The following is a 57,455-nucleotide window of genomic DNA, read 5'->3' as shown; positions in this document are numbered from 1 at the left end:
CGCGCAACTAGATAACCTCGCAGAGCCAGCCATTTTTGTCGGTACGCTACAAGTGAATACTGCAAATGGCACCGTCAAAGCTAAACGTTATAGGGTACGCTCTTTTCAAATTGGTCAGCAGTATATAGGTAATTTTGATGTATTAGTGATGGACAATCACTCAGGCGTGGGATTGCTAGGTATGAACTTTCTCGGAAATTATAAGTTTAATATCAATCAACAACAGGATGAGTTAGAGTTGATAAAAAATAACAATTAAGGATAAAGCATGACACTCAATGCATTTTTAGCAAAACTGGCAGATACACCGACATTGATTGAATTCACTGATACAATGGCCGTTATCGAGCAAAACTACCATTTCACTCCCAGTGGATTTAATAACCATGGGCTTATTAGCTCAGCAAATGAAAATAATGGCTCATGTAAGATCTTTGCCTTTGCCAAACTTAACCAATTGAGTAAGCAAAATACGTTAGATTGTTTTGGTGCTTTTTATCGTGATGATGTACTGAAACACCCTGATGCAAATGATCACATGAATATTCGAACATTTATGCTCGCACCAGAGGCCACACCTTTCTTGGGCATAACTTTCACAGAAGAAAATGTTCTAACGGCCAAATTTGAGCGATAGACTTTTTTCCATAAAGTAGCGGAAACCATCAAGTGGGTAATTTGCCATTTGGTACTTCACTTGGTAACCATTTTTTTCGTAAAAAGGCTTTGCTTGGAAGTCAAGTGTATCAAGTTGAGCCATCTTTGCGCCAAGCGCAGTCGCTTTGCTTTCAAGCTCATTCAACAGTCGCGAAGCAAGGCCCCTGCCTCTAACAGAGTCATCGCACCATAGCCAACTTATTAATAACCAATTGCCAAATACTTGGCCACTAATACCTGCAACCACTACCTGCTTTTTATCGACAAACTTAAAGCCTAACGGAATACGTTGTGCATTAAAATGCTGCTTATTATACGTAACAATATGCGTTCTTAGCTGGTCACTTAACTCTACTGAATCATCACTTTTTAATTGATACATAGCATACCCATAAAATGTTATGACTCAGTATACGCTTTAAAATCAATCAGTATAGATGATTCTTGCCATAAGGAACCTCAAGCATATTGCTGGCGAGCTTCTCTGGCTGCCCACACATTTCATCGTAAGCACTAGTATGACGTAGCACCATTTCACCGTAGCTTAGATGGTCGAGCCTCTTTTGAATATGTAATGGGCTGAGATCACGTATAAACTCACCATGTTCATCAGTGACATAATATTCAACGTTATTGATCACCACAGACACTTGGTAGAGTGCCATTTCCAACGAGTGAAGGATAACCTTTTGCAGTGGTTGGTGCGCTGCAAGTTCAGATAACTTAATTGCCATGTCGAACCCCTTTTATATGTAGTACTTCTTATACGCGGGTTTGATATACTATGATCAAATTAACTGTACAAAAATCACTCATGCCAGAAAAAGTACGCCTTGCTAAATTTATTGCTCATGCGGGTATTTGCTCTCGAAAGCAAGCATCACGCTTGATAGATCAAGGTGAGGTAACAGTAAATGGCCGTGCTGCAAATCACATAGATCACGTCGATGAGCACGATGATGTGATGGTACTTGGCGAAAAAATTTCAGCAAAAATGCCACTCACCTACTTTGCGTATCACAAACCCGTTGGTATAGATTGCAAATTAAATGCTGACGACCCAACAAGCCTTATTCATAGCCTGCCTAAAACCACTCGCGTTTACCCAATTGGCCGGCTCGACAAAGACTCCCGAGGTTTATTGATTTTGACCAATGACGGCGAGTTTTGTAATCAACTGATCCACCCTGATTACCACCAACCCAAACGCTATTTAGTCACGGTAGATAAGCCACTTGATAGCGACTTCTGTAAAAAAATGGCGGGCGGTGTGCCCGTAGATAAACAACTAACGCTCCCTTGTGAGGTGACTCAAGTCACCGAAAAGCAGTTTTGCATCGTCTTAAAACAAGGCTTAAACCGTCAAATACGAAAAATGGCACGTTTTTGTGGCTACAAAGTCATCGACTTGTACCGCACAGATATCGCAAAGCTGTCACTCACCACGCTGAATTTGCCCGAAGGACAGATAGTTAGTATCAAAAAAAGTGACATTATCTAACAAAAAAGTTTGCATTAATTGATTACGCGTGTAATCTTAAATTGAAGATTACATCTGTAGGCATAAAAATGATTGAACTTTCTAAAGCTGAATTCGAAGTATTAGATGCTGTGTGGATTAACTACCCTGCCACGGCAAGTGAAGTAATTGCGCGTTTAAGTGACGATAAAGAATGGCACGAAAAAACCATAAAAACGCTGCTAAGTCGTTTAGTTAAAAAAGGCGCGCTAAGCTTCGAAAAGCAAGGTCGCCAATATAACTACACTCCCTGCATTGCCCGTGAAGAATACACATTAAAAGAAAGCCAAAGCTTTATTGAACGCTTTTTTAACGGCCGCATTGCGCCATTAGTAAGTGGTTTTGCTAAATCAGAGCAACTCTCGCAACATGATATTGATGAGCTAAAAAAGGTCATTGATGATTGGGAAAAACAGCAAAAGTAAGGCGTTGTTATGTTAGATGCATTTTTTAATTGGCTGTTAGATCAACAGCTTTTGATCTCATCTGCAATTTTGTTTTTATTGCTGCTAGAGCGAAAACTACTAAGTCAGCTATCGGCACGCTTGGTTTATACACTGTGGGCACTATTACCTATTAGTTTATTGTTAGCGAACTTACCCGATCACTTAAAGCCAATTCAAAACGACTTTATCAGTAAGCTGACTATCACGCCAAATACAGAAGTAATGCCGCAATTTACGCTAACGTGGTTTGCTATTTATGGTTTTATTAGTGCTGCACTGCTGATCACTGCCGTGTATTTTCATTACCGCTTCTTAACAAAACTGCAATTAGCACCAATTGCGCTTGATCAGCACAGTAGCCAAAATATGCGCTTATACCAAAGCAAACAAGTGAGCTCACCGATGGTTGTAGGAGTTATAAACACCAAGCTAGTGCTGCCAACAAACTTCCAAAGCCACTACGATAGCCATGCTTTAGCGCTTATTTTAGAGCATGAATCAGTGCACATTAAACGCAAAGACAACCTAGTTAATGCCCTCGCCTTAAGTGCCACTATTTTGCTGTGGTTTAACCCTGTCGCTTGGCTTGGCTATGCAAGCCTACGTCGTATTCAAGAGCTTTCATGTGATGAGCAAGTGCTCAAAAATAAATCGACAGAACAACGAATTTTATACAGTAAGGCATTAGTGCACTGTGCCAGCTTTAGCAGAGCAGGCTTAATGGCTTATTCACAATACGGAGATAAAAACACCATGTTACAACGTCTAAATCAAATAAAGCAGATCGACAACAGTTCATTTATCGCAAAAACAGCGTTAGTTATTTTTACAATGGGCATGCTTAGCAGCTTTGCAATTGCAAAGCAGCCGATGTCAGTTGACAAAACAAAAGATTACCAAGCGGTTATGCGTGTGGAACCAATCTACCCAATACAAGCTGCAGAGCAAGGCATTAGCGGTTCAGTCGTTCTGAAATACGATATTTTACCAAGTGGCGCCACCAGCAATGTCAGTGTGGTTAGTGCGGAGCCTGAAGCTGTTTTCAATCGAGAAGCAAAAAGAGCCTTAAAACAATGGCAATATGCGCCATCTGAATCGGGCTTTAAAAACGCCTTAGTGCAACTCGATTTTGCCTTAGACGAAAACTATCAAGCAAAAGATTTAATAGAGAAAATTAAAGTTAGTTCGAAATAAGCTGTATCAACTTAAGACCCTAAAGCAAGCGCCTTATTTAAGCCGCTTGCTTTGTGGTTTTTACTGTTTTAATCAGTATGAATTATAAACACAGTGCAATCATCGCCACACAGCTCACGTAGCCAATCAGCCAAACTAACGAGCGCAAAATATCTTGGTTTATATAGTAAAAAATACAATATAGGACACGAGTAATTATATGCACAACAGCTAACATTTCAGTGGCTTGATAGATATTGTTGGTCGCAATCACCACCGCTAAAGCAACAGCAAAAACAACTAATGACTCAAAACTATTTTGATGAGCAGCCAGCGCCCTCGCCCCAAAACCTGTCAACTTACTTTGTTGATCTCTCGGGTGTTTATTGTCATATCCTTGAAGCTTATTTTGCGCAAAAGCCACGGGAGCTTTTGCTAAATAAGGTAGAAGAACTGCGATGAGTGCGCAGATAATCAGTGTTGTCATGATATTTCCTTATTTTTTAACTGTATTAGCTTACCCTAACGCAAACAAAAAAAAGCCGCTACTTATAACAGCAGCGGCCAGCAATAGCATCATTGTCACTATAGCCTAATGACGACATAAAAGCCCTGCGGCATATTGTCACAGCTGAGTTTTCCTCAAGTTGGTCGATAAGCTAATGCCCAAATACTTTGGTTTTGTTACTCTATACCCAAGCCCCCTCATTAATTTATTTTCAATATGACTTGGATTTTCTTAACCATTTTTGCGGCATTTATGCAGTCGTGGCGCAATGCGCTGCAAAGTAAACTCAGTGCAACAGTGAGTGTAGCAGGGGTGACGCTTGCTCGTTTTATTGTTGCCAGCCCAATTGCTGCCCTGTATTTATTTGCACTTTATCAATACCAAGACGCCGCACTACCAGACTTTAACCTGGCTTTTATTGGCTACATTGTTGGTGCCAGTATCGTCCAAATTGTTGCCACAGGTTTGATGGTAAAACTATTTAAAATGAATAACTTTGCAGTCGGTGCTGGGCTTGCCAAAAGTGAAGCACTGATGGCGGCTATTTTAGGGGTTATGTTTTTTGGCTCCGCACTGTCATTGCTAGGCTGGGTGGGTGTATTTATTGGTGCAATCGCCGTATTGCTATTAAGTGGCATCGCGAATGTTAAACACTTTAATTTGGGCACTGCACTCCTTGGGCTTGCTTGCGGAACTTCATTTGCTCTTTCATCATCATGGATCCGTGAAGCAAGTTTAAATTCAGGACTGACTTTCCCGCACTCAGCCGCATGGGTACTGGTACTGATAATCAGCTTACAAACGCTAATGCTATGCGCTTATATTACACTCAAAGAGCCCGATACATTTAAGAAAATGTGGCAGCATAAAGGCACTACTACCGCTGTCAGTGTTTGTAGCTGTTTAGGTTCAATCGGTTGGTTTAGCGCCATGAGCCTGCAGCATGTTGCTTATGTAAAAACACTCGGGCAAGTTGAAGTGTTCTTTACCATTTTGGTATCGATTCTTTGGTTAAAACAGCCGTTAAAACGCCAAGACACGGCAGGTCTAGTATTAATTGCCTTGGCTGCCATTTTGGTGATGCTACCCAATTAGGTGCATTTCTAGTCATTAAAAAAGCGGCTATGCCGCTTTTTTAATGACTAATTTTTAGTGTTATCACACCACTGATAATCAACAGTACTCCGGCAATACGGCCAAATGTGGCGGCATCACCGTAAAATAAAATACCCACCAAGAAGGTGCCTGCAGCGCCTATACCTGTCCATACTGCATAGGATGTCCCCATCGGAATATCTTTTTGTGCCAACCACAACATAAAGCCACTGGCGACCATAAAGACGACAGCAATAGCAATGCCTAACCAGCGACTCTCTGATTCTTGAGACATCTTAAGGCCAACAGGCCAGCCAATTTCTAACAGACCTGCGACAATTAAATACAACCACGCCATTATTGATCTCGCTTTTTCAAGATCACGTCATATAAATCTTCACGGCGATCTTTTAAGTTTCTTACCGTACCTTCGCTGTGCAAGATTTTCAGTTTATCCATATCTAAATCACTGAATAACAGCATTTCGGTATTCGGCGTTGCTTCGTTCAAGGTCGCATCATGGGGGAATGAGAAATCAGAAGGAGTAAGCACCGCCGATTGCGAGTACTGTACGTCTAAGCTCTCTACCTCAGGTAGATTACCAACAGAGCCTGCAATTACAACATAACATTCATTTTCGATTGCGCGTGCTTGCGCACAGTGACGAACACGTAAGTAGCTGTTTTTAGTATCTGTCCAGAAAGGTACAAATAAGATATCTAGCCCTTGTTTAGCGAGAATACGCGACAGCTCGGGAAACTCTACATCGTAACAAATTTGAATACCGACACGACCCGCATCCGTTTCAAATACGGCAATCTTGTCACCCCCTTGGATCACCCAGTCATTTTGCTCATGAGGCGTGATATGTATTTTGCGCTGCTCATCAATTTTACCGCTTCGATGACATAAGTAACTAACGTTATAAATCTTATCGCCTTCTGCCAGCGGCATTGAGCCGGTAATAATATTGGCATTGTATTCAACCGCCATGCGCGACATCGCATCACGGAACGTTTCAGTGTATTCGGCTAAATAACGAATTGCCTCAGTTTGATTGCATTGCTCGGTGAGCCCCATTAACGGCGCATTGAAAAATTCCGGAAATAAAATAAAGTCGCTTTTATAGTCAGACACCGTATCGACAAAATACTCAACTTGCTTAAGTAACTCCTCAACTGAGTCGACGCAGCGCATTTGCCACTGCACAGCACCTACACGCACTATAGATTTGGTTGATTCAAGCACAGTATCTGTAGGTTCAAACATGATGTTATTCCACTCTAACAACGTGGCATAACCCACTGACTCTTGGTCTTCTGGTAGATATTTTTTAAGTAAGCGTTTTACTTGGAAATCGTTAGAAAGTTGAAAACTTAAAATCGGATCGTAAAGCTCTTTATGATCCACTTTTTCGATGTACTCCATAGGTGACATTTCAGAGCTATGATTGTAATAACGTGGAATGCGCCCACCCGCCAAAATCGCACGTAAGTTATACTGACGGCATAATTCTTTTCGCGCATCGTATAAACGCCTGCCTAAGCGCATACCGCGGTGGGTTGACGAGATAACAACATCTAGACCATATAAAGCATCGCCTTCTGAGTCGCTAAAAACACGGTCGTGGCCATCAACAATATCTTCGTAAGTATGCGGGTTAGAAAAACGAGCGTAATCTACTTGTACACTCAAAGCGATACCCACAAGCACACCGTCATCAACAATGCCAATTTGACCTTCAGGGAATTGGTCAATTAAACGAAAAATGGTGTGGCTTGGCCACGCTCCACCTAAGCCTGGGTAAGCTTGATCCATCAGAACTTTGATTTGTGGATACTGCTCTTTGGTTAAATTACAAATCTCTAGATGCGTTTTTTCAGCCGACATACATACTCCTTTAGGGCATAACAGGAAACACAAAGCAAACTATACGGTAGCACATTTAAAATAGCTCTTTTAGAGTGGCATCAATTACACACTATGCCAAGCACCAGCATAATAAACAGCGTATGAATATGCGTTTAATTAAATCGACCCACAATAAACTTATTAATGAGTGAAGGTGATATTGGTGATTTATTCATCAGCTAAGCTATTCTCATCTATACTTTGTGTTTAAGCGCCTGCTTGTATGAGGTTCATTTGATAAAACATTTACTAAAACAATCAAAGCAGTCAGGTTTAGAAGAAATAGAACAAGTAAAGTTTTTAATCATTTCTAAAATCGCATATTTCGCACTGATAGTGCATGCGTTGCTCATTCCACTTTTTGCCCATGTGGGCGCTATTACTTTAGCTTTAGTCAATATTCTTAGTGTCGTTGCGTGGGGCAGCGGTATCTTTCTAATAAAACAAGGGTTGACCTCTTTAGCATTGAGAGTATTTTGTTTAGAAGTACTTATTCATGCTTTTGTGGTATGCGCCACACTAGGGCTCGATTTAGGGTTTCAATTTTATTTGTGGACTATCTCCTGTATTTTGATGATTGACTACCAATTATCACTAAAACGCGCTGCACTATACAGCTTATTGATGATCACTACCTTTGCTCTTCTATACATCTTTTTCAACGATGTACCTTATCAATATACCTACCCACAGCTTATTCCTTATGTACATTTAACAAATATTATTATTGCTGGTTTGCCTATGGTTTACGCTATTGGGCTGATCAGAGAGATTACGCTTTCACAGCGTGTTGAATTAACCGAAATGGCATCACGAGACCCACTCACCAAACTTTATAATCGTCGCTTTGCTAAAAAATTAATTTTAGCAACTTACAAAAAAAGCATCGAAACAGATCAAAGCCTGTGCCTTGTTATGGCTGATATCGATCACTTTAAACAAATTAACGATACCTATGGCCATGACAAAGGCGATGCGATTTTAGTCAATATTGCACAAGCAATAGGTGAATTCTTAAATGAAACAGATATAGCTGTACGCTGGGGTGGTGAGGAGTTTTTGCTCTTACTCGATAATACCGATGAGTATCACGGGTTACAAAAAATAGAAGCCTTGCGTGAACATATTGCGACATTAGACGCTCACCAAGAGCTACCAAACTTATCGGTGACAATGAGTTTTGGCTTAATTGAATGGCAACCCCTTGCATCTTTAGAGCGCATGTTGCAGCAAGCTGATGCAGCACTCTATGACAGTAAAGATGCAGGAAGAAATACTACCACGGTTGTAAAAGCATTCTGTTTACAACTGGATGATACTGATGCGGTCAATTAACCGCATCTATCGTAATACTATGCATAATGCTCTGTGGCATAAGAGGGGTGAGACCTTCGTTAACATAGTCATCAAATCCCGCACGATAGAACTCAGACAGCGGATGCCCAGATTGACCACCAGGAATTGCCATTATAGCTTTATCTAAGTGTCCTGGCTGTACAATAAATCGTTGTGAGGCACCAAAACTACGCCCTTGTACTGCTGGCATGAAGGTATCACCAAACCCTGGAGCCGCTGGCATGTTGAGCAACTTTTTGAGTATGGGAATTTGTTTTGCAAATGGATGCTCAATAACGAGCTTATTCACGCTTCCCCACTGCCAATTTTGCATGTTCTGTCCATATTGAGTGGTCAGCTTATCAAGGGCGCGATCAAATGCTGCTCGCATTTGCTCAGACCAATCAGCATAATCAGGGTTTAGCCAACCTTTCGGTTGAGTATTTATTAGCTGCCAAACTGCAGGCTCAAGATCTCGCTTCACGTGCTTTAAGCTGCCATCATACGTTTGCAGTTCATTTTCCAGTGGGCTGAACAGGCCATTAATCACTTCGTCACGGTAGTACTTCACTAACGTATAACCAATCGAATCTGCACATGCACATGCTTGCCAATTGTTTAACTCTGTTAGGGAAGCTTTATACTCATTGGGTCTACTTTCAAGTTGCTTTACAAGTAGGTTATGCCATTTTGTTAAAAAGCGAGCTTCATTATCATGCTGCAACTGATAAAAATCGCTCTCTGTGAATTGCTGCTTTTCAAATAAACGATCGCGGATCTGAGCCGAACGTGCGCCCATTGCATAAGCACCATTACCAAAGCGTTTATTATCTTCAGCCGAAACAACACGTGAGTTCCCCGTCCAAAGTCGACCACTTGCAGGGTTCTTAACATAGGGTCGCTCAGTTTCATTTTCGTGCCACCCTACTGGGTAATTTTGCTCTGAGACAGCAAGTTCGTTAGGGACCTTGCGTGCAGGAATCGCCCCCATGTTCTTCCAAGCTGCACTCCCACTATCATCTACAACCATTAGATTTTGTACAGGAATACCAACATCCGCTGCAAGCGCTAACGCATCATCAACGTTATTTGCTTGCTCAAGCTTTATTAGGTCCATATTAACCGCATAATCATGATGTGCCACCCAACTTAGCGCATAAGGCTTACCGTTTATATTTTTTACCGGACCATACTCACTCATGGTCAGCGTATAGTTTTCACTACTGCCATCATTAAGTAAAATCGCTTCATCTATCTGCCATGTTTTGTCGCGCCCGTCGAGTGCAATCCAATCTGCTGTATCCAAGTAGCCATTGGTAAAACCCCAAGCGACTTTATTGTTCGTGCCAACCACAATTGCAGGGGCACCAGGTAGCGAAACGCCTGTTATTTGTTGCATCTGGCCATTTAAAGGGTAATTTAACTGCGCTCTATACCAAATAATCGGCACCGCAAACGACAAATGCATATCATCAGATAACATCCCAGCACCTGTTTGCGTTAAATCCCCCGTAACAGCCCAATTATTACTGCCTAACTCCTTAGTATCTTTAATATGCGTGATCATACTCAAAGGTGCTGATAAGGAAGGAATCGAGTGATTGTAAGGAGCTAGCTGACTGTTATCGAGAGCTGCTTGATACAGGCTAGGTTGCGTAATAAAAGCAACCATCTCTTTACCAAATAGTTGCTCTATTTGAATTAAGGTTTTATCTCGTTCAAAAGTCGCAGTTTGCAAATCCAAATACATACTAAAAATAGTAAGTAGGCTGTCTTCACTTTGCCATGGTTTCGCTGTAGCAGCTGTTAGTAAATATTCAAAACTATCAAAGCCCGTTTGTGCGTGTCCCTCATTCACACCTTTTGCATATGTCGCCAATAGTGCTCGATCTGACGAAGGTAATTGCTCGAGTAAAATTTGGCTTCGTTTTCTCAACTGATGAAAGCGCATTGCTTTATCAAGTTCCAGTGCGGCTTTGCCAAATAATTCACTTAACTCTCCGGCTGCATTTCGACGCAATAAATCCATTTGAAAAAAGCGATCTTGTCCATGAGCAAAGCCAAGCGCATATGCCGCATCTAAACGACTTTGTGCATGAATCACAGCTTGACCTAGCACATCTCGTTCGATTTTAACGGATTGTTCAATTGCTGTACTTGTTCCCTTGCCATCCAGAGCGGGCAAGCTTAAGTTCAACGCGCCATAAATAAGCCCCGTAGCCAATAACGCAACGACGAGTAGACTCATCAACAACCATTTAATTATTTTAAACATATTAAATACGCTTCCGAAGGAGTTATAAGCCTATAGTAACCAGTGTTTTATGAAAAAATAGTGTTTCGATACAAATAATTAAATTTAGTTTTACGATTGTGTGCTTCATTTTTATTTACGACAGAAATTGTCTATAGTAGGTAGATAGTATAAAAACCGATACCTCTCATGCCACTCGCTACTGAAAATGATAATAAAAAGCTAAAAAAACTAAAGCTCACCTTCTGGCTTTCTTTAGGTTTAATTATCCTAATCGGTCTAGTCATTGACCATATCAACTATACGCGAGAGAAAGACGCCTACCGCTCACAAGAGCTTGCGAAAATAAGTACTTACCGCGCTGAGTTGGAATCAATATTGGTGTCAAACATTCAACTCGTACGAGGTCTTGCGGTTGCAGTGGCTGCAGAGCCTAATCTTAACCAAGCCCGCTTCTCACAAATCGCAACACCACTATTTGAAACCTCCTCTGAGCTCAGAAACATCGGCGGTGCACCCGATATGGTTATAAAAATGACTTACCCGATGGAGGGAAACGAAAAGGCAATTGGGTTAAATTTTTTAAAAAATAAAGCTCAACGCTCAGATGCCATAAAAGCACGGGACGAAAATAAAATTATTATGGCAGGTCCTCTTGAACTGGTACAAGGCGGCCAAGCGCTCATTGCTCGAGTGCCCGTATTTACCCAGCCAAACAATCAATTTTGGGGTCTACTGTCTGTCGTTTTAGATATAAATAAAGTGTATCAAAACGCAGGGCTCACTTCGCTTAGTAATGAATATGAACTCGCGCTACAAGGACGAAATGGTAAAGGGCTTGATGGCGAGTTTTTTTATGGTAATGAACAGATTTTAGAGACTAATCCACTCAGCTTTAGCATTTCATTCTCAGGCGGTCAGTGGCAAATGTACGCCACACCTAAACAAGGCTGGCAGCCTGCTAATTCTTCTATTTGGCCATTACGGCTGGCGATTATTCTAATTTGTGCTTTATTTGCAGGTGCATCTGTTTTTTTACTGAAAATGCTTGAGCGCCAATATAGAAACGAGCGCATGCTCGAGACCATGAGCGGTTTAGCAAAAATAGGGGCTTGGTCCTTTAATCTCGAAACTAAAACAGTATATTGGTCAGAAATGACCAAATTGATTTTTAAACTACCATTTTCAAGCCAGCCCGAATGGCCCAGTAATTTTGATTACTTCAAACCAGGCTATAGCAGAGACAAAATTCGCCACCTAACAGAAAAAGCGATTAAAAATGGCGAGAGCTTTGAAACACAAGTACAAATAATGACGTACGAAGGCAATCCTGTTTGGGTTCTTGTCAATGGCGAAGCTGAACATCACAACCAACGATGCGTGAAACTGTTTGGCTCTTTGCAAGATATAGATGCCCGTAAACGTGTTGAACTTGAAAACAGCAAAATAGCCCTCCACAATGAAATTTTAGCATCTTTAACTGTTAATGATGCGGTTTTAACAGGTAATCTCAACCTATCAAAACATATTATTGTGCAAGCAATTTGCCATGCCCTTGGCGTTGACCGTGCAGGAATCTGGCTCTTCAGTGATGATAGACAATCACTTAATAGGTTTGCGATACACGACCAGAGCAACCCCCAATTCAGCGAATCTATTGCTCTACAGCAAATCGACTTCCCTAATTATTTTGACGCCATAAATAACCATGCTGTGATAAGCGTAAGTGATGCACAATGTGATTCCCTAACAAAAGACTTATCTGTTGATTACCTAGAACACTTTGATATTCGTTCGATGCTAACTGTTATCATTCCCACAGGTAGCAAAACGATGGGGGTGGTTTGCGCAGAAATGTGTCACCACTGGCGTAAGTGGAGCAAAAATGAGGAAAGCTTTTTAATTGCAGTGGCGGCACTCATTGGCAGTTTACACGCCAGTCAACGACGAATTGAAACCGAACAGCAGCTTGTCCAAGCAAAAGAAGCGGCAGAGCAAGCGGTAAAAGCCAAAAGCGAATTTTTAGCCAGTATGAGCCATGAAATCCGAACCCCAATGAATGGCGTGATTGGCATGCTTAATATAATTAAACAAAGCAAGCTTGATGTTCAACAAAGTCATCACATTGCACTTGCTCAGTCATCAGCTGAATCTTTGCTGCATATCATTAATGATATTTTAGATTTCTCAAAAATCGAAGCCGGCAAACTAGACATAGAGAATGTATCGTTCAATGTATCGAAACTACTGGGAGATACCATTGAATCCTTTGCAATCAAAGCTGAACAAAACAACACCAAGCTGATTCTTGATGCCACTAATATCAAACATGAATTTATCATTAGTGATCCAAATCGAATTCGTCAAATTATCAATAACCTACTAGGAAATGCCGTCAAGTTTACTAACAACGGTGAAATAATCGTCATAGCTAGCTACGAAGAAGCAAACAACGACACCTTCTTGTGTTGTTCCATAGTTGATTCGGGAGTTGGCATCAAAGCAGATAAACAAGCCACATTGTTCGACTCTTTTACTCAAGCTGATGCATCAACAACTCGTCAGTATGGCGGTACGGGACTTGGCCTTGCAATTGTGAAGCAGCTCTGTCAACTAATGGAGGGAGATGTTGGGGTAGTAAGTGCGCTAGGTGAAGGCAGCACCTTTAATTTTACTGTGAAAGTAAAACTAGACTATGCACAACAACAACCCGAGCCGAGTCATATTATCGACAAGAAATTGATACTCATTGCAGATAACTGCAAGCTAAGCAGTGGTATTGCTAAAAAACAATTACAGCTATGGGGTGCTAAAGTAGAAGTAATTAATAATATTGACGGCTTACTTGCCCGTGCACAACAACCAACTGACTGTCATTTTGATGCTATTTTTATCGACTACGATCTATTCACTAAAGCGTCCAAAGCTCAACAAAAAGCGTTTCAAACCCACTTTAATGCAAGCCGTGGTAAGCGTATCCTAATGGCACCGATGAGTTTAACTGAAAAGCAAACAAGACACGTGTTAAAAGTGGAGAGTATTATTTTTAAACCCCTCACTCCTTCGGACTTATTTAACTCGCTTGCTAATGAAAAATACATTGAGCAGCAGCAAACCAACAAAGAGCCGATAAACGCAAAAATAGCAGAAGTTCACTCTGACACTGAGTCACAAGTACTTTTAGTCGAGGATAATAAAGTAAACCAAATAGTGGCAAGTGCATTGTTGAGACAAGCTGGAGTGAGCTTTGATATCGCAGAAAATGGCCTTGAAGCGATCTCATATTTGCTCAACAGAGAAGAGGCTCCTTACGAGCTTGTTCTAATGGACTGCCAGATGCCTGAAATGGATGGTTATCAAGCAACACGCTCAATTAGAGCATCAGAAGCGGGAGATGCACATCAAGACGTTAATATCGTGGCCTTAACCGCGAATGCAATGCAAGGCGATAAAGAACGCTGCCTCAGTGCTGGCATGAATGACTATTTAACCAAACCACTTAACTTTGATGCTTTAAATAAAAAATTACAAATGTGGCTAAGCCCTCATAAACACAGAGAGTAAAACAATGCACTTAACACCAAACCAACAACGCGTTATAGGTTGCTTACTTGAAAAGCAAATCACAACACCTGAGCACTACCCTCTCTCTTTAAACGCATTAACCAACGCCTGCAATCAAAAATCAAACCGTGAACCGGTTCTATCACTGAGCGAGTCGGATGTACAAAATATCATAGATGAACTGACCCATTTACGTTTAGTCACTGTTGATGAAGGTCTTTCGGGCCGAGTAAACAAATACGCGCACCGCTTTTGCAATACTCAGTTTGGCAGCTTACAGTTTACTGAGCAACAGCGTGCGATTATTTGCTTATTATTGCTAAGAGGGCCGCAGACCCCTGGCGAGTTACGCACCCGGAGTAATCGCCTCGCCGAGTTCTCTAATGTGAATGACGTTGAAATCGCCCTTGATGCCCTTATCGAGCAAGAACATGTTATCCGTTTAGCCCGTGAACCAGGTAAACGAGAAAGCCGTTATATGCACTTATTTGCTGACTCAGATAGCTTAGCAAAAGATATAGCTGATCATGAGCCTGAACAGGCCAGCAACAGCGAAGTTCAACAATTACGTGCCGAAATCGAAGAACTTAAGCAACAAATTAACGGGATAAAAGCGCATTTAGGTCTTTAATAAAAGCGTTGCTCGTAACATAATGTATAAGACGCTGAACAACCACAACGAAAATAGGAGCTCAACCATGCGTGCCGATATTCTGGCAGAAATGAAAGTCCAACCCACGATTGATGTGAAGGCGGAAATTACGCGCCGCGTCAACTTTCTAAAAAGCCGACTTTTAGCTGCGCATTCCCGTTCGCTTGTCTTAGGTATTAGTGGTGGTGTTGACTCATCAACATGTGGTCGTTTATGCCAATTAGCCATTGATGAATTAAACCAAGAACACAACACCAACGAATACCAATTCATTGCGGTGCGCCTACCTTACGGTGTGCAAGCAGATGAAGACGAAGCACAAATGGCCGTTGATTTTATTAAACCCAGTAAGCGCATGACTGTAAACATTAAAGCAGCGGTTGATGGGATGCACGAACAAGCAATGGCAGCTGTGGTCGGTGGCGGCGTTGAGCTTCCTGAGCAAGCAAAAATTGACTTTATTAAAGGTAATGTGAAAGCGCGTCAGCGAATGGTGGCACAATATGAAATTGCCGGTTTTAGCCAAGGTTTAGTTGTAGGCACCGATCACAGTGCTGAAAACATTACGGGGTTTTACACTAAATTTGGTGATGGCGCGTGTGATTTAGCGCCTTTATTTGGTCTTTCGAAACGTCAAGTAAGAGCGCTTGCTGAGCAGCTAGGAGCCCCGTCGTTGCTGGTTCATAAAGCACCAACAGCTGATTTAGAGTGTGATCGCCCAGGTTTAACAGATGAAGAGGCACTTGGCCTAACCTACGAACAAATTGATGACTTTTTAGAAGGCAAAGATGTGACAAGCGAAGTAGAAGATAAATTAATCGCTATTTACTTACGTACTCAACATAAGCGCCAAGCAATTCCTACTATTTATGACGAGCTTTAAGCGGCAAAATACCCAAGGGCAATTTAAAGCAATAAGCAAATTAGTTGCCCTCTCTTCCACGCTACACTGATATCGCCCCCTTAGTAATATCCTCATTTCTCAATATGATAAATGATCGGTGTTAAAACTTTACCCGTAAAAAGTTTTGCAACATGATTGCAGTAAAGATGAAATAGTTCTGTAATTTGGTTTATAGTGGTTACAGTTCACACTGAATAGAAAGCCCAACACATCAGACATCTAAGGATTTATACATAGTTTATGTCATCGCCTATTTTAATTACTGGCGCAGGCCAACGTATTGGACTCGCCTTGGCCGAGCACTTTTTAGCGCAAGGACAAGCAATCATAGTCACATACCGCACTCGCCACGATGCTATTGATATCCTCGCAGGTAAAGGAGCAACGTGTATTCATGCTGACTTTGACAGTGATGCAGCAATTACACATTTTATTGAACAACTAAAAAGCCATACTAATCAGCTAAAAGCAATTATTCATAACGCGTCGAGTTGGGATTGTGAAGCCAATAACCAAGATTATGCGACACTGTTCGATAATATGATGCGCATACATGCTAAAACCCCTTACTTAATCAATCTAGCTGCGGCTGATCTACTGCTTCATTATCAACAGAATACAGGTCAAGCTGCCGATATCATCCACATGACAGATTACGTAGTGGAAAAAGGCAGTCCTAAACACCTAGCCTATGCAGCAAGTAAAGCAGCACTCGATAACTTAACTAAATCATTTTCAGCGAAATTTTCACCAGCAATTAAAGTGAACGCAATTGCACCATCACTCATTATTTTTAATGATCATGACAGTGAAGAATATCGAGCCAAAACCATTAAAAAGTCTTTAATGGAAATTGAACCTGGCTGCACAGAAATTATTAATAGCGTCGAGCTACTACTTAACAGCCACTACATCACAGGGCGTTCATTACCTGTCGATGGCGGCAGACATTTAAAATAACGTATTACTGAGAAATCTATGCACGATGATTTAAAAAAGAGCTATCAAGACATAATTAGCGCTGTAGGCGAAGACCCTCAACGAGAGGGCTTACTTGATACGCCGAAACGCGCAGCAAAAGCGATGGAATACCTTACTAAAGGTTATCGCCAAACACTTGATGAAATTACCAATAACGCCGTCTTTACCTCTGATGCTGACGACATGGTGTTAATTCAGGATATTGAGCTTTACTCAATGTGTGAACACCACTTACTGCCCTTTGTTGGCCGTTGTCACATTGCTTACATTCCTGATGGTAAAGTACTCGGTCTGTCTAAATTTGCTCGTATTGTCGATATGTTTGCACGACGCTTCCAAATTCAAGAACAGCTTACTCATCAAATTGCCAAGGCGGTTGAAGAGGTCACAGGTGCAAAAGGTGTTGGTGTTATTGTTGAAGCAAAACATATGTGTATGATGATGCGCGGCGTTGAAAAGCAAAACTCAAGCATGCGTACCTCTGTTATGCTTGGCAGCTTCAGAGCCGATCCAAAAACCCGTAATGAGTTTTTGCAGTTAGTTAGAGGGTAATCATGGCCAATGCAATTATCAATGTAACAAACCTCAGGCTAAGAACCTTTATTGGTTTTAACCCTGAAGAGCGTGAAAAAAAGCAAGATGTCGTGATTAACCTTGAAATTCACTACCCTGCTGAGCAAGCGTGTGAAACTGATGCTGTTGATAAAGCACTTAACTACAAGACCATTACTAAAGAAGTCATCGCGTTAGTCGAGGAAGGTCACTTCTTATTGCTAGAAAAGCTCGTTGCCGAGATTTTAGCTATTTGCCACCAGCATAAAAGTGTTCATTACGCCAAAGTTCGTGTTGATAAGCCACATGCGCTGCGTTTTGCAGACTCAGTATCGCTGACTCTCGATTGGCAAAAAAACTAAAAAAACTTTTCAAGCCCAACAGCAAAGGCAAGCACAGCTAAATAGCGTGCACCTTTGCCAAGGGCGACAAGTACGAGAAAAGTTAAAAACTTAACGCGAAAAATTCCACCGACCACAGTGAGCGGATCGCCCACCACAGGTAACCAAGCAAACAATAAACTGTAAATACCGTATTTATTGAATTGTTTTTCAGCTTTTTTAATGGACTTTTCAGAGACCGGAAACCATTTACGATCTTTAAAACGCATGACCTGTGTGCCAAGCCAATAGTTAACACAACTACCTAGCACATTACCGAGTGTCGCACTAAGCCATAACAACCAAAGTGAATAGCCCCCTTTGGCAATCATTGCCGTCATTACCAACTCTGATGAACTAGGTAACAAAGTTGCTGAAATAAATGCAGTAAAAAAAAGCGAAAGATAGGCCATACATACCCAAAAAAAGAAAAGCTCAGCAACACTGCTGAGCTTTTCTAGTATATCTAATTTCTCAGTTTTATTTTATAAATTCGATGCTCAGCGGGTAATCCACTTCCTTACCATCGTTGGCTTTGATTGCCGATACAACAACCATAATAAAAGCAAAAATTGCGATGACAGGTAATAAAATGACGCCGATAACAACAAACATCAACAAGAAACTAATGATATATGCAATCATCATCGTTAACTGAAAATTTAATGACTTACGGCCATGCTCAGCCACTAACGGCATTTCATCCTTTTTGGCAAGCCAGACAATGAGTGGCCCAATGACAGATCCGAAAGGGATTAACAATCCAGCAAATGAGCTTAAATGACATAGCATTGCCCACGTTCGATGGTCCTTATTATCCGTTATAACTTCAACCTTTTGATTATCGTCCATTATGACTCCTTGTTATTTTTTATCACCTTCACTATAGCGTTATATTTGCCTAGTTAATATACCTATGAGTCGATTTAACCCGCTGTTTTCACCCCACTTCGTTACTGTGATAAAAAAGTGATAACTTCGTGAGGCTTTTATGATATTGCTATTTGATACTGTTTTTGAACAGTCAAAAACAGGAACAAATAATGAAAACTTTATCTTTAACTTTGCTAGCTGCAACAGCAATTTCTAGCTTCACGAGCCAAGCAGCTGAGCTGGATATCAAACTAACAAACCTCACTCAAGGTGTTCATTTTACACCTATTCTGATTACAGCCCACAGCGGTGATACATCACTTTTTGAAGTCGCAATGCCAGCATCTACAGCGCTACAAACAATGGCTGAAGGTGGCAACATTGCACCTCTTGTTGATGAAGCAACAGCCGCTAATAGCGATCTGGTTGCCAACCCAGCAGAAGGGTTACTTGCTCCGGCCGCATCGACAATGGCAAGCCTAACAACAACAGAAGGTAACGACTACTTATCTCTAACAGCCATGTTGTTGCCAACAAATGATGGGTTTGTCGGCTTGAATAGCTGGAAAATACCTACCGAAGCAGGTACTTACACTATTTACCTAAATGGCTATGATGCAGGCACTGAAGCAAATGATGAACGCGTTGTTGAAGGCTCAGGGGCTTTGGGCGTTCCCGGTATTCCTGCCGCACCAGGCGGAAATGCAGGCACAGGCGGTAGTGGTGTCACAAGCAGTGAAAGCAACACAATGGTACATATTCATCCTGGTAACTTAGGTGATGATGATCTTGAAGCAGGTATTAGTGACCTTGATAACACAGTACACAGATGGTTAAACCCAGTTGCTAAATTGACAGTAACGGTTAAGTAGGAGAGCTATTATGCTTCGTTTAACAAAAAGCTTGATCATCATTGCGCTCGGCGCCAGCCTCGCGGCCTGTGGTGACTCAAATAATAATCGCTCAGAGACTCCACCTGAAGTCGTGTCACCTCCCGTTGTTAGCCCAGTCGTTACATACGAATTTACAATACAAGTAAGTAACTTAACTGCTGCACAACCATTATCGCCAATTGCTGTGATTTCTCATACCGAAAACATGCTTTGGGAAATTGGTAGCCCTGCATCGACAGCGCTTGAGGTAATGGCCGAAGGAGGAAACAACAGCGACCTATTAGCGGTTGATTTTGCAACCGCAGTTGCATCTGCCGATGCGCCTCTACCGCCAGGTAGTCAGGTAACATTATCACTCACAACAGAGCAACTAGATTCATTAAAAATAAGCTTAGCAACCATGCTGGTGAATACAAATGATGCATTTACCGGTCTTAATGCAATAGATGTGTCTTCGTTAGCTGTCGATGAAGCGCTGACTTTTACTACATTTGCTTATGATGCTGGAACAGAGGCTAATTCAGAAGCCGCAGGGACAATTCCTGGACCAGCTGATTCAGGCGAAGGGTTTAATGAAGAGCGTAATGATGTTAACTATGTGGCTATGCACCCAGGTGTCGTTAGTCAACATGATGGTCTAAGTAGCTCTGTACTTAGTAGTCAACATAAGTTTGATAACCCATTGACTCAAGTTGTCATTACGCGGACGCAATAACATAGCACTCACTTGCGCTAAGGGCATAAGGAAGTGCCTTAGCGATTTGGACAAGACTATGCGCCCAGAAAAACTTTTAATTGTTGAAGATGACCGTGCTATACGTCAACTTGTAATAACTCAACTTAGCAACCTAAATTTACATATTGATGAAGCCGATTCTGCTGAATCAGCATTAAAAAAACTAGCAAGCAATGATTATGGGCTTGTTATATTAGATATAAATTTACCGCAAATGGATGGTTTAAGTTTATGCCGCAAAATTAAAGAACACTACCCCACAGTGTCGGTTATTTTACTTACCGCTTTGAGCAGTGACATGGATAGAGTTATTGGTTTAGAAATGGGTGCAGATGACTATATTTGTAAACCGTTTTTTGCAAGAGAATTACAAGCGAGAGTAAAAACTCAATTACGTCACCGAGAACAATTACTTATTGCTCAATCCTCTATAAAAAAGAAACCCGATGAAGCACAACTTCAGCTCGGAGCCTTACACATAGAGTTTTCGAGTCATCAAGCTTACTTAGCAAATCAAGCCGTCAACTTAACCGCGACAGAGTTTGATTTACTGGTACACTTTGCAAAGCATCCTAACCATGTTTTCAGCCGCCAGCAGCTACTTGATCAAGTTTGGGGGTACCAACACAGTGGTTACGAGCATACCGTTAATTCCCATATCAATCGCCTTCGCAATAAGTTTGAACAGTACCATCGTGCTCTATTTATAGAAACAGTATGGGGTGTCGGTTATAGATTAAATCCAGGGCAGTTAAATATACAATGATGTTTTCGATGACCCTTTACCAAAAACTAGCTTGGTCACTCGTCATTATTTTTAGCCTGTTGTGTGCGCTTATATTTAATTGGAGTAAAAAGCTTGAACAACATTCTCAGCACCAAGCACAGCAGCAATTACACATCCACCTCGCTGAGCACCTTGTAAACGATAATCCATTAATAAAACAAGGTGTGTATGACTATAAAGCGTTAGAAAACTTATTTCATACCTTAATGGTGTTGGGACCTGCTTTCGAATATTACTTTGTAGACCCTGAAGGTAATTTGCTGACCTATTCGGCCAAACCAGGCAAAGTAGTGAGACAGAAAATAAGCCTAAGCCCAATAAAAAAGTTAATTGCACAGCCTAGCTCTACACCTATTTATGGTGACGACCCGCGTAACGTTGAAGGTCAAAAAATATTCTCTGCTGCACCTGTCTACAATCAACAAAAGCTACAAGGTTACTTGTATATGATCATTGGTGGTCAAGCTTTTGATGCAACGCTGAACGAGGTCAAACGTGATAACCCAGTTTGGCTAGGGGCAATGTGGTTTGTAGCAGCTATGGTCGCGCTATTTATCACTATGTTGTTGTTATTTCGCTTTTTCACCTCACCACTTAAGCAATTAAATAAAGAGGTCAGCCGAATAAAAGCAGCCAACTACAGCCTCACAGAAATGGCGCTTAGTCCGAGCTATATGGGGAATAACGAAATTGGCAACTTAAGTAAGGGAATTTATGGCATGCTATCTCGTATTGATGAGCAATTTAAATCTTTGCAGCAAATCGATAAACAACGCCGAGAATTACTTACTCATTTATCACACGATTTAAGAACGCCACTGGCTTCATTACATGGTTTTCTTGAGGTTATAAAAAAACCACACCCCCATCTGAGTGAGCACGAGCAACAACGTTATCTCAGCCTTGCAATGGATAATTGCCAGCAATTAAAGTTGTTAATTGAACAAATTTTTGAACTGGCTAATTTAGAGTGTGGCCAAGTAAAGATAAAAACGGAAACGTTTAATCTTGGCGAATTAATTTACGACTGTGTCGCCAAATTAGCATTAAACGCTGAAGCAGCTGGGGTGATAATAAAAGTCACTCCCAAAATTTGTGACTTTCCAGTGACAGCAGATATTGCCAAACTAGAGCGTGTACTGACTAACCTTATAGAAAACGCGATACGCCATACCCCCTCTAAAGGATTAATCACTGTAGAAGTGTCTCAACTCAACGAACAAGTATTTGTCTCAGTCTCTGACACGGGTGTAGGCATTCACGCTGATGAGTTAACGGCAATCTTCGAACCTCACTACCAAGCACGTAATAGTATTAAACGAGGCCAAGGTGGACTTGGTTTAGCTATTTGCAAACAGCTACTTAAACTAATGAATAGTGATATTGAAGTACACAGTACCCTGGGTAAGGGGACCCAATTTCGCTTTAACTTAACGAAGCATGCACCAGTTTAAGGTCGAATCACCCACTGGTGCGTATATTGATTATTGTTTGATACCTGCCAAATCAAGCATAAACGCATAATACAGTGCGGTATCTTCTAAACTTTTAAACCGCCCTGACGCACCACCGTGTCCTGCTTCCATATCGGTCTTGAATAACAATACATTGTTGTCCGTTTTCAGCTCACGCAATTTAGCCACCCATTTTGCCGGTTCAAAATATTGTACTTGTGAGTCATGTAGCCCCGTTGTGATCAACATATTTGGATAGGCTTGTTGCTTCACTTGATCATAAGGTGAATATGACAACATATAGTCATAATACTTTTTATCATTTGGGTTACCCCACTCATCATATTCATTGGTCGTGAGCGGTAAGCTGGTATCAAGCATCGTTGTTACAACATCAACAAAAGGAACAGCTGCAATCACTCCTTTATAAAGTTCTGGCGCTTGGTTTACTATCGCCCCCATTAACAAGCCACCTGCACTGCCCCCCATGGCAAAAATGCTATTTTTGTCACCATACTTTTGTGCAACTAGAGATTCTGTCACATCAATAAAATCGTTAAATGTGTTTTTCTTGTGTAACAACTTGCCATCTTCGTACCATGGGCGCCCGAGCATTTGTGAACCGCGGATATGTGCAATTGCAAACACGAAACCGCGATCAAGCAAGCTTAGTCGCGAACTCGAAAAACTCGGATCCATCGTCGCACCATACGAACCATAGCCATACTGTAATAACGGGTTAGTACCGTTTTTATCAAACTTATCTTTACGATAAACGAGGCTCACAGGTACATCGACACCATCTCGCGTTGTCACATACACCCGCTCAGATATATAGTTATCTGGATTAAAGTCACCTAACACTTTGCGCTGCTTGAGAAGCGTTTTTTCACCGTTTTCTAAATTAATATCGTAACTTGTACTTGGCGTGGTCATACTTGAGTAGTAAACACGTAAGTTAGGGTTATCTAGCTCATAGTTACCATAGCTAGAAACCGTATATGTCGGATCCTTAAAGGCAATCACTTGTTCTTGCTGATCACGTAAATCACGAATAATTAAAGAGGTCTGCCCCATTGTGCGCTCTTCGTATACCAAGTGATGATTAAATAACTCAATACTTTCCAGCTTTATATTTTCGCGCCCAGCAATCAGCGTTTGCCACTTCGCTTTATCCTGAGCTTGTTCACGATGCACTTTCATTAACTGAAAGTTTACGGCATTTAAATTAGTGACTATGTAATACCAGTCACCTAATTTCTTAATGTCATACTCGAGTCCTGTTTCACGTGGAATTAAACGTTTTGGCATGGCACTGATATCGTTTGCATCAATAACCGACACCCCAGAAGCACTCGTGCTACTATGCTTGATATAAATCTCTTGGTGATCTTTGCTCTTCTCAATACTGGTGTAATAGCTCATGTCCAGCTCTTCATATACGAGCTCATCATCCGCTTGAGACGTGCCTAACCTGTGCCGAAAAACTTGATATCCCAATAAGGTTTGCGGGTCTTTTTTAATATAATAAAAGGTTTTATTATCATTCGCCCAAACAACATCACCTTCGCTGCCTTCAATTGTATCCGGCAATAATTGATTGGTTGTCAAATCCTTAATTTTTATAGTGTATATACGCCGACTCAACGTATCCTCACCATAGGCTAATAAAGCACCATTTGGGCTTACATCAAGTCCTGTTATTGCAAAATAATCATGATTTTTAGCAAGCTTATTTACGTCTAAAATAACCTGCTGATGCTGTCCTTGCTTATCAGTACTTCGTATATAAACAGGGTATTCATTATCACCATGAGTTTGTGAAAAATAATAATGGCTTCCCTTTTTTATGGGTACTGATTCATCATCTTTTTCAATACGTCCTTTCAACTCTTCAAATAACTTATTTTGTAAAGCATTTGTATGAGCCATCATTTTTTCTACATAACTATTTTCAGCTGCTAAATGGGCAAGAACCTGTGGGTCGGTGCGAGTATCGTCACGCATCCAATAATAGTTATCAACTCTGCTATCACCGTGAATAGTCATCTCATGAGGTATTTTTTTGGCTACAGGTGCCAAGGTGTTTACTTTATCTGCAGCTGAAAATGAGCTGGACTCGTTTACAGAACTCGGTATTTTGTTACACGCCGCAACGATAGCAAGTGGTATAGCTAACAAGTAAAGAGAGTGACTAATTTTCATAGGGTTCCTGAGTTATTTTTTTATCCCGACTTTAATATAAGTAAAATTAACTCCTGATATAAGTAGGCTTTGTGAAGCAATGTAAAAAGGGAGCCGCAGCTCCCTTTATATAAACGTATTGATTATCTACTTTTGCTTACGACGACGCACAAATGCAAACGGCGCAGCTAACAAAGCTAACCATGCAAGTGAACCCGATGAACGCGATCTATTTGCTGAAGGCGCAGGTTCTACTGGCATCTCCGATGCTTCATCTGCAAGGTTATTAACAAGTACAGTTACCATGGCGGGCTCCGAGATATTGCCAGACTTATCACTGACAACCACTTCAAGTTCAATGGCGGTCATTCCTGCATCATAATCTAAGACTTCTTGTTGCATCACGACAACGTCACCTTCGGAAGTGACTGAAACAGCTGTAGAAGTAGAGCTTAAAACAATAAACTCAGAAATAGGGTTAGCAAGGTCTGCACCAAAACTAGCTTCTAGGGTGCCAATTACCGTACCATTCTCTGCATTTTCATCCACTGAGAACTCAGCATCCGCTAAAACAGGCGAGGTGTTAGCATCACTTTGCGGAGTAGCAACATATGCTTGCGAACCTGAGTCAGATAAAATTAAGAAATCAGCTCCTGCATTAAACATAGTTGCAGACTCGCCAGGCGCTAATGAACTGACGGCATTCCCCGCTTCATCTGTTAAAGCCGCGTAGACATTTTCAGACGCATCACTGAATGTATAAGTTCCCATTGCAACATCACCTTGGTTTGTTGCCAGTGGTGTCCACAACTCTTCTTCTGTTCTAAAACGAACATTTGCAGTTACATTGCCTAGATCATCCGCTGTTAAACCAAATGCGTCTAAACAGCTTTGTAAAGTTAGATGATTATTACCGATAATTTGAAAGATATTATCCAACTGACCAGACGAACTGCCATAACCATGAGTGAAAGTGATTGCTGTGCCTGGCTCTATGTCATCAAAGAACCATTCAAGCTTACCATTTTGTACTGTTACATCGTATGTACCGTCTTGATCAAGGTCAAAGTCAGCCATTAAGCCCGCGACGTATGAATGGGTAATTCCCTCATTCAAAATAACCGTTGTTAAAGTCACATAACCACTTTCACAGATATCAGCGGTTACTGGGAATGTTTCAATCGATGCACCGACTAGATCAAAGCGATGCGCTTCATCAATCTCATCAGTCATCACTGTTGGTGCAAAAACGGGGTTTAACGTTGTCGCGCCTGTATTAGTCAACTGATGTGCTACACCACTTTCAGTTTCAACGGGTGTAAAGCTCATGGCAGCATTCGCTTTTGGTAATACGTGATAGACCAAGTGGAAAGCAGGCTCGCCGCCATCAGAGAAAACTAACGCACCATCTAACTCTAAGTTGGTTAGATCTGCTGTTGTCGCTTGCGAACCAATATTATCGTCTGTCAATGTCCATTCAGGCAACGTAGCAGGGTCAATTGTTGCCGTCACATCAAATGACATTGTTTGACCAGCAGGCACGGTAATGGTTTCAGGGTACTCTAATGAGAATGAACCACGCTCTATGTCATTTTGATAACGCTGCTCAAGTGATAACGAATATACTTTCACTTCGTTCGAGAAGTTTTTAACTTGAATAGTTTTTGTTAGCTCAACAGTCTCAGAAGCGTTAACTAGGCCAAATGAAAGTGCCGCCTGCTTAGTATCAGCAGCCCATGCAGCAACAGGTAAGTTAGCAGCTTTATTAACATCAACTAAGCCTGCGCCGATATAGCTAATTGGAGCAAGTTCAGCATCTGGGTTTATTGCACGAGGCTCCATGGTGACATCTAAATTTGCTGTATTCATTAGTGTCGCTTTAAGCTCTAACGCATTGCGCTCTGGTTGTGCTTCTTTTAAGAGGCTCACAGCACCTGCGGTAATAGGTCCTGAGAAAGATGTACCTGATACGCCAGTTAACCCATCACCAAGTCCAGGCTGCGCAGTCATTATATTCACACCAGGGGCAGTAATCTCTGGCTTAAGTAAGCCTCCCATTGATGGACCACGAGACGTAAAATCAGCTATTGCTCCTGTAAGAACTAGCTTTTCAAGTTGAAATTGGTATTCAGGCTGCTCACCTGCCGCTAGCTGCTCTTTTAACTGTCGTCCGACTTCTTGAGTTACAGATAGTACACGAATAGTTACTTGGTCTGCCTCTGGGCCTGCAGCCATGCCAGGTGCGCTTCCTTCAGCATTATTTGCAATAATGACAAAAGCAGCCCCGCGTTGCTGTGCTCGCAATGCCTTCGCAGAGAAACCACATGCACCACGATCAATAATGACGCCTTTACCTGTGAAATCAATATCTTCAGCAAAGTCCACACATGCCGTTGCGTTATCACTTGGGTGAACCAATTCATAGTCTTCACTGGTCAATTCAAACGCATCCGTGTTACCAAATGAAGCAAGACCTGTTTCAACTTGGACACCATTTACAAGATTATTAAACACATTATCAGGTTCAGTAGGGTGAGTCATTGCACCCACTGAAAGTGCATTTTCAGTTGTACTAGGACCACCAACAATAAATGGATATGCACCATCATTACCAGCAGAGATAACAACATTTGTGCCTAGCTTTACAGCCTCATTTATAAATAAGCCCACAGCATCATTGGCAACATCACCATAATCACCACCTAAAGACATATTAATTACATCTACACGGTCAGAGATATCACCATCACCATTCGGGTCCATTGCGCTTTCTAATGCTTGTAATTGCGCTAAGCCAGGACAATTAGCCGCACAAACAGAGTAAACAAATAAGTCCACATTAGGCGCAATACCATTCACTGAGTGAGATACATGGGTACCATGGTTAGTTGTTACATCAATCGGATCAGCATCATTATTTATATAATCATAGCCACCTAACACTTTACCCTGTGGCCAATCAACGCTTGTTGGATCTGCCGTCGCTGCCGCATAGGCTGCATCGGTACCTTCACCGCCAAATGCCGTATGGGTATAATCAATACCGGTATCAAGTACAGCAACACGAACACCTTCACCTGTCGCTAGACCATTCGAGACAAGTGGTGTTGCCTCTATATAATCAGCACTATCCGCAACATGTAGCTCATAGTCATAAACAGGGTATATCTCTTCGACTTGAGGGTTCGATAAAAGCATGGCGACATCTTGCTTACTACCATTGACAACTACAGAACTAACAAGCGTTGATGTTTTAGCTACAACGTGTACAGGTAACCCCATACTCTCGATAGAGCTTTCTACAGATGCTTGCGCTGTTTTAGCAACCGCTTGTACTGAAGCAATATCAGCCCCCATAGTTTTTGCACTAATGGCTGCTGGGGCTTTTAGCTTAACCAACCAACTTGTTGCCTCACCTTTTACGTTTCGTTCTTGTTTGGTAACAGCGACTGGCTTAATTAGTTTTTTTCCTGCTAAGTTATACTTAGCAAAATCATTTGCCTGAGCACTTGCGCACATCGCACTTGCCACAGCGAGTGCAACTGTCGTTCTTTTTATTAGATTATTTGACATAGGGTCCCCTAGGATATGTTATGTTATCGTTTTGACAGTGATTGAAACTGAGTTTCGGCATCAATATAAAACGGGACGACAAACAGGAACAACAAAATAATTACACTATGATTACAATAACCACAAAAATAGACACAACATTATTTCAAACCCATTGTTTTTAAAATATTTTTATAAAAAACAGTAAGTTGTAAATGTTTGTAAACGAATATTGTCTTTTTAAACGCAAGGCGAGATAAAATGAACTCAGACGTCATTAACATTTTAACGATGGCAAAGGTAATCCAAACAGCCGTAGCCCCCGTTTTCTTAATTACTGGTATTGCGGCAACACTAGGGGTTTTATCTAATCGCCTTGCACGCATTACTGACCGCGCAAGACAGCTTGAGCGTAAGCTAAAAGTAAGTACTGATGAGGACTTTAATCTCTCGTTAACGACCGAATTAAGAGCCTTGCTGAAACGCTCGCGCTGCATCCATATTGCATTTAGCTTAAGTGTGCTTAGTGCCCTACTCGTTTGTGCTGTGGTCATGTGTTTGTTTCTCTCACACATTCAATCTATTAACTTAAGTGTGACGATTGCCAGCTGCTTTGTTGCTGCAATGGCGTTACTGATTTTTGCCTTTTTATCATTGCTAGGTGAAGTTTTCTTAGCAACACGAAGTATGCGCCGTGGCATGATCTTCGCAGATATTGATATAAATGATTAGGGCGTATTGACCTTTTATGATTAATTTTGCAGCAGTGTGTTTGGTATTTTGGCAAGGCAGAGCCTATGTAGTGTGGTTGCTCCACATAAATAGGCGATAACGCAGCATCAATGCCAAACACGCGCTGCCCTTCGGGTTCTTCCTAGGGGCGATTAACTCTTTGTTGCTCGATTTTTACTTAGTCCACTAGGTTACAAATCTCGCGCCGCGATTAAATCGCCCCTAGAGTGAACAAATTTTAATCTACAAAGGTAAATACGCCCTAGATTAAACTTAAGTTAAGATTAACCGCATTACACTTGAATAATCTATTTAGCTGAGATAAAACTCGGTTAATTTATCTTTCTGACATCTAAGGGGCAAAAGGAATGAAATTAAAACAATTAGTATTAGGTACAATACTGTCGACTATGGCACTTAGCGCATCGGCAGACTCTGTATTTGAAGAGCCAAGTGACGCTATCGAATACCGCCAAGCTGCATTTTCAATGATCCGCGTACAAATTGGTGACATGGGCGATATGCTAAAAGGAAAAGTACCTTTTGATGCAGAACGTTTTCAGATGCGTGCAAACAATGCAGCTGCGCTATCAAAAATGCCTTGGGAAGCTTTCGTAGCGGGTTCTGATAAGGGCGATACATCTGCACTTGCAGCTGTTTGGAGTGACAACGAAACCTTCATGAAAAAAGCAGTGGCTTTCCAACAGTATGCTGACGAACTAGCTGTTGCTGCACAAAGTGGCGACCAAAAAGTGATTGGTAAAGCATTCGGCGCGTGGGCTAAAGGTTGTAAAGATTGCCATAAATCATTCAAAGACTAATTAAAACTTAAACTAAAAAGGCGCTTATTAGCGCCTTTTTTAATGCCTTAAGATAGCTACCCTAGCAGATAACTGAGTGGCTCTGCCCCCCAAGTCGTAAATAGCAACACTAAGCACACGGCAAAAATAACGAATGCGATAACGGGTGATTTAGTCACAGGCTCCGTGGCTGAGATTTGATCGCTACTGCCCGTAAGCATAGGCTTTACTAAGTTCTTACCCTTTATACGATAAATAACAATCGCCAAAACATGCAATACGATGGCATACAACAAAATATCAAAATTAAGATGATGCAACCAACCTGCAAACTCCACGGTATCTGAGGATACATGCGCTACTAACGGACCATCCGTTAATATATCGTCACTCGTCATTAAGCCAGAAGTTAACTGCACGATAAGCAGAGCAAAAAAGGCTATCACCATATAGCTACCAGCCGCACCATGACCCGCTTTATGTTCACTACTCGTGAACGACTTAATCGCAGCAACAGGAGAGTGAATAAGTGCTGATAGCCTCGCAGTTTTACTACCAATAATACCCCAGATAAGACGAGTAACTAGCAATGCAAGGGTGAAATACCCTGCTGCAAAGTGCAGCTCAAGCATGCCCTCTTCGGCACTAAAATAAAGTGTCGCGATAGCCGCAACCAACAACCAATGGAAACTTCTTATAAAGCCATCCCATACTTTGACTTTAGACATTGTAACCCTCCCTAAGAAATGTATATTATTGCAAACTTCGACGATTTTGACACACTCCAATAATAGGTGTTTTGATCTGAGCCATAACAACAAACAAGAGCGATAAGATGCAAAAACCCATTCTAAGAGCCTTGCTAAAAGGATTTTTCGACATGCTCCCCTTATGCCTTGCGGTGTTACCTTGGGGGATTTTATGTGGCTCTTTAGCAATTCAAAATGGTTTTAGCGCATTTGAAACACAAGCAATGTCGTTACTGGTATTTGCGGGGTCTGCGCAGTTGGTCGCCATAGAATTAATAGCCGGCAATACACCGCTTTTAACTATTTTGTTTACCACACTCATTATTAGCTCACGGCACTTTTTATATGGCTTAGCAGTGCGCCACAAGGTCATCGATCAGCCTTTTCGTTGGCGACTTCCTGTTAGTTTTGTTCTCACTGATGAATTATTTGCTTTCTCACACCATCGCAAAGCCTATCGAACAAAAGTACGCCTTATTTATGCTTTAAGTGCTGGGTTTAGTTTTTATATTGCGTGGAATATTTGGACCCTGCTAGGCATAGTCGCGGGAAGCTTACTCCCCGATTTAACAAATCTTGGCCTTGATTTTGCCATCGCAGCCACCTTTATTGCTTTAGTTATTCCTGGCGTAAAGAACCTTGCTACCTTAGCGACCGTGATCACCGCAGGTGCTGTCGCAACGCTATTGAAAAGCCAAGGCTTTCAACTGTGGCTAGTCACAGCGGCCCTTATCGCTATGACGGTGGGTTATGTAATTAGTCGCTGGAGAGCAAAAGAGGAGCACGTACAATGATGATGACTATTTTATTGATGGCGTGTATCACCTTCTTCACCCGTTACTTATTTTTACACCGTGCGCTACCGTTTAAAGTCGGCCCGAAAATGCAGCAATTTTTAAGTTTTAGTGCCCCTGCAGTACTTACTGCAATTTGGGTACCCATTGTGTTTATTAATGACGAAGGGATAAATCTAGATTGGCAAAATCCCTACCTAAGTGCTGCAGTCATAGCCGTTATTGTGGCTTATAAAACACACAATATTTACTACACAACACTGGCAGGGATGGGATTATTTATAATCTTAAGTTAGACACTTGCAAGTAAAATCGCGCGGCTTTTCTCAAGCGTAACTTGCTCGCGCTCACCAAGAGCCGTCATACCATGACGTTCAAGCTGAGCCACAAGTTTATCGGCAACACTTTCATCCAACTCGTAATCGCTTAAACGAGTTGGCATTTTAACACTGTGGAAAAATGCTTTTGTTGCAGCTATCGCGTTATCAATTGCTGAATCTTCATCTTTAATATCAAGGCCTAATACTCGCTCAGCATATTGCAATAACTTGTCACGCTTAGTGTCTTTTTGCTCTGCCATCATACGTGGTAATACAATCGCTAATGTTTGTGCGTGATCCAAACCATACACAGCAGTCATTTCATGACCTATCATGTGAGTTGCCCAGTCTTGCGGGACGCCAGCTCCTATTAGGCCATTGAGTGCCATCGTCGCTGACCACATAATATTAGCGCGCACTTGATAGTTATCGGGTTCAGAGAATGCTTTAGGGCCTTCTTCGATAAGCGTCATTAAAATCCCTTCAGCAAAGCGATCTTGTAACTTGGCACCCACATCATATGTTAGGTATTGCTCCATTGTGTGTACAAACGCATCAACAATACCATTCGTTATCTGACGCTCAGGTAATGAGAATGTCACAGCAGGGTCGAGCACAGCAAAACGAGGACGCACAAACTCACTGGCAAACGGCAGTTTATCTTGCGTCTCTAAGTTTGATACCACACTAAAGGTGTTCGATTCCGAACCCGTGGCAGGTAAGGTTAAAACAACGCCAAGTGCCACAGCTGACTTTATTTCAGCGCCTTTTGCTAAAATATCCCATGGTTCGCCAACAAACTCAGCTGCAGCTGCGATAAATTTGCTACCATCAACCACAGAACCACCACCAACCGCGAGGATATAGTCAATTTGCTGCTCTTTGACTAGTTCAACTGCTTTCATACATGTTTGGTAGCTAGGGTTTGGTTCAATACCGGCAAACTCAAACCAAGTATGCTCGCTTAATGCAGCTTTAACTTGATCATACACACCATTTTTCTTAATGCTGCCGCCGCCATAAGTAACTAGTACTTTGGCATTTTTTGGGATCTCATTTTGAATCTCTTTGATTTGTTGTTCACCAAAATGAATTTTGGTTGGATTCTCAAAGCTAAAATTTAACATGCTTACGCTCTCATATTTGTGAGTATTAATCAGTGACACGACTATTGTAGTTATTTTCATATAGGGATAAAGGATGAAAATAAATAATCACTTTTGCAGACATGCAACAATAATCAGCATAAAATAGTCTTAATTTGATGCAGCACCCTAAGGATCGAAAATGTGGCAAGGCTTGGAAGAATTCTTATATGTCGTTGAGCATGGCAGCTTTACACATGCAGCCAAGGCTATGGAAGTATCAACCTCACATATAAGTCGGCAAGTACAACAGTTGGAAAGTCGTTTAGGTTCGGTATTATTTCAACGCACCACACGTAAAATCAACCTTACTGATGCAGGGCGTGAATACGCAGTAAAATTAAAAGCAATACGCCAAGAATTGATTGATGCAAACAACCAACTACAGGGTGAACAACGCCAACCAAAAGGCCTAATACGTATTACTGGCGCAGGTGAATTTGTAGCAAACCAAGTCGCTCCCAAAGTCGCAGAGTTTGTCAAACGCTACCCTGAGGTTGAAGTCGATCTCGACTTTAATAGTCGTAACGTTAACTTAGTTGAAGAAGGTTTTGACTTAGCCATTCGCTTTGGCAGAATGCAAGACTCAAATTTAATTGCACGACCACTCTGTAAACGCGTAATGACACTCGTTGCAAGCCCAGAGTATTTAGCTAATCACCCTGATCTTAAAACACCTTTTGATCTCACTGAGCATAATTGTTTAATTACTATGCGAAAGCGCTGGCGATTTAATATTGATAATCAAATTAAAGAGGTTCGCATTGATGGTAATTGGCGTAGCAACCACCCACAAGCTATTTTAAGTGCCGCTGTTGCGGGTGTTGGTATTGCACACCTTGCTCTAGATATTGTTGAACCTTATTTGAATAATGGCCAATTAGTAAGTGTACTTGATGAGTTTCAAGTCAGCGATAATGCATCTTGGCTAGTATACCCTCGTAAAGATCTATTACCATTTCGCGTACGTTTATTGATAGAGCATTTAACCGATGCATTCGCTGATTAAAATTTACGCTTTTAGAAAAATCTCAAGCACGTTAGAATCAGTGTAACAATAATAAAAAGTTATCATTATGAGCGAATTTTACCAACTTTCTGCTACTAGCCTTCAAGGCCAAACTATCGACTTTTCTGACTTTGAAAATAAGGTTGTGCTCGTGGTAAACACAGCCAGTGAGTGCGGTTTTACTCCACAGTATGAAGGGCTCCAAAAGCTACATGAAAAATACCATGATAAGGGCTTAGTCATTATAGGTTTTCCCTGTAATCAATTTGGTAAGCAAGAACCTGGTGATGCTAAAGAAATAAAAGAGGGCTGTCTAATCAACTATGGTGTCAGCTTTTTAATGATGAGCAAAGTTGATGTAAACGGCGAACACGCACACCCCGTTTTTCGACATCTAAAGTCCGAATTGCCAGGCTTTATCACCCGCAAAATAAAATGGAACTTTACCAAGTTTTTAATTGGCAAAGATGGTAAAGCCATTAAACGCTTTGCACCACTAACAAAACCAGAACAAATAGAATCAACCATTGTCGCGGCATTACATAAATAAAACGTACGTCAAAAAGCAATAAAGAGGCGCAGCGCCTCTTTATCTAAATTTATACTTAGTCGTTCAAATAATCATCAAAATCATCTTCACCTAAGTTTCTTCGCAAGCGTTTTTGTTCAAGATAGTCTTCCAACTTCTTCTTAACGCGTTGCTTTTTCTTGTCGTGTTGATTACGCCCGACCATTTCGTACTCGTCTTCAACAAAATCGTCATCTAGCGCGTCATAACTAAATGTCTTACCCACAACCCACTCCATAAAGTGTTTGAGACCAATTCAACGGTTCTAAATTTGTTCCATGAATTAGCAAAGTTTAAAAAGCTCAGTAGTAATTTAGTACCTAAAAACTACCAAAATAAAGCCATACCCCCATGCTAAATAGGTGATATGTCAATATTGTGAATAAATAGCGCTAAATTCGATTTCTGAAAAGTGAGAGTTTTTTATCGTTTCGATAAAACTCATTTATGCATATGAATTTTTTGGTTAATTTGACCAAAAAATGGTTAAAATTTTATTTCTATTTCTTTTCCCAAAATAAATAAAAACAAGCAAACTATTGATATTAAATAACTTTAAAAGTTTGGCACTCTATTTGATTACTAAATTTTGTCATTTCAAACAGGAAAGAAAAAAATGAAAAAGTTATTGTTAGCAAGTTCTTTATTTATCGCCACAACGGCTATGGCTCATAACGATAATGATACAAATATTTCATTTAGCGGTGAGCAGTGCGATGTTGAATTTAAAAATGATGTTCGTATCACGCCAAGCGAATTAGAAGTTTACACAGCCGATAATCGTACTATGAAAATCATCAACCAAAATAATTTATATATTGATGGTGAAAGCGTATCACTCAATGCCTCACAACAAGCGGCTATTGCCGCTTATTCCGACAGCTTACGCAGCCAACTCCCTGAGGTGGCAAACATCGCGCTTGATGGGGTAAAAATCGCAGGTGTAGCAATCGAAGAAGTTGCTAATGCTTTTAACATTGACGGCCTAAACGACATCTCTGAATTAATGGATGACATCAGCGTAGAAGTGCAGAACGCTTTCTATCAACAAGGTGCATTCACTATGGGTCAGCAAAATTTCGAAAAGTTTGGCCAAAACTTTGAAAATCAGTTTGATGAGCAAATCGAATCAGCGGTTGAGTCAGCCATGATGCAATCAATGGGCAGTATTTTAGTTGCTCTTGGCTCTGAACTAATCGGCTCAGGTGGTGATATGGATGCTTTTGAACAGCGCATGGAAAACATGGGTGAACAAATCGAAGCACGCGTAGAAACTCAAGCCGCACAACTAGAAGAGCGTGCCGATGCACTCTGTGGCAGTTTTGCAGATATTGCCCATAAAGAGCAAGAGCTCGTCGCTTTAGTACCTGAATTAAAAGAGTACCAGCTGTTCACATTTAAACAGCATGCTGAGTAAGATATCCCTGAACCAACGCACTTGGTTTTGCGCAGAGCCTGCTCTGCGCTTTTTATTTTTTGGCTAATACTGTGAGCTGTGACAAGGTTTTAATTGCGTGTTCTAAATGCTCAGACCAAGGTAAACCATAGCTTAAGCGAAAACAGCTGCGGTATTTTTTACCTGCTGAAAATATTAACCCTGGAGTAATGCTGATCCCCGCCTCTAACGCTAAATGGAATAACTTTACCGCATCATACTGCCCCCCAAGATCAATCCAAATCACACAGCCACCTTGCGGGTTACTAATGCGCGCACAACTTGGCATATATTGCTGTAAGCACCAAATCATACGTTCTTTATTTGTACTCAAGCGCTGCCTCAACAAACGCAGATTACGATCGTACTCACCACTGGCGATAAACTCATACAGAGTCCATTGATTAATGAGTGGCGCAGAGCAACTCAGAGCACGTTTATAACGCCTTGCTTGCTCTGCAAACTTGCCCGCAATGATCCAACCAATACGATAGCTTGGTGCAGCCGTTTTTGAAAACGACGCACAGGTGATCACTAAGCCTTTTTTTGAATAAGCTTGCGCTGGCGTAGCACGTTTAGCAGTAAAATGTAGATCGCCATAAACATCATCTTCTATGAGCACAACGTTACGCTCTTCTAAAAGAGTCACTAACTGCTCGCGTTTAGTCTCTGGCATAAAACTACCAACGGGGTTATTTAACGACGTTGAAAAAACACACGCTTTGATATCATGCTCATCGAGTGCTTGCGCCAAGTCATCTAGCCAAATCCCTTCATCAGGACACAGCGGGATTTCCAACGCTTTTAAGCCTAAGCTTTCAATCAATTCAATAATGCCAAAATAACAAGGTGATTCAATGGCGATGATATCGCCAGCTTTAGCGACACATTTAAGTGCTATTGCCAATGCCTCTTGTGCGCCATTGGTGATCACCAATTCATCACTATCAACACCAATACCAAAGTCTAAATAGCGATGGATCAATTGCTTTTTCAACGGTGCAAACCCATCCATTGGGCCGTAGTTAATTGCCGATGCGCCAGCCAGTGTCATTACACGTCGCATTGTTCGTGCTAGCGCTTTATCTGTAGGTGCTGCTGCAATAGGGTTTGCAATACCGAATGGCACAACATTGGCTTTATGTATGGCACTATAAACTTGCTCAATCAAGCCTTGCTTATTCACCATCATTGGCTCGCGACTTAGCTTCACTCGTTTCGGCCGCGATTGATTTAATTGAGAAGACTTTAAAAAGTATCCTGACTTTTCTTTGGCTTCTATCAACCCTTGCCCTTCTAAAAGTTGATAAGCTTGTTTCACTGTTGGGATACTTACATTTAACTTATCAGCCATTTTTCTCAGCGACGGTAACTTCTCTCCAGGTAATAGCGACCCTTGTGAGCAAAGATCTCTTATTAGCTGAATCACCTGTTGATATAAAAACTCACTATTACTGCGACTGATCACTTGTGACATCGGACACCAAACTGTATAGGTTATATTTTTAGTTTTCTGTATATGTTAAGTATACAGAAGAGGCCTAAAATGAACATACTTTAAACTTTTGAGTACTAACTATGAAAAGTGCCGCTCTTTACCTTGTCACGGTACTAATTTGGGGGTCAACTTGGCTAGCGATTGAGTTTCAACTAGGCGATGTTGCCGTTGAAATCTCCTTATTTTATCGCTTTGCTATTGCAGCCGTTTTAATGTGGGCTTTCGTACTGATAAAAAAGCTACCTATGCAATATTCACTGCGTGATCATAGCTTTTTCGCTTTACTGGCATTATTCAACTTTGGTTTAAACTATCTTGTTTTATATTGGGCACAAAATTACCTCACTTCAGCCATGGCATCGATTGCTTTTTCCATGCTGTTATTGATGAATATCATCAATACACGGTTATTCTTTGCCAAACCTATCGCCAAGAGAATTTACTTTGGTGCACTTCTTGGAGTGATGGGGATTGCTAGCTTGTTTTGGCCACAAATTCAGCAATTCAACTTGAGTAATGGTGCGTTGGTCGGGTTACTACTTGCGCTATCAGGAACCTTTGTGGCTTCATTGGGAAATATGGTCAGTGTTCGAAACTCTCAGCGTAATATTGGCGTACTACAAGGCAACGCGTGGGGTATGTTATATAGCGCTTTAGGCTTGGCTGCTTATGTTTTAGTAAGCGATGTAGAGCTTACCTTGAATGCTCCAACAAGTTATTGGGTGTCGCTGCTCTATTTAGCTGTGTTCGGTACAGTTATAGCATTTGCTTGTTATTTTGCACTACTAAAAAATATCGGCCCAGAACGGGCAAGTTATGTGATCGTATTATTCCCACTGGTTGCAGTAGTACTAAGTACCTTATTTGAAGGATTCGAATGGCAAGCGAACACCTTTATCGGATTTAGCTTAGTTTTATTTGGCAATGCCATTGTGCTAACACCGACAAAACAGATTAAAGCTTTTTTTGCTGCTCGCAGTATTCAGCAAAAAGGCTCCGTCCCCAGTTAGAAGTGACTATGTCGCCTCTAACACCAAGCGCTGGCAAATTTTGCCAGCGCTTTTTTATGGCACATGAAAACGAAGTGCTTGCGGGTGAATACTGACCTTCGCAGGCGTATAGCCCACCAGCTCACCATCTGCCTCAATAAGCTGTCTAGGGGTGGTTACTTCTGCACTGACTAGTTGTGAATATTCTAGCCTTTTCAAACTATGATGCTTTACCAGTAGTAAATACACAAAACTGAGCAGGTTTTTCAGCAAACCATCTGCGGGCATGCAGTAACAGTCAAGCTGACCATCATTTAGCTGTGCTTTTGGGGCGATTTTTAAACCACCACCGAAATATTGATGATTGGCAAATATCGTCACTAAGTTACTGTAGTTGAGTGCTTTACCATTAAACGCAGCGTGTAGAGGTTTAGCCTGAAATGAAAACAGCTGTTTTACACCCTGCCAAATATAGCCGAATGAACCATAGCTTTCAGTCTTATTTAGCTGAGCCACCACTTCAGCGTCAAAGCCTATTCCCGCTACATTAATAAAATAGCGCTGGTTTATTTGCCCAATATCGATTAACTCTGTACGGCTATTAAAAACGGCTTCATACCAAGCCTGTTGTTTACACGCAAAGCCTCGAGCAAAATCATTACCTGTGCCAGCAGGAATTAACGCAATTGAACAATCACTCTCTATGAGTGCATTAACAGCTAAGTGTAAAGTTCCATCACCACCAATCACCACGACTTGAGTTTGGTTTTTAGCCAAAAGCGCAATATCAGCGCAATCATTCTCAAACTTGCCTGTGGTTAAATACAATTCAGGCTCGATCTGTCTTTTTTTACATTCTTTTATTAACCAATCAACACTGTTTTTATGATTTTTTTTGTCGCTTGGCTTTATTATTATCAACATCAGCGATTACTTCTTTTCAGACAGGGCAAAAATAGCCACCCATTCAAATTATATTAATCTGAATATTTAGTCACTTTATAAATTTAAAAACGCATAAACAAAACAACATAAAACAAAAACTCTTTATATACCTGAAGTTAATAAAAAAACACCTTGCATAACCATGCAACCCATAGCAAAAAAGAAAACTTAACGCATTGTTAATAAAGCAGATTCGGATTAAAAAAAGTTATCCGATAGACTCAATTTTTATCGTTTTATTTTTGTCCAGTTTGGTTGCAAAATACCCATGTTTTCAACCAAACACAACTTGGAGCAAAGTAATGAACCCGATTAATACACTCAATCAAAGTGCAGCAACTCATGTTGCCGTAAAACCAACTAACAGAAAAGCAAAAATGCTTGCTAAGTTAAACCGTTACGGAAAAAAACTAGCACTTGGCGGCGCAGTACAACACAAGTAACCCCCAACCATGGTTACTTTATCGGTGCAGTAAACACCCAACCACTAATGAAGATCCTTCTTTAGCTCCTCCGTTTACTGCCCCAACCCCCTTCTTTTAAGTTAAAAACAGCAAATAATTAAACCTTTTTACAAAAAACCCTCTCTTTACGCTCAAAAAACAAGCAAACAAACTTTTTCCTATTTACACAGCCGATTCAGCTAAGTATTATTCTCGCATCACGATGTGGAGAGATGGCAGAGTGGTCGAATGCACCGGTCTTGAAAACCGGCAGGGGTTTGTAGCCCCTCTAGGGTTCAAATCCCTATCTCTCCACCACTTATTTTTATTTGTTGATTTATTTCAGCAAATTACAATCAGAATTATGCGCTGGAGAGGTGGCCGAGTGGCCGAAGGCGCTCCCCTGCTAAGGGAGTATAGGGTTTGTAGCTCTATCGAGGGTTCGAATCCCTCCTTCTCCACCATTTTATTATTAAAAACCGCTTTTAAGCGGTTTTTTTATGCCCGAAAAACTTGCACACCTCATTATATTTCATGCATGCTAAGTATCTATTTGCTACACAAAGTGATGCTATGTTTCGTTTTGTATTTGTGACTCTTGCTCTATTTGCCAGCGCCAACAGTCAAGCCACTATTTATAAGTGTATGATTGACGGGGTTGCCACCTTTACCGAGCAGCCTTGTGGTAAAGATGCAGCAATCGTGAAAATTGCACCGCCACCAGCAAGTAATCAAATCCCAGCCACAGAGCAGCCGCAAAAACCAGCAGACTTAAGTGTTGAGGATTATTTAAAAATCCAAAAAGCCGATCGCGAAATAGACCGCCTCCAATTAGAGCTCAAAGAACTACAAAAACAACAAAGTGAGCGCATCGATAAACTCAAAAATATGACGCAAGATGCGGCAAACAGGTTAGGTGCAGCGTCCATTGACGATGCTATTAGCAAACAAAGCGAACGTATTAACGCTTACTATAAAAGCCAAATCGCCACCCTAGAAAAGCAAGTAGCACAGCTAGAAGAAAGCAAAAAGCAGCTCAAAGAGCGAGACACACAATCCAATTAGCTTAGCTTACCAAAACTGGTCAGACATGATATAACTGATTTGCTGATTAAGTTTAGGGATCAATCGTTTTGCAAATTCATACGCTCGAGGGTTATATTCAAAATATCTATTTAATTGAATATCAAGATAAATTAATGCTGCTTGATGGATGTTGCCGTGCTGATGTGAATACTGTTTTTGACTATATTACCGAGCAACTCAAGCGCCCTGTCACTGACTTAAAGCTTGTTGTGGTGACCCATATGCACCCAGATCATGCCGGTGGAGCACATGCATTAAGAAAGTTAAGCGGTGCTAAAATAGCCACGTCAAATGCCCCAGGACAATGGTATAGAGGCATTGATGGTTTCTTAATGCACTTAACCGATATCGCTTTGGCTTGGTGGGTCGCTGGTAGGTTAAATAAAAAACGTCACAACCTTTGGTACAGCCGCCATCTAGATGCTGATTATTACCTTGGGGCAGATGCAACCCTACCCGGCTTTGAGGATTGGCAAGCACTACATAGCCCAGGTCATACCGACCGAGATATTAGTCTGTACCATATTCCTAGTGAGCGAATTTATATTGCTGATTTATTGGTAAAAGTAAAAGGACAGCTCGTGCCCCCCTTTCCTGTTTTTTACCCAAAGCTGTATTTAAACTCTTTGCTGATGCTTAAAACGCTGCAACCCAAACGAATTATGTTTGCTCACAGTAACGAAGTCAGTATTGATGACATCGACTTTGAGCAAATTTTAGCGCTGGTCCCCGAAAAACCAATGACCCATTGGCGTTCAGTCAAAGCAAAGGCCAGGCAAGCCCTCAACTTAAAGCGCTTTTCACAGTCGTGATAAAAGTATCGATATCCTGCTGATCATTGTAAATATGAGCAGAGACCCTTAAGCCTAAATGACGCTCATCAACCGCAATATTCGCTGCAATAAGCGCAGCTTTAACAGCCGCTTGTTGCTCGCCAAAATGCATAATAGCCGTTCCAGAACATTTGTCAGCCTGTATTGGTGAACGCATATAATCAGCTAATTGATCATGAAACTGTGCGAGCATTGCTAAGTTATGTGCGCGTACTTTTTCAATACCAAGCTCTGCAAAATAATTAATACTATGCGAAGCCAAAATATAAGGCGCCACTGAAGGTGTACCACCCCAAAAGCGCAACGCGGTTTGATGGTAAGCAAAGTGCTTAATATCAAATTCAAACGGATTTTGATGAGAAAACCAGCCAACATCTTGTGGCTGACAAAATGAAAGCTGCTTGCTGTTAACCCACAAATAAGCAGCACCAGGCCCACCACATAGCCATTTTACACTCGAGCCCAACATAAAATCGGCATCAAGCTTAGTTAAGTCGACTTCTAAAATCCCCGCAGATTGCGCAATATCAAGTAAACTCAATGTGCTGTGTTGCTTCGCGATATTTATAATTTCGTGAATAGGCGCTTGTTGGCCCGTGTTTGAATAAACATGGCTAATAAAGACTAAATCAATCTCATTATTCGCTAAATATGACTGCCAAACCTGCGCATCGGTTAAATCTTCATGTTTACCAATAAACACAATTTCAGCACTTTCAGGTAGGGCTTTTTGCATTGCAAAACCCATACTTGGAAAGTCACTTTCGGCCATCAACACTTTGCAATTTTCTTGCTGAAGTCGCGGGTGCGACATCAAGAGCTTGGTTAAACCGCTCGATAAGTTCACTTGGGGGCAAAACAACTCTCTTTGTGAGTTGAATAATTTAGCGAGACTATTTGTAAACGCCTCAATACCTTGTAGCCACTGTTGCCATGGTTCTTTATTTTCATTTTGCCAAGCTGCAAAAAACTGCTGATGAAAATACTGCTCAGCAGATTTCAATGGTCGCCCAACAGAGTGGTTAAGCAAATAGCTGCCTTGTGGAATTACAAAATCGTCTTTGTTCATTACTTAATCCACTGTTTTAACTTAGTTAAATCATCAAACCGAGTGCGAATATCATCACGCTTTGCTGCCGCACGACGATCCCTTAACTGCTCAAGTGAGTTAAGTAGCACATGCAAAGGCGGCCCACTGGCTGTGACTTTATCCATATGTTGTTGCTGCATTTGCTGTGAAGGCTGCGCAATGTATTTACTAACCAATTGATTATGGTGGCCAATTGCAGTATCACCATGCAATTTACACACTTGAATAAACAGCTTTAAGTTAGTTTGTAACCATTCGCTATCGCGCTCAGCTTCTGCCGCTAAAAAGTCATCCATAATGCTTGTCATGCGCATGCTTTCACGCAAAATTTGCTGATCTTCAGGCATCATATACAAGAATTTATCCACCAACATTTGCGAGTAGCTCGGTTCATTGGCAAAACAAAGGCCAAGTAATAAATCGATGACATTAATGCCCGCAAAATCACCGGCATTCGCACCTCGATATACCTCTTTACCTACTCGATACGGCTTGTAATATGGGCGTACACAATAAAAAAAGCGGTCTGTGTCGAGCTTGTTGTATAGCGTATTATTTGACTCAATCACATCAAGTAGCGCTTGCTTTGCTACTGCCAGTAAGTCAGCCGCGATAGGGTGCGATATACCTAACGGCTGAATTTTTAATAAAGCATCGGCCGCACGCTTATACGCTAAAATACCCTTGGTATTGTAATCAATAAAGATTTTCTCATCTTCAAGGTCAGTAAAGCGCTTATACACACCATCAACCGCTTTATTGTGCGTGGTTAAATGCGCCGTTGCAAAACGTGGGGTAACACCAATAGATGCACCAATATGCATTGCCAGCGCAGAGGCTTCTACAAGGGGTGAGCTTGTTTCACGAGAAGGCTCAGTGATCTCATGTCGACGGCATGCCGCCATATACAGACCAACATTACCCAACAAATCAAAGGCGTTGTCAAACCCTTCATCGGTATTGCCCTCTGCTAGTAAGGTGCGGATATGCTCATTACCTTCTTGCTCTAATTGACGTTTAAAGTGCTCACCGACACCCTCTACATTCGCTTTATCGTCTTGCTGCCAATATAGTTTTTCTAGTTCGCTATTGAGCTCAACAAAACGGGTGCGAAGCCAGCTATCAAATGCCTTGGTGTTCTCAGTCACAGGCTCACTCCAAAATAATTATATTGCGATAATGTTAACAGAGTTCAATGAGTGCTAATCGCCAAAATATAGGCTAGAATCCATCTAGATTAGTGAAAATCACTCAAATTAAAATGAAATTAGACAAAAAAGACCAACAATTACTTAATGCGCTACAAGATAATGCAAGAACTTCTGTCTCAGAGCTGGCACACTCGGTTAGCCTGTCAGATACCCCTTGCCTACGCCGCATTAAAAAACTTGAATCAGCAAATGTGATCAGTGGTTACCATGCTGCCATCAATCCTAAAGCGGTTGATTTAAATGTCTCTGTGTATGCCTTTGTTCGCTTAAACCAAAACTCAGTTGCCGCTGCTGAGCAATTTGAACAACAAGTTGAGAAGCTTGAACATGTGCTTGAGTGCTCTGTTATTTCTGGTAGTTATGATTATCTACTCAAGATTATTGCTGCTGATTTAGAAAGCTATGAAAGCTTTGTGAAACATAAATTAGGCAGTATTAACTGCATCGCTAATATCGAATCGACGGTGGTATTAAAGCAAGCATTTACCAAACGCCATTTACCGCTCGCTTGACGCAGCTTGCTTGCAAATAAAACATAACTCGATAAGCTAAAAAAAGGCTTTAAAAGGACGCTTAAAATATGAAATTCATCAACTTAGTTGCTATCTCTTTGGCCATCAGTGGACTATTTAGCAGCTCATTAATGGCGCAGCAACAAACCTGCCTTACTCAGCTTGAAGACCAAGCACTGATGATGAAAAGTAAGCGCGAAGGGTTATATAGAGAACCGCTACCTCGAACACAAAGTACTTTTAGCTTTAATACCGAGCAGGCATTTAGTGACTATTTAACCGCTGCTTATTTACAGATCAGCAGCGAAAACCCCCGCGCAAACTTGCCATGTCCTGTTTATACCGACACGTATCTACAACTGGTTGCACAAGGATCGCGACCTGAAAACGCCACTATTGCCGACTTAATAAGCCCGTTTGAACTAAAACATGACGATAGCCGCAAGGCGGTACTATTAATTCATGGTTTAACCGATTCACCCTTTACCTATCACGATCTTGCACAGGTCTATTACCAGCAAGGTTATACGGTACGCACAATTTTACTACCTGGTCATGGTACCGCTCCCGCAGCTCTGAAGGACATTGATGCCGATGACTGGCGAACAGCAAGCATCTACGCTATTGAGCGCACATTGAAAGATTTTGATCAGGTCATACTAGGAGGTTATTCAACAGGGGCGGCACTGGTGATTGATTATTTAACGCAAGGCCCTACCAATGACAAAATTTTAGCCGCTATGCTATTTTCACCAGCCACAGAACCCCATAATAAAAATGGTTGGCTAGCCAAATGGATTGACGCTATACCTTTTGTTAACTGGATTGATAAAGATGCTGATCTCGACTTCGCAAAATATGAGTCATTCCCATTTAGTGCAGCAACAGCAAGTCATCAAGCCATGAGTCGCATCAATATTGATGAACTTGCACCACGTCAATTACCAAATATCGCGCTATTCAGTACCTTTAGTGACATTGATACCACGATTGATAACCAAGTTACTTTTAAACTTCTGGCCGCTTTACATGATCCTAAAAAGCGCATAAAGAATAAATTAGATCGCCTTATTTATTATGGCGACGATAGCAATATTCCAACTAACTTTCCGACTGATTACGAAATTATCCGTGATGACTGCGACAACGAGACCTGTAAAAAGATACAAGGTATGTCACATATAGGCATCGTTAATAAACCTAGTAACCCTTATTACGGTCAGCACGCCTCTTATCGTAATTGTGGTAGCTATTTAGATGATGACACCTTGTATAAAGCCTGTAAGTATCAGGAAAATATTGTTTTCGGAGAGCGCACAGAGGCCAATTTAGCAAAACATAAACCCTTTGCACGGCTTACATTTAACCCTTATTTCGATAAGCTCGCTATGCATATCAACGACTTTATCAACGATATTGAATCGGCTGCGCGATGAGTGAATTTAACCACCGCTGGTTTAATCAAATAAGCGAGATTGATGCCGCTCTTTGGCAATCATTTTTTGATGATACGCCCTTTACTGATCACACATTTCTAGCTGCCCTAGAGCAAAGTGGCTGTGTGAGTGAAGAGTCCGGCTGGCAACCCATGTACTTGGCAATTTACCAGCATGAGCAAGTCGTTGCTTTACTACCAGGGTATCTAAAATATCACTCTTATGGTGAGTATGTATTTGACTGGGCTTGGGCTGAAGCCTATCAACAACATGGCCTAGATTACTACCCTAAATGGCTGTGTGGCGTGCCATTTACCCCAATTGCAGGACAAAGAATTGGTATAAATCACGATAACCCCGCTGATATCTATGCCTACATTGATGGTGTACTCACAGCAACCACAACGCAGTTAGGCTGGTCTGGGTGGCATATAAATTTTTGCCATCAACAGCAAGCTAATGCTTTGACTAGCGACACAGTAATGCAACGTCATGGCGTGCAGTTTCAGTGGTTTAATGAAGGCTATAATTGCTTTGAGGACTTTTTAGCTTCACTCACCGCAAGAAAGCGTAAGTCGCTCAAAAAAGAACGCGCTAAAATAACTGAACAGCAGATAGCCGTAGAATGGCTTGAAGGTGCTGACATCAGCAAACAGCACATGCAGCAATTTAGTCATTTTTACCGCCAAACCTATTTAAAACGCTCAGGCCACAATGGTTATTTGAACAGCGCCTTTTTCGAGTTGTTACAGCAAAACATGGCCGACAAACTGGTGTTAATGTTCGCTAAGTATCAAGGAGAGGTGATTGCTGCCACACTCAGTTTTAAAGATCAGAACTGTTTATATGGTCGATACTGGGGAACAAATTATGAGCTCGATAGTTTGCACTTTGAGCTTTGCTATTACCAAGGCATTGAGTACTGCATTACCAACAAACTTAAACAGTTTCATTCTGGCGCGCAAGGTGAGCATAAAATAAGTCGCGGTTTTAAGCCCGTAAATACTTATTCACTGCATCATATTCAGCACGGTGATTTTGCAGCAGCCATTAGTGATTTTATTATTAGAGAGCGCCAACATATGGCGCTCTATAAAGCCCAATGCGAAAGCTTACTGCCTTTTAAACAGCAATAATTGGTTATTCGCTGGCATTTGCACATCTTCAACAAGGGTTAAGCCAGCTTGCTCTGCAAGTTGGCAAATCGCTTCAAAATCACGAATGGCACTATTTGCATCTTGCTGTTTTAAAAAAGCATCAAACTCAGCATTACTGGCACTGGTATACTTACCTTGGTACTTAAATGGTCCATAAATACATAATTTACCTTTCGGCGCTAAATGCTTCGCTACACCTTGGAAAAAACGCTCCACCAGTGGCCAGCTTATAATGTGCATGGTATTCGCCGTAAAAATAGCATTCACTGTTTCAACAGGCCAAGGATCATTGAGGTCGAGTGTTAATGGCGCATGCAAGTTTGTCAGCGCAGCTTCCTGATGCCACTGTAAAATCCCAGGGTGATTAATCTCGCGATCACTACAATGCCACTGTAAATGTGCTAAATGCGTTGCAAAATGCACACTATGTTGCCCAGTACCAGAGCCGACCTCTAATACATCCGTCACATCCGAGAAGAACGCTCCTAATACGTTTAAAATAGGTAATTTGTTGTTTTCACAGGCTTGAGAGAAGGGTTTATCCATACAAATTAGTGCACCATGTTTGGTAATCAGTGCACAACAGTAAAGCAAAAATAACCCGTAAAGTCGCGGGTAATTTATAGCTTAAAATTATAAATTCAATACTTTCATTGGGTTAAGTACTTTTATTAAGACTGGTACAGCTTATGCTACTTATTCTATGAATTAACCAACTGGAGATACATTATGTATATTTCACCCTACACCGCTGTGGATGCAGCACTTGCCGCCAGTGAGCGAGCAGAAAGCGAAAAAGCCGCCTTAACAAGTTGTGATGACAGAGCAACTGTAATCGACCTTCTTTCTCAATGTAATAAAGAAAATGTACAGGCGCCGAAAAAACATGAAACAGACCAGATTTTTATTCTTGGCTACAATTAAACCAAAACAGTTAATCACTTCAAGCTTTATAACTCTACATAAAACTTGCACTAAAACCGATTAACTGTAATGATAACAATTATCATTACAGTTAATCGGTTTTTCTATGCGCTCTCACAATGCTATGCTCCATTATCAATGGCAAATGAAATGTGTTTGCCAAAGACCTGGGTTACACGCCCCAGCACTTGTTGCTAACTATGTTGAAGCGGGCTTAAACGTTGCACGCTATTACGAAAAGCACCACAATTTTATTTTACAAGAGCTTTATTTAAGGCGTACTTTTCATGAGCTACTTGAAAAAATATGTGATTCATTAATACATAATGCAATTCGTAAACAATGTTTAGCTCAACTTTACAAGCCGCAACTTGCACTAAAGCGTTACTACAAAACTCATAACTGTATTGAAAAGTATTTCAGTTTGGAGCGAGAAGCGTGCCTTCTCAGCCAAGAATTTAACCCGATTTAGGAGTGTTTATGAGCCAATTTAGAACCGAATCAGATAGCATGGGTGAGTTACAAGTCCCTGCCAATGCCTTGTATCAAGCTCAAACGCAACGCGCTATCAACAATTTTCAAATTAGTGGCTTAGCCATGCCTAAGCAATTTATCACCGCCCTCGCTTATATAAAACAAGCTGCTGCGCAAAGTAATGCAGCATTAGGCCATTTAAGCCAAAGCAAAGCTAAAGCCATTGAGCAAGCATGCCAAGCGATTATCGACGGTAAACATTTTTCAGAGTTTCCTGTTGATGTATTCCAAACTGGTTCTGGTACCAGCTCGAATATGAATGCCAATGAAGTAATTGCCACCCTAGCCAGTAAATTAGCAGACGAAACTATTCATCCTAATGACGATGTGAATATGGGACAAAGCTCAAATGATGTGATCCCTACGGCTATTGCAGTAAGTAGCGCCATTAATATCATTTATGAACTGTTTCCTAAACTCGATAAGCTCAGTCAAAGCCTACAAAATAAACAAGCCGAAGTGGGCCATATTGTGAAAACCGGCCGCACACACTTAATGGATGCTATGCCTGTGAGTTTTGCCCAAACACTCGCTGCATGGCAGCTACAAGTGGATCATGCAATGGCTGGCATTCGCCAAGCACTCGAACGAGTTTGTGAACTTGCGCAAGGTGGTACAGCCGTTGGTACCGGCATTAATGCCGACCCAGCCTTTGCCAGTGAATTTTGTCAGCATTTAAGTGAGAATGTAGGAATTCGCTTTAGCCCTAGCAAAAACTTTTTTTATAACATTGGTTCACAAGACGCCATCGTTGCGTTATCAGGCCAGCTCAAGGTCTTAGCAGTAGCACAAATGAAAATAGCCAATGACTTACGCTGGATGAACTCAGGCCCACTTGCAGGTCTGGGTGAAATTGAGCTTGAAGCCTTACAGCCAGGTTCTTCAATTATGCCAGGTAAAGTAAACCCTGTGATCCCAGAAGCTGCGGCTATGGTCAGCGCACAAGTAATTGGTAATGATGCCACCATAACGGTAGCTGGCCAAGCGGGTAACTTTGAGCTCAATGTGATGCTACCTGTGATTGCCTTAAATATTCTGCAAAGTATCGAACTGCTTGCCAATAGCAGTGAAGCTCTTGCAGACAAAGCGATTGCCAGCTTTACAGTAAACCAAAGCAATGTTGATAAAGCTCTCGCAAAAAACCCTATTCTGGTTACCGCGCTCAATCCGGTGATCGGCTATAGCAAAGCAGCAAAAATTGCCAAATTAGCTTACCAAGAGGGCCGCCCAATTATTGATGTTGCTGCAGAGCATACTGATATTTCGCGCGAAGAACTGAGCGAGTTACTTAACCCTGCCAAACTAACCCAAGGAGGTTTGTAATAACTACTTATTGTGGAGCGGTATAAAACTTTCATCTTACTGTAGCTCTGTAAATACAGAGCTACTTACTGAAAGCTAACGTTTTTATTGCCCCACTTTGAGCAATGTGTATGATAGTGAGTACTTATTCAACGATTTTTAGGTATGTTATGCGCTATCCTCTATTGGCTATTTTATTTCCTGTTTTACTCACTGCCTGCTCGGATGCAGTCATTAATGAGCAAGCCGAAACTACAAGCAATCGCAATAAAGTTATTGATACTCAAAAAACCGTTGAAGTAAAAAAATCAGCTGTTGATGTTAACAAAATTGCGCCAGACCAAGCCACGATTAAGTCTACACATGAACAACTAAATCAACTTATTGATGACCCTCGCTGTGATAACAGCAGCCAATGTAAAGTATTACCTGTTGGTAGCCGAGCCTGTGGTGGCCCTAGTAGCTTTATTGTTTATTCGACCAAAACAGCTGACACAGCGGAAGTTGAAAAACTTGCAAAAGACATCACAGCCCTTGAAAAACGATTTAACGCCGTGAACGACATGATGAGTATTTGTCAGCATTTAACCACGCCCAGTACGCAGTGTTCTAATAACACTTGTGTTAAAATCGATGGCTCTGCGCAAAGTGTGTACTAAGGAATAAGCAATAATGGTTCGTTCAACGTTAAAAAAACTTTTCATTACTACTGGTATATTTGCGGTAATAGCATTAACAGGTTGTGAAACAACAACATCAAGCAATTCTAGTAAGGTTGATTTAAGCGATTTAAATGAACAATTGAACGAGTTAGCGAGCAACAATAGCTGTACAGCAACTTTCCAGTGCAAGGTATTAGAAGTTGGAGAGCGAGCATGTGGAGGGCCAAGCCGCTACGTTGTTTATTCAACCTTAAACACAGCGCAAGAACAGGCTGAGCAACTTGCCGAACGAATTACAATGGCAGAAAAAGACGCTGAACAGTCTTTAACTGTGAATGATTGCTCGCCTGTATTGCCTGTACAGTCGCTGTGTATTTCACAGCACTGCCAAGCCATCGAGATTAAGTAAATAATGCAATAAGGCCGGATATTATCACCACACTGATGATGCAAATACCGGCCTTATAAATGTATTTTATGTGCATCGTGTTATGCACCCAGTAAGCGTAAATGTAACGTACAAAGTAACTTGCCGCGGTGCCAAATAATGCAAAAATAACTAAATAAGCAAGTAAAATAATATCCACAGTTATGCCACTTCGTTAAAACATCTTTTCTCAGTGTAAGGGCTTAAAGAAGTAAAGGCAAAACCTTAGCTTTTTTTACTGTGTGCAATCAGTAACTCAGCAACTTGTTGTTTCACTGCGCGCTTATCATCAGCAGCAACTCCAAACCGCTCTGCTAATAAGGCAATCTCTTCATCATTTAAGTTAAACGATAAACGCTGTCTGGTTTTTTTCGATTTAACATCCAGTTCCAAAATCTTACGGATCATATCTGATGGGGTAAGCTCTTGGTCAATGGCTTGTTTTTTTATTGATTTTTGCACTTCAGAGCTTAAATCAAACGCCATTTGCGTGGCTCTAACTGCTTGCTCCTGACGCTGCCACTTGGCTTTTGCATCACTCACTTGGCATCCCCAGGAAATAAATCAACAATATCACTTATGGGTCTGGTTAACGTCAGTGATACTTCTGTTTCACCCCCTTCCCAAACCTCAATATTTAAACCATGTGATTCATCGTCTGAGCTTAAACAGATCATTTCACACGGCTCTCCGCCTTCGTCTTCATAACGAGGTAAAGGCTTATTGCGGTAGTCCTTATTATGGAAATAACATACATAAGGTGCTTCTGTTTGTTTGTAGCTTGATGCTAAAAAGTGACTAAAACGCTCTGGGCTATTTTGCACATTAATTGCCGTTAATTCGTCTTCATCAAAAATACGAGCGAACTCATCAAGAGTAAAAATCTCATCAACATCATCGCGTTGAATTTTAATCGCAAAGTTTGCCCATTGCTCACCATCATCAGACTCAATTTGCAAAAACACCACTTGGCCTGACTCGCTTTCAAGTACCAACTCGTATTCTGCACTACGTTGATATTGATAAGTTTGTACATCAACAACACGTAATGTTTGCCCCTTTAGCCAGCTCGGATAAGCAAATGAATCTATGACGCTTAACATATCACCAACTTGCAATTGGCTAGGCTCAGTGAGTTGACGCTCCGGTGTTTTTTTAGATTTGAAAAAGTTAAACATTGGCTGACTCCTTGTTGAAGCAAAAAAGGTAACCCAGTGCATGGGTTACCTTTTGTCTTTCCGTTAACTGATTAGCTATTTTGTTTTGCTTTAATACGCGCCAAAATATCTGCGCTTTTAGGGTTGGTATCACCAATGCCCGCTTCAGCCATTTTCGCTTTTAAATCATCGCCGTTAGTATCTGCTTCTAATTGCTTAGCCGCACCTAACTGGTCTTGACGGTCTTGTTGACGCTGCTTAATACGCTCTAATGACTCACGTGCAGATGTCATTGATGAACTATTTGTATTAAGTGTGCTGTTTACAGCCATCGTTGCCTGTTGCACGCTTTCAGTCGTTTTAACCATTGTTAATTGGCGCTGATTTTCTTTAATCGACTTTTCCGCATCTTTAACTTGTTGCTTTAGTTGCACGATGTGGTTACTAAAGCCAGCTAACACTTCTTCGTTTTCAGCTTTCTCAGCTTCAAAATCACCAATTTTTTCCGCGATTTCTAATGCTAACGCTTCGTTACCTTTTTCAAGTGCTTGACCTGCATACGCTTCGTGCTCTGCAATTGATGCGTCTAATGCGCTAATTTTACGCTTTGTTTGCATCTCTTTTGCCATTACTTCAGTCAGGCTTTTCTTAGCGCGTTGTAGGGCATTTTGTGCATCAGCAATTTCTTGTTCAAAAATACGGATACCGTTTGCATCAACAATTGCTTGCCCTGCTTCACGAGCGCCACCACGCACAGCTGTAAATAGTTTCTTTAAAATACTCATAATCTTAACTCCAGAAATTGCTAATTAATCGTTTAAATAAATGGTCACGGCTTCAAGTGCATCAATCGCATTGTCTGCCAGTGTTACCAACTCATGGGTAATATCATCAAACGATGAATTAACCGATAGTGCGCCAAAAATAGCGTATTTATCATCAATTTTTGCAAATGCGCTCAATGGAATTGGTACATTTAAACGTAGTAACGTTTCGTTTAACTCATTACGCATATCTGCTTGCACTTCGTTTTCGGCAAACAGGTAGCTAATACATAGTAATTGCTCTTCTGTTTGAGTAACAAAGATAGGTAACTCATCATTCCCATCGACGATAACTTGTAACACATCTTGCTCACCAGGGTTGGCAATCAAGAAAGACTCAAAGCTCACACCTTCGGTTTCAAAAGACGCTAATTTGATTGATAGTTCATTTAATTCCATGTCTCACCTTTTACGTTTTGACATATTATGTCTTGAGTTAAGATTTGCACAGTCGACATATTATGTCAACTGAAAAATATCAATTTTTATACAATTCAGTTTCAACTTGCCATGCTTGGCGGTAATAATCATACAAGATCCCAGAACCTAATCTATTGACTTCAATCGTATTTATTTGTTCAAAATAATGATTCGGAAACACAAAAGAAGCCAATAAATATTCTTTGCTTACCCAACGAGATGGCACGGGTAATTCGTTAGTTTCACGAATTCGTTGGCTTGCTGATTTACCGGCCGTCGTCGCGATTGTCCAACCCCACTGACCAAATGAAGGGATATTTTGTTGGTATTGCTCAACATAACCAAAGCCTGCGGCTTTCATTGTTTTAGCGATACTCAAAAAGGCTTTCTTTGCATGATAAGGCGATGTTGATTGCACGGCCACAGCCCCATCAGACGCGAGCAACTGACGCACATGATTATAAAAATAGTCACTGTACATCTTGTTGAGATCGGGGTGATTAGGGTCTGGTAAATCAATTAAAATAGTGTCAAAACGCTCACCTTTTGCCAGCATAGCTTCGACTTCTAAAAAGGCATCAGCAGTGCGTATTTCAGCGCGAGGATCACTCATAGAGTGATTATTAAGGGTTGTTAAGCGTGTTCTGATCTTTTCTGGCGCATCATAGTCGCCCACATCATTACCAAATAAGTTTAACAGTTGACCATCTAAATCAACCAAGGTGACATGCTTTACTGGCCACTTCAAAACATCACGCAATGCAAGCCCGTCACCACCACCGATGATCAATACGCGGTCGTGACGATTTGAGGCGAGCATTGCAGGATAGACAAGCATTGAATGATAAATTTGTTCATCCACACTTGAGAACTGTAAACGACCATTGAGATAAAGGTCGGTAATTGCATTCGGCTGATTACGGCTCAAACGCTCGGTTAACACCAAGTGCTGATACTTAGTAGCTTGCGAGTAAATGACTTTATCTTTGTATAAAACATTACTGAGGTTTTTCATCCAGCTAGTGCCAAGTACAAGCACAAATGCAAAAAACACCAACAACAGGACATGGCAAACTAACAGTAGCTTAGCAAAACGAACATGTTGATGATAGCGCCATAAAAATACCAGACCGGCAATAATATTAAACAATGCCGTCCAAGCCGCAGCTTGCATAATTGGCATCGCGAGCATGATGCTCACCCAAATCGCAGCACCAACACCAGCACCGATATAATCCGCCCCGTAGATGGTGCCTGCATTATTTTCTAAAAAGCGGCCATACACTTGCTGGCGAATACGCGCAATCAGCGGGATCTCCATACCGATTAATAGCCCAAGTAATAGACCAAACACATAAGGTAAGAAACGTGACCATTCTTGTAGCTTCTCGAATACATAACCATTGAGTACTGTGTCCGCCGGCAGGTTAAAAATTTCGGAGAAGATATGCGGCAATGAATAACTCACAGCGATAATGCTAGCAATCGCTAAAATACAGCCCATGCCAACCAAAGCAATAAGACTCTCCAGCCAAGCAAAAGCAGTAAATGCATCTTTAAACCAGCGAGCTAAAAATGCACCTATCCCCATTGCCACAATCATGGTGCCGATCATGGCATAAATAGCGCTCTCAACTGAACCTAACACTCGGCCTGCGTAATGAGAGAGAAGGTACTCATAAATAAGGCCGCACCCAGCGAGTACGGCCATCACAGTAATTAATAAAAAATCATGCCCAAGCAGATTCGCTCTACTTGGGGCGCTAGTTGTAGTAGACACTTAATTAGGCACCTAATAAGGTTGCCATGGTCGAACCAACCGCAAATGAAACCGCTGCAGAGATAGCAGCTACACCCACGTTCTTCTGGCGATTTACTTCATCTGAAATATCACAACCAGATAAGATGATTTTAATAGTCACTAAATGCAGTAAAATGAAGGCAACTAAACTCACTGCTGCGCTCAATGCCCAGTAACCTAAACTAGCTACAATGTTGTCAGCCGCATAAGGAGCAATACCCGAAGCAGCGGTCAATGCCAGTGCACTACCTACTAAAAAGCCAGCATAACGAATACCCACCGCTAAGTTGCCGTCAATAACCGCTTGTTGTAGGCAATCACCACTGCGATTAGTACGCTTGAATAACTGCACTCGATATTGGCTGATCAGTAGCATCGCAATGCTGCCAATTGCAAAGGCCGCGATCACGATTGGAATACCATGCCAGCCTTCGGTCGCCACCCAAAATAAGGCTGAACGAATAACGATAGCCACACTCACTACATGGCCAAAATCAATGAGTGCAGCCGTTGCATTGCCTTTTACAATTTCATCATGCAAGCTAACTTTGCGAAGCGCCACTTTATCTTGGAAGAAATGACCTAGCTTAATAAGCACAATCGCCATCACCCCATAACCTAACATTTGCAATGCTTCTTGTTGTAAGCTTGGGGCAAATGCGCCACTACTGACACCGCTAAGAACAATCGCAAGTGCCACAAGACCTGCGGCAAAGCTAATACCAAATGCAAAGTTATCACGCTCAGTAATTTCATCATTGGCGTGTAAATTAGACACCCAACCTTTAATAAATTTTAAGCTTACAAATAAAGCGATAATGATTGCAAAGTCGATCGCTATAGCTTGCAACGACCAAGTTGTTATTCCATTAAATTCATACATGTGTTGTAACTCCGGTGGTTATTCTTTTCACTACTTACCGCGGCTAATGCCACGTGATGTTCTGCTCGAGCTGTTACGTAATGACCCAGAGCTTTTACTGTAACTACTGCTAGAAGCATAGCTACTACGTGTGCGTGGCGGTGTATAACTGCTACGGCTTAACCCTGATGCGCCACTGCGCTTAGTGGCATATGGGCTAGTGAATTGTTTACCTTGGCGTTGGTAAGACTGACGAGTACGCGTCTCAACCGTTTGTTGTGCCTTAATCTGTTTTGGACTCGAGTAACGGTAACGACCGTAGTCATTGTAATAACTGTATTTTCTGTGCCGGCTCCAGCGACCATATTCAACTCGGTCAAATACATCACCTAACATACGGTACATACCATACCAAACCCAAAAGCTGGTGCCGCTACTATTTGTTTGCCATTGACCATAGTTAGGGTTACCCACTAATTGATTACCGACACTTTCACCTTCAGCTGCTCCGCTAATTGCCCCAACGCGAGCAAGTGTGCCATTCGACATATCTGCAAGCATATTGATGGGATCAGTGAGTGCATCTTGAAATAATGACGGTTTTGCTGCATCACGAATTAAATCAAGTTGATGGAGCGTATCTTCATAAGGGGGAATTAAGTGTGTAGACTTTACGTCGGCTAAGCGCTGTGTAAGGCCTGAGTAGATAGCACCTTCACGAGTCGCATCAAGGCTAATTACACGGGCGATCTCAGACAGTTGCGGTTGTTGCTCAGCTAAAACCTTTCCGTATTGCTTGAGTATTGTCGCATTGCGAAGTGAGCCATTATCAAGCGCAGTACCTAACTGGCTCAACTCGACTTCAGCTTTTTCTATAGATTGTTGAATTGTTTGTTTTAACTGCTCTTCTTTAGACTGACAGCCCATAAGCAAGCTTATCAAACAAAACAGGCTTATAAGTTTCCAAGCTTTAATTTGAGACATTCATGTCACCTGATTGAGGTTTAAAAATCCCAAATAGTTTTACATAGCTCAGGTACTAAACCAAGATTAAAATTGCAACAAAGAGTAAATATAGTGGAAATTCGTTAGGTTGTAGAGTGAGTGATAATCAAATATACAATCACGCCTACGCTTTGGCATTTTGATAGTAAGTAGCAGCAGGTTTGTCCTGCGCCATGGGGTGTCTGTTCGCGGATAAAGCGTGATGTAAAATCGCGCCACATACGAAAAAACCCGTTGCATTGCTGCAACGGGTTTCTCTAATTAGGAGCCATGGTGCGCTACGCAGTAGGATGTCCTACTTTCACATGGCGAATGCCACACTATGCCTACAAGGATAGAAGTAGTAGGGTCTTGGTTGGGTGTTTTATTTTTCTA

General features: G+C 41.4%; 62 protein-coding genes and 2 tRNA genes (1 of these 64 running past the window's edge). 38 read left to right on the top strand and 26 right to left on the bottom strand.

All coding sequences use genetic code 11. The annotated features are described in order from the left end of the window. A protein-coding gene (locus L3V41_RS19175; protein WP_237128309.1) for a retropepsin-like aspartic protease crosses the window boundary here: on the top strand, positions 1-259 show its 3' end. The gene continues 854 nt to the left of window position 1, outside the view; the window shows 259 of its 1,113 coding nt (coding positions 855-1,113); the start codon falls outside the window, past its left edge; the stop codon is at positions 257-259. Positions 260-268: 9 nt separating this feature from the next. Then, positions 269-637: a HopJ type III effector protein gene (locus tag L3V41_RS19170; RefSeq protein ID WP_237128308.1), complete on the top strand. Its 369-nt coding sequence runs from the start codon at positions 269-271 to the stop codon at positions 635-637. Here the strand turns inward: L3V41_RS19170 and L3V41_RS19165 are convergent. Together L3V41_RS19165 and L3V41_RS19160 are read right to left on the bottom strand one after the other, a co-directional pair. Then, positions 614-1,039, bottom strand: coding sequence for a GNAT family N-acetyltransferase (locus tag L3V41_RS19165; protein WP_237128307.1), 426 nt, complete (start codon positions 1,037-1,039; stop codon positions 614-616). The genes L3V41_RS19170 and L3V41_RS19165 overlap by 24 nt on opposite strands. 46 nt (positions 1,040-1,085) lie before the next feature. Further along, complete coding sequence (locus L3V41_RS19160; protein WP_062569471.1) at positions 1,086-1,391, bottom strand: DUF6482 family protein; 306 nt, start codon at positions 1,389-1,391, stop codon at positions 1,086-1,088. 80 nt (positions 1,392-1,471) lie between these two features. On the opposite strand from L3V41_RS19160, the gene L3V41_RS19155 reads away from it, so the two are divergent. From L3V41_RS19155 to L3V41_RS19145, 3 genes are all read left to right on the top strand, one after another. After that, positions 1,472-2,158 (top strand): pseudouridine synthase, encoded by a 687-nt coding sequence (locus tag L3V41_RS19155; protein ID WP_193989013.1) that lies wholly within the window; start codon positions 1,472-1,474, stop codon positions 2,156-2,158. Positions 2,159-2,226: 68 nt separating this feature from the next. Next, entirely contained in the window at positions 2,227-2,601 is a 375-nt protein-coding gene (locus tag L3V41_RS19150; RefSeq protein WP_130150308.1) for a BlaI/MecI/CopY family transcriptional regulator, read from the top strand. Between the two features lie 9 nt (positions 2,602-2,610). Further along, positions 2,611-3,816, top strand: coding sequence for a M56 family metallopeptidase (locus tag L3V41_RS19145; RefSeq protein ID WP_237128306.1), 1,206 nt, complete (start codon positions 2,611-2,613; stop codon positions 3,814-3,816). Positions 3,817-3,898: 82 nt separating this feature from the next. On the opposite strand, the gene L3V41_RS19140 is transcribed toward L3V41_RS19145, so the two are convergent. After that, positions 3,899-4,282, bottom strand: coding sequence for an MAPEG family protein (locus L3V41_RS19140; RefSeq protein ID WP_062569468.1), 384 nt, complete (start codon positions 4,280-4,282; stop codon positions 3,899-3,901). Positions 4,283-4,519: 237 nt separating this feature from the next. Between L3V41_RS19140 and L3V41_RS19135 the strand changes: the two genes are divergently transcribed. Next, complete coding sequence (locus tag L3V41_RS19135) at positions 4,520-5,398, top strand: DMT family transporter (protein WP_193988113.1); 879 nt, start codon at positions 4,520-4,522, stop codon at positions 5,396-5,398. 40 nt (positions 5,399-5,438) lie between these two features. Here L3V41_RS19135 and L3V41_RS19130 read toward each other — a convergent pair whose 3' ends face one another. Both L3V41_RS19130 and L3V41_RS19125 read right to left on the bottom strand, forming a co-directional pair. Continuing rightward, positions 5,439-5,756, bottom strand: coding sequence for a multidrug efflux SMR transporter (locus L3V41_RS19130; RefSeq protein ID WP_062569467.1), 318 nt, complete (start codon positions 5,754-5,756; stop codon positions 5,439-5,441). Further along, on the bottom strand, positions 5,756-7,288 hold the full coding sequence (locus tag L3V41_RS19125; protein WP_062569466.1) for a carbon-nitrogen hydrolase family protein: 1,533 nt from the start codon (positions 7,286-7,288) through the stop codon (positions 5,756-5,758). Before L3V41_RS19125 ends, L3V41_RS19130 begins: the two co-directional genes overlap by 1 nt. 255 nt (positions 7,289-7,543) lie before the next feature. On the opposite strand from L3V41_RS19125, the gene L3V41_RS19120 reads away from it, so the two are divergent. Continuing rightward, on the top strand, positions 7,544-8,644 hold the full coding sequence (locus L3V41_RS19120; protein ID WP_237128305.1) for a GGDEF domain-containing protein: 1,101 nt from the start codon (positions 7,544-7,546) through the stop codon (positions 8,642-8,644). Here the strand turns inward: L3V41_RS19120 and L3V41_RS19115 are convergent. Further along, on the bottom strand, positions 8,637-10,919 hold the full coding sequence (locus tag L3V41_RS19115; RefSeq protein WP_237128304.1) for a penicillin acylase family protein: 2,283 nt from the start codon (positions 10,917-10,919) through the stop codon (positions 8,637-8,639). The genes L3V41_RS19120 and L3V41_RS19115 overlap by 8 nt on opposite strands. A gap of 168 nt (positions 10,920-11,087) precedes the next feature. On the opposite strand from L3V41_RS19115, the gene L3V41_RS19110 reads away from it, so the two are divergent. The 6 genes from L3V41_RS19110 (at position 11,088) to folX (ending at position 17,913) form a co-directional block, all read left to right on the top strand. Further along, on the top strand, positions 11,088-14,462 hold the full coding sequence (locus L3V41_RS19110; protein WP_237128303.1) for a response regulator: 3,375 nt from the start codon (positions 11,088-11,090) through the stop codon (positions 14,460-14,462). Positions 14,463-14,466: 4 nt separating this feature from the next. Beyond that, positions 14,467-15,093, top strand: coding sequence for a DUF480 domain-containing protein (locus L3V41_RS19105; RefSeq protein WP_237128302.1), 627 nt, complete (start codon positions 14,467-14,469; stop codon positions 15,091-15,093). A 67-nt stretch (positions 15,094-15,160) separates the two neighbouring features. Continuing rightward, a complete protein-coding gene (gene nadE, locus L3V41_RS19100) occupies positions 15,161-15,997 on the top strand; it encodes an ammonia-dependent NAD(+) synthetase (protein ID WP_062569462.1) in 837 nt (278 codons plus the stop codon). A gap of 261 nt (positions 15,998-16,258) precedes the next feature. Beyond that, positions 16,259-16,978, top strand: coding sequence for a dihydromonapterin reductase (gene folM, locus L3V41_RS19095; protein WP_130150288.1), 720 nt, complete (start codon positions 16,259-16,261; stop codon positions 16,976-16,978). 18 nt (positions 16,979-16,996) lie between these two features. After that, complete coding sequence (gene folE, locus L3V41_RS19090; protein ID WP_062569460.1) at positions 16,997-17,551, top strand: GTP cyclohydrolase I FolE; 555 nt, start codon at positions 16,997-16,999, stop codon at positions 17,549-17,551. A gap of 2 nt (positions 17,552-17,553) precedes the next feature. Then, the gene (gene folX, locus L3V41_RS19085; RefSeq protein WP_062569459.1) at positions 17,554-17,913 is read left to right on the top strand and encodes a dihydroneopterin triphosphate 2'-epimerase; all 360 of its coding nucleotides are present in this window, start codon (positions 17,554-17,556) and stop codon (positions 17,911-17,913) included. Here folX and L3V41_RS19080 read toward each other — a convergent pair. Continuing rightward, on the bottom strand, positions 17,910-18,344 hold the full coding sequence (locus L3V41_RS19080) for a YqaA family protein (RefSeq protein WP_062569458.1): 435 nt from the start codon (positions 18,342-18,344) through the stop codon (positions 17,910-17,912). The genes folX and L3V41_RS19080 overlap by 4 nt on opposite strands. A gap of 67 nt (positions 18,345-18,411) precedes the next feature. Beyond that, complete coding sequence (locus L3V41_RS19075) at positions 18,412-18,783, bottom strand: DUF4870 domain-containing protein (protein WP_062569457.1); 372 nt, start codon at positions 18,781-18,783, stop codon at positions 18,412-18,414. A gap of 191 nt (positions 18,784-18,974) precedes the next feature. Here L3V41_RS19075 and L3V41_RS19070 point away from each other — a divergent pair, with 191 nt between their 5' ends. Genes L3V41_RS19070 through L3V41_RS19055 form a run of 4 tightly spaced genes read left to right on the top strand, consistent with a single transcriptional unit; the run spans position 18,975 to position 22,674 of the window. Then, complete coding sequence (locus L3V41_RS19070; RefSeq protein ID WP_237128301.1) at positions 18,975-19,676, top strand: spondin domain-containing protein; 702 nt, start codon at positions 18,975-18,977, stop codon at positions 19,674-19,676. Between the two features lie 10 nt (positions 19,677-19,686). Beyond that, a complete protein-coding gene (locus tag L3V41_RS19065; protein WP_062569455.1) occupies positions 19,687-20,412 on the top strand; it encodes a spondin domain-containing protein in 726 nt (241 codons plus the stop codon). 58 nt (positions 20,413-20,470) lie between these two features. After that, entirely contained in the window at positions 20,471-21,199 is a 729-nt protein-coding gene (locus tag L3V41_RS19060; RefSeq protein WP_062569454.1) for a response regulator transcription factor, read from the top strand. Positions 21,200-21,207: 8 nt separating this feature from the next. Beyond that, positions 21,208-22,674 (top strand): HAMP domain-containing sensor histidine kinase, encoded by a 1,467-nt coding sequence (locus tag L3V41_RS19055; RefSeq protein WP_237128300.1) that lies wholly within the window; start codon positions 21,208-21,210, stop codon positions 22,672-22,674. Between the two features lie 30 nt (positions 22,675-22,704). Here L3V41_RS19055 and L3V41_RS19050 read toward each other — a convergent pair whose 3' ends face one another. Next, positions 22,705-24,879: a S9 family peptidase gene (locus L3V41_RS19050; protein ID WP_193988108.1), complete on the bottom strand. Its 2,175-nt coding sequence runs from the start codon at positions 24,877-24,879 to the stop codon at positions 22,705-22,707. Between the two features lie 126 nt (positions 24,880-25,005). Beyond that, positions 25,006-28,431 carry a S8 family serine peptidase gene (locus L3V41_RS19045; RefSeq protein ID WP_237128299.1) on the bottom strand — a complete coding sequence of 1,142 codons (3,426 nt, stop codon included), beginning with the start codon at positions 28,429-28,431 and terminating at the stop codon, positions 25,006-25,008. A gap of 240 nt (positions 28,432-28,671) precedes the next feature. On the opposite strand from L3V41_RS19045, the gene L3V41_RS19040 reads away from it, so the two are divergent. Together L3V41_RS19040 and L3V41_RS19035 are read left to right on the top strand one after the other, a co-directional pair. Beyond that, positions 28,672-29,142 carry a DUF2721 domain-containing protein gene (locus tag L3V41_RS19040; RefSeq protein WP_062569451.1) on the top strand — a complete coding sequence of 157 codons (471 nt, stop codon included), beginning with the start codon at positions 28,672-28,674 and terminating at the stop codon, positions 29,140-29,142. A 368-nt stretch (positions 29,143-29,510) separates the two neighbouring features. Next, entirely contained in the window at positions 29,511-29,963 is a 453-nt protein-coding gene (locus L3V41_RS19035) for a cytochrome c (RefSeq protein ID WP_062569450.1), read from the top strand. Positions 29,964-30,019: 56 nt separating this feature from the next. Here the strand turns inward: L3V41_RS19035 and L3V41_RS19030 are convergent, their stop codons facing one another. After that, on the bottom strand, positions 30,020-30,670 hold the full coding sequence (locus L3V41_RS19030; RefSeq protein ID WP_062569449.1) for a cytochrome b/b6 domain-containing protein: 651 nt from the start codon (positions 30,668-30,670) through the stop codon (positions 30,020-30,022). Positions 30,671-30,777: 107 nt separating this feature from the next. Between L3V41_RS19030 and L3V41_RS19025 the strand changes: the two genes are divergently transcribed. Then, positions 30,778-31,485, top strand: a complete 708-nt coding sequence (locus tag L3V41_RS19025) for an AzlC family ABC transporter permease (protein WP_062569448.1) — start codon at positions 30,778-30,780, stop codon at positions 31,483-31,485. Beyond that, positions 31,482-31,781, top strand: coding sequence for an AzlD domain-containing protein (locus L3V41_RS19020; RefSeq protein WP_237128298.1), 300 nt, complete (start codon positions 31,482-31,484; stop codon positions 31,779-31,781). Before L3V41_RS19025 ends, L3V41_RS19020 begins: the two co-directional genes overlap by 4 nt. On the opposite strand, the gene L3V41_RS19015 is transcribed toward L3V41_RS19020, so the two are convergent. Next, positions 31,778-32,932 carry an iron-containing alcohol dehydrogenase gene (locus tag L3V41_RS19015; RefSeq protein WP_237128297.1) on the bottom strand — a complete coding sequence of 385 codons (1,155 nt, stop codon included), beginning with the start codon at positions 32,930-32,932 and terminating at the stop codon, positions 31,778-31,780. The genes L3V41_RS19020 and L3V41_RS19015 overlap by 4 nt on opposite strands. 160 nt (positions 32,933-33,092) lie before the next feature. On the opposite strand from L3V41_RS19015, the gene L3V41_RS19010 reads away from it, so the two are divergent. Beyond that, on the top strand, positions 33,093-33,959 hold the full coding sequence (locus L3V41_RS19010) for a LysR family transcriptional regulator (RefSeq protein ID WP_237128296.1): 867 nt from the start codon (positions 33,093-33,095) through the stop codon (positions 33,957-33,959). Between the two features lie 67 nt (positions 33,960-34,026). Next, positions 34,027-34,509: a glutathione peroxidase gene (locus L3V41_RS19005; RefSeq protein WP_130150266.1), complete on the top strand. Its 483-nt coding sequence runs from the start codon at positions 34,027-34,029 to the stop codon at positions 34,507-34,509. Between the two features lie 55 nt (positions 34,510-34,564). Here the strand turns inward: L3V41_RS19005 and L3V41_RS19000 are convergent, their stop codons facing one another. Further along, positions 34,565-34,753, bottom strand: a complete 189-nt coding sequence (locus tag L3V41_RS19000; RefSeq protein ID WP_083515317.1) for a hypothetical protein — start codon at positions 34,751-34,753, stop codon at positions 34,565-34,567. A 390-nt stretch (positions 34,754-35,143) separates the two neighbouring features. Between L3V41_RS19000 and L3V41_RS18995 the strand changes: the two genes are divergently transcribed. Beyond that, positions 35,144-35,944, top strand: a complete 801-nt coding sequence (locus tag L3V41_RS18995) for a YggN family protein (RefSeq protein ID WP_193988093.1) — start codon at positions 35,144-35,146, stop codon at positions 35,942-35,944. 52 nt (positions 35,945-35,996) lie between these two features. Here the strand turns inward: L3V41_RS18995 and L3V41_RS18990 are convergent, their stop codons facing one another. After that, positions 35,997-37,430, bottom strand: a complete 1,434-nt coding sequence (locus tag L3V41_RS18990) for a PLP-dependent aminotransferase family protein (RefSeq protein ID WP_193989012.1) — start codon at positions 37,428-37,430, stop codon at positions 35,997-35,999. Between the two features lie 110 nt (positions 37,431-37,540). Between L3V41_RS18990 and L3V41_RS18985 the strand changes: the two genes are divergently transcribed. Continuing rightward, on the top strand, positions 37,541-38,470 hold the full coding sequence (locus L3V41_RS18985) for an EamA family transporter (RefSeq protein WP_062569441.1): 930 nt from the start codon (positions 37,541-37,543) through the stop codon (positions 38,468-38,470). A gap of 54 nt (positions 38,471-38,524) precedes the next feature. Here L3V41_RS18985 and L3V41_RS18980 read toward each other — a convergent pair whose 3' ends face one another. After that, complete coding sequence (locus L3V41_RS18980; RefSeq protein ID WP_062569440.1) at positions 38,525-39,373, bottom strand: YegS/Rv2252/BmrU family lipid kinase; 849 nt, start codon at positions 39,371-39,373, stop codon at positions 38,525-38,527. Positions 39,374-39,696: 323 nt separating this feature from the next. On the opposite strand from L3V41_RS18980, the gene L3V41_RS18975 reads away from it, so the two are divergent. The 5 genes from L3V41_RS18975 to L3V41_RS18955 all read left to right on the top strand — a co-directional run bounded on the left by L3V41_RS18975 (position 39,697) and on the right by L3V41_RS18955 (position 41,735). After that, positions 39,697-39,837 (top strand): hypothetical protein, encoded by a 141-nt coding sequence (locus L3V41_RS18975; RefSeq protein ID WP_165381466.1) that lies wholly within the window; start codon positions 39,697-39,699, stop codon positions 39,835-39,837. A gap of 227 nt (positions 39,838-40,064) precedes the next feature. After that, positions 40,065-40,155: transfer RNA gene (locus L3V41_RS18970), tRNA-Ser, on the top strand. A gap of 53 nt (positions 40,156-40,208) precedes the next feature. Further along, positions 40,209-40,301: transfer RNA gene (locus tag L3V41_RS18965), tRNA-Ser, on the top strand. A gap of 109 nt (positions 40,302-40,410) precedes the next feature. Then, entirely contained in the window at positions 40,411-40,902 is a 492-nt protein-coding gene (locus L3V41_RS18960) for a DUF4124 domain-containing protein (protein WP_193988090.1), read from the top strand. A gap of 68 nt (positions 40,903-40,970) precedes the next feature. Next, positions 40,971-41,735 (top strand): MBL fold metallo-hydrolase, encoded by a 765-nt coding sequence (locus L3V41_RS18955; protein ID WP_062569438.1) that lies wholly within the window; start codon positions 40,971-40,973, stop codon positions 41,733-41,735. On the opposite strand, the gene L3V41_RS18950 is transcribed toward L3V41_RS18955, so the two are convergent. After that, complete coding sequence (locus L3V41_RS18950; RefSeq protein ID WP_062569437.1) at positions 41,707-42,825, bottom strand: aminotransferase class V-fold PLP-dependent enzyme; 1,119 nt, start codon at positions 42,823-42,825, stop codon at positions 41,707-41,709. The two genes, L3V41_RS18955 and L3V41_RS18950, sit on opposite strands and share 29 nt — an antisense overlap. Then, positions 42,825-43,994, bottom strand: coding sequence for a monodechloroaminopyrrolnitrin synthase PrnB family protein (locus L3V41_RS18945; protein WP_062569436.1), 1,170 nt, complete (start codon positions 43,992-43,994; stop codon positions 42,825-42,827). The genes L3V41_RS18950 and L3V41_RS18945 overlap by 1 nt, the downstream gene beginning before the upstream one ends. A gap of 113 nt (positions 43,995-44,107) precedes the next feature. On the opposite strand from L3V41_RS18945, the gene L3V41_RS18940 reads away from it, so the two are divergent. From L3V41_RS18940 to L3V41_RS18930, 3 genes are all read left to right on the top strand, one after another. Continuing rightward, positions 44,108-44,569: an Lrp/AsnC family transcriptional regulator gene (locus L3V41_RS18940; RefSeq protein ID WP_062569435.1), complete on the top strand. Its 462-nt coding sequence runs from the start codon at positions 44,108-44,110 to the stop codon at positions 44,567-44,569. A gap of 68 nt (positions 44,570-44,637) precedes the next feature. Then, positions 44,638-46,005 (top strand): alpha/beta fold hydrolase, encoded by a 1,368-nt coding sequence (locus tag L3V41_RS18935; RefSeq protein WP_237128295.1) that lies wholly within the window; start codon positions 44,638-44,640, stop codon positions 46,003-46,005. Continuing rightward, positions 46,002-47,141 (top strand): GNAT family N-acetyltransferase, encoded by a 1,140-nt coding sequence (locus tag L3V41_RS18930; RefSeq protein WP_237128294.1) that lies wholly within the window; start codon positions 46,002-46,004, stop codon positions 47,139-47,141. The genes L3V41_RS18935 and L3V41_RS18930 overlap by 4 nt, the downstream gene beginning before the upstream one ends. Here L3V41_RS18930 and L3V41_RS18925 read toward each other — a convergent pair. After that, on the bottom strand, positions 47,118-47,708 hold the full coding sequence (locus L3V41_RS18925) for a DUF938 domain-containing protein (RefSeq protein ID WP_193988084.1): 591 nt from the start codon (positions 47,706-47,708) through the stop codon (positions 47,118-47,120). The genes L3V41_RS18930 and L3V41_RS18925 overlap by 24 nt on opposite strands. Positions 47,709-47,891: 183 nt before the next feature. Here L3V41_RS18925 and L3V41_RS18920 point away from each other — a divergent pair, with 183 nt between their 5' ends. The 5 genes from L3V41_RS18920 to L3V41_RS18900 all read left to right on the top strand — a co-directional run bounded on the left by L3V41_RS18920 (position 47,892) and on the right by L3V41_RS18900 (position 50,993). Continuing rightward, entirely contained in the window at positions 47,892-48,086 is a 195-nt protein-coding gene (locus L3V41_RS18920; RefSeq protein WP_054554610.1) for a hypothetical protein, read from the top strand. 106 nt (positions 48,087-48,192) lie between these two features. Continuing rightward, complete coding sequence (locus tag L3V41_RS18915) at positions 48,193-48,558, top strand: hypothetical protein (RefSeq protein WP_062569431.1); 366 nt, start codon at positions 48,193-48,195, stop codon at positions 48,556-48,558. Between the two features lie 8 nt (positions 48,559-48,566). Beyond that, complete coding sequence (locus L3V41_RS18910) at positions 48,567-49,943, top strand: class II fumarate hydratase (protein WP_062569430.1); 1,377 nt, start codon at positions 48,567-48,569, stop codon at positions 49,941-49,943. 149 nt (positions 49,944-50,092) lie between these two features. Beyond that, entirely contained in the window at positions 50,093-50,581 is a 489-nt protein-coding gene (locus tag L3V41_RS18905; RefSeq protein WP_062569429.1) for a hypothetical protein, read from the top strand. A gap of 13 nt (positions 50,582-50,594) precedes the next feature. Next, the gene (locus L3V41_RS18900; RefSeq protein ID WP_062569428.1) at positions 50,595-50,993 is read left to right on the top strand and encodes a hypothetical protein; all 399 of its coding nucleotides are present in this window, start codon (positions 50,595-50,597) and stop codon (positions 50,991-50,993) included. Here the strand turns inward: L3V41_RS18900 and L3V41_RS18895 are convergent. From L3V41_RS18895 to L3V41_RS18860, 8 genes are all read right to left on the bottom strand, one after another. Next, positions 50,986-51,171 carry a hypothetical protein gene (locus L3V41_RS18895; RefSeq protein WP_062569427.1) on the bottom strand — a complete coding sequence of 62 codons (186 nt, stop codon included), beginning with the start codon at positions 51,169-51,171 and terminating at the stop codon, positions 50,986-50,988. The two genes, L3V41_RS18900 and L3V41_RS18895, sit on opposite strands and share 8 nt — an antisense overlap. 65 nt (positions 51,172-51,236) lie before the next feature. Further along, entirely contained in the window at positions 51,237-51,554 is a 318-nt protein-coding gene (locus tag L3V41_RS18890; protein WP_062569426.1) for a hypothetical protein, read from the bottom strand. After that, on the bottom strand, positions 51,551-52,189 hold the full coding sequence (locus L3V41_RS18885) for a hypothetical protein (RefSeq protein WP_062569425.1): 639 nt from the start codon (positions 52,187-52,189) through the stop codon (positions 51,551-51,553). The genes L3V41_RS18890 and L3V41_RS18885 overlap by 4 nt, the downstream gene beginning before the upstream one ends. A 71-nt stretch (positions 52,190-52,260) precedes the next feature. Beyond that, positions 52,261-52,953: a PspA/IM30 family protein gene (locus L3V41_RS18880; protein ID WP_062569424.1), complete on the bottom strand. Its 693-nt coding sequence runs from the start codon at positions 52,951-52,953 to the stop codon at positions 52,261-52,263. Positions 52,954-52,977: 24 nt separating this feature from the next. Then, positions 52,978-53,391 (bottom strand): DUF2170 family protein, encoded by a 414-nt coding sequence (locus L3V41_RS18875; RefSeq protein ID WP_062569423.1) that lies wholly within the window; start codon positions 53,389-53,391, stop codon positions 52,978-52,980. Between the two features lie 79 nt (positions 53,392-53,470). Beyond that, a complete protein-coding gene (locus tag L3V41_RS18870; RefSeq protein ID WP_237114660.1) occupies positions 53,471-55,192 on the bottom strand; it encodes a polyamine aminopropyltransferase in 1,722 nt (573 codons plus the stop codon). Between the two features lie 4 nt (positions 55,193-55,196). Further along, positions 55,197-56,096, bottom strand: a complete 900-nt coding sequence (locus L3V41_RS18865; protein WP_237114659.1) for a DUF350 domain-containing protein — start codon at positions 56,094-56,096, stop codon at positions 55,197-55,199. A gap of 30 nt (positions 56,097-56,126) precedes the next feature. Then, complete coding sequence (locus L3V41_RS18860; protein ID WP_193988082.1) at positions 56,127-57,059, bottom strand: CHAD domain-containing protein; 933 nt, start codon at positions 57,057-57,059, stop codon at positions 56,127-56,129. Positions 57,060-57,455: the final 396 nt, after the last annotated feature.

This window comes from Pseudoalteromonas sp. L21, assembly GCF_021728035.1.
GTDB classification, from domain to species: Bacteria; Pseudomonadota; Gammaproteobacteria; order Enterobacterales; family Alteromonadaceae; genus Pseudoalteromonas; species Pseudoalteromonas arabiensis.
Note: the sequence above shows the minus strand (reverse complement) of the source record. Positions and strands in the feature narration are given on the sequence as shown.

Coding starts and splice junctions, on each gene's coding strand:
- L3V41_RS19070 (WP_237128301.1), top strand. CDS start 18,975: ATGAAAACTTTATCTTTAACTTTGCTAGCTGCAACAGCAATTTCTAGC.
- L3V41_RS19105 (WP_237128302.1), top strand. CDS start 14,467: ATGCACTTAACACCAAACCAACAACGCGTTATAGGTTGCTTACTTGAA.
- folM (WP_130150288.1), top strand. CDS start 16,259: ATGTCATCGCCTATTTTAATTACTGGCGCAGGCCAACGTATTGGACTC.
- L3V41_RS18950 (WP_062569437.1), bottom strand. CDS start 42,825: ATGAACAAAGACGATTTTGTAATTCCACAAGGCAGCTATTTGCTTAAC.
- L3V41_RS19050 (WP_193988108.1), bottom strand. CDS start 24,879: ATGAAAATTAGTCACTCTCTTTACTTGTTAGCTATACCACTTGCTATC.
- nadE (WP_062569462.1), top strand. CDS start 15,161: ATGCGTGCCGATATTCTGGCAGAAATGAAAGTCCAACCCACGATTGAT.
- L3V41_RS19140 (WP_062569468.1), bottom strand. CDS start 4,282: ATGACAACACTGATTATCTGCGCACTCATCGCAGTTCTTCTACCTTAT.
- L3V41_RS18915 (WP_062569431.1), top strand. CDS start 48,193: ATGCGCTCTCACAATGCTATGCTCCATTATCAATGGCAAATGAAATGT.
- L3V41_RS18960 (WP_193988090.1), top strand. CDS start 40,411: ATGTTTCGTTTTGTATTTGTGACTCTTGCTCTATTTGCCAGCGCCAAC.
- L3V41_RS19065 (WP_062569455.1), top strand. CDS start 19,687: ATGCTTCGTTTAACAAAAAGCTTGATCATCATTGCGCTCGGCGCCAGC.
- L3V41_RS19125 (WP_062569466.1), bottom strand. CDS start 7,288: ATGTCGGCTGAAAAAACGCATCTAGAGATTTGTAATTTAACCAAAGAG.
- L3V41_RS19060 (WP_062569454.1), top strand. CDS start 20,471: ATGCGCCCAGAAAAACTTTTAATTGTTGAAGATGACCGTGCTATACGT.
- L3V41_RS19020 (WP_237128298.1), top strand. CDS start 31,482: ATGATGATGACTATTTTATTGATGGCGTGTATCACCTTCTTCACCCGT.
- L3V41_RS19055 (WP_237128300.1), top strand. CDS start 21,208: ATGACCCTTTACCAAAAACTAGCTTGGTCACTCGTCATTATTTTTAGC.
- L3V41_RS19165 (WP_237128307.1), bottom strand. CDS start 1,039: ATGTATCAATTAAAAAGTGATGATTCAGTAGAGTTAAGTGACCAGCTA.
- L3V41_RS18940 (WP_062569435.1), top strand. CDS start 44,108: ATGAAATTAGACAAAAAAGACCAACAATTACTTAATGCGCTACAAGAT.
- L3V41_RS19110 (WP_237128303.1), top strand. CDS start 11,088: ATGCCACTCGCTACTGAAAATGATAATAAAAAGCTAAAAAAACTAAAG.
- L3V41_RS18865 (WP_237114659.1), bottom strand. CDS start 56,096: ATGTATGAATTTAATGGAATAACAACTTGGTCGTTGCAAGCTATAGCG.
- L3V41_RS19045 (WP_237128299.1), bottom strand. CDS start 28,431: ATGTCAAATAATCTAATAAAAAGAACGACAGTTGCACTCGCTGTGGCA.
- folX (WP_062569459.1), top strand. CDS start 17,554: ATGGCCAATGCAATTATCAATGTAACAAACCTCAGGCTAAGAACCTTT.
- L3V41_RS18860 (WP_193988082.1), bottom strand. CDS start 57,059: ATGTCTCAAATTAAAGCTTGGAAACTTATAAGCCTGTTTTGTTTGATA.
- L3V41_RS19145 (WP_237128306.1), top strand. CDS start 2,611: ATGTTAGATGCATTTTTTAATTGGCTGTTAGATCAACAGCTTTTGATC.
- L3V41_RS19115 (WP_237128304.1), bottom strand. CDS start 10,919: ATGTTTAAAATAATTAAATGGTTGTTGATGAGTCTACTCGTCGTTGCG.
- L3V41_RS18880 (WP_062569424.1), bottom strand. CDS start 52,953: ATGAGTATTTTAAAGAAACTATTTACAGCTGTGCGTGGTGGCGCTCGT.
- L3V41_RS19150 (WP_130150308.1), top strand. CDS start 2,227: ATGATTGAACTTTCTAAAGCTGAATTCGAAGTATTAGATGCTGTGTGG.
- L3V41_RS18905 (WP_062569429.1), top strand. CDS start 50,093: ATGCGCTATCCTCTATTGGCTATTTTATTTCCTGTTTTACTCACTGCC.
- L3V41_RS19135 (WP_193988113.1), top strand. CDS start 4,520: ATGACTTGGATTTTCTTAACCATTTTTGCGGCATTTATGCAGTCGTGG.
- L3V41_RS18875 (WP_062569423.1), bottom strand. CDS start 53,391: ATGGAATTAAATGAACTATCAATCAAATTAGCGTCTTTTGAAACCGAA.
- L3V41_RS19075 (WP_062569457.1), bottom strand. CDS start 18,783: ATGGACGATAATCAAAAGGTTGAAGTTATAACGGATAATAAGGACCAT.
- L3V41_RS19130 (WP_062569467.1), bottom strand. CDS start 5,756: ATGGCGTGGTTGTATTTAATTGTCGCAGGTCTGTTAGAAATTGGCTGG.
- L3V41_RS19080 (WP_062569458.1), bottom strand. CDS start 18,344: ATGGCCTATCTTTCGCTTTTTTTTACTGCATTTATTTCAGCAACTTTG.
- L3V41_RS19015 (WP_237128297.1), bottom strand. CDS start 32,932: ATGTTAAATTTTAGCTTTGAGAATCCAACCAAAATTCATTTTGGTGAA.
- L3V41_RS19040 (WP_062569451.1), top strand. CDS start 28,672: ATGAACTCAGACGTCATTAACATTTTAACGATGGCAAAGGTAATCCAA.
- L3V41_RS18930 (WP_237128294.1), top strand. CDS start 46,002: ATGAGTGAATTTAACCACCGCTGGTTTAATCAAATAAGCGAGATTGAT.
- L3V41_RS19005 (WP_130150266.1), top strand. CDS start 34,027: ATGAGCGAATTTTACCAACTTTCTGCTACTAGCCTTCAAGGCCAAACT.
- L3V41_RS19155 (WP_193989013.1), top strand. CDS start 1,472: ATGCCAGAAAAAGTACGCCTTGCTAAATTTATTGCTCATGCGGGTATT.
- L3V41_RS18985 (WP_062569441.1), top strand. CDS start 37,541: ATGAAAAGTGCCGCTCTTTACCTTGTCACGGTACTAATTTGGGGGTCA.
- L3V41_RS19030 (WP_062569449.1), bottom strand. CDS start 30,670: ATGTCTAAAGTCAAAGTATGGGATGGCTTTATAAGAAGTTTCCATTGG.
- L3V41_RS19170 (WP_237128308.1), top strand. CDS start 269: ATGACACTCAATGCATTTTTAGCAAAACTGGCAGATACACCGACATTG.
- L3V41_RS18935 (WP_237128295.1), top strand. CDS start 44,638: ATGAAATTCATCAACTTAGTTGCTATCTCTTTGGCCATCAGTGGACTA.
- L3V41_RS19025 (WP_062569448.1), top strand. CDS start 30,778: ATGCAAAAACCCATTCTAAGAGCCTTGCTAAAAGGATTTTTCGACATG.
- L3V41_RS18975 (WP_165381466.1), top strand. CDS start 39,697: ATGAACCCGATTAATACACTCAATCAAAGTGCAGCAACTCATGTTGCC.
- L3V41_RS18920 (WP_054554610.1), top strand. CDS start 47,892: ATGTATATTTCACCCTACACCGCTGTGGATGCAGCACTTGCCGCCAGT.
- L3V41_RS18910 (WP_062569430.1), top strand. CDS start 48,567: ATGAGCCAATTTAGAACCGAATCAGATAGCATGGGTGAGTTACAAGTC.
- L3V41_RS19010 (WP_237128296.1), top strand. CDS start 33,093: ATGTGGCAAGGCTTGGAAGAATTCTTATATGTCGTTGAGCATGGCAGC.
- L3V41_RS18900 (WP_062569428.1), top strand. CDS start 50,595: ATGGTTCGTTCAACGTTAAAAAAACTTTTCATTACTACTGGTATATTT.
- folE (WP_062569460.1), top strand. CDS start 16,997: ATGCACGATGATTTAAAAAAGAGCTATCAAGACATAATTAGCGCTGTA.
- L3V41_RS18980 (WP_062569440.1), bottom strand. CDS start 39,373: ATGTTGATAATAATAAAGCCAAGCGACAAAAAAAATCATAAAAACAGT.
- L3V41_RS18995 (WP_193988093.1), top strand. CDS start 35,144: ATGAAAAAGTTATTGTTAGCAAGTTCTTTATTTATCGCCACAACGGCT.
- L3V41_RS19160 (WP_062569471.1), bottom strand. CDS start 1,391: ATGGCAATTAAGTTATCTGAACTTGCAGCGCACCAACCACTGCAAAAG.
- L3V41_RS18925 (WP_193988084.1), bottom strand. CDS start 47,708: ATGGATAAACCCTTCTCTCAAGCCTGTGAAAACAACAAATTACCTATT.
- L3V41_RS19035 (WP_062569450.1), top strand. CDS start 29,511: ATGAAATTAAAACAATTAGTATTAGGTACAATACTGTCGACTATGGCA.
- L3V41_RS18885 (WP_062569425.1), bottom strand. CDS start 52,189: ATGTTTAACTTTTTCAAATCTAAAAAAACACCGGAGCGTCAACTCACT.